Source organism: Flavobacterium succinicans (assembly GCF_001662485.1).
In the GTDB taxonomy this organism is placed as follows: Bacteria; Bacteroidota; Bacteroidia; order Flavobacteriales; family Flavobacteriaceae; genus Flavobacterium; species Flavobacterium succinicans_A.
Map to the genome: position 1 here is coordinate 57672 of NZ_JMTM01000065.1, position 57671 is coordinate 115342.

General features: G+C 34.2%; 64 protein-coding genes (2 of these 64 cut by a window edge). 11 read left to right on the forward strand and 53 right to left on the reverse strand.

Going from position 1 to position 57671, the window contains the following annotated elements; all coding sequences use genetic code 11:
- The 4 genes from FLB_RS11725 to FLB_RS11740 all read right to left on the reverse strand — a co-directional run.
- On the reverse strand, window positions 1–335 hold the beginning of the coding sequence (locus tag FLB_RS11725) for a polysaccharide biosynthesis tyrosine autokinase (protein WP_064716156.1). It extends 2134 nt beyond the left edge of the window; only the first 335 of its 2469 coding nucleotides appear in the window; the start codon lies at window positions 333–335; its stop codon lies beyond the left edge, outside the window.
- Window positions 336–351: 16 nt separating this feature from the next.
- A complete protein-coding gene (locus tag FLB_RS11730; RefSeq protein ID WP_064716157.1) occupies window positions 352–1149 on the reverse strand; it encodes a polysaccharide biosynthesis/export family protein in 798 nt (265 codons plus the stop codon).
- A gap of 59 nt (window positions 1150–1208) precedes the next feature.
- Window positions 1209–1838, reverse strand: a complete 630-nt coding sequence (gene recR / locus FLB_RS11735) for a recombination mediator RecR (protein WP_064716158.1) — start codon at window positions 1836–1838, stop codon at window positions 1209–1211.
- A 97-nt stretch (window positions 1839–1935) separates the two neighbouring features.
- Window positions 1936–3072, reverse strand: coding sequence for an aminotransferase class I/II-fold pyridoxal phosphate-dependent enzyme (locus tag FLB_RS11740; protein ID WP_064716159.1), 1137 nt, complete (start codon window positions 3070–3072; stop codon window positions 1936–1938).
- Window positions 3073–3851: 779 nt separating this feature from the next.
- Here FLB_RS11740 and FLB_RS11745 point away from each other — a divergent pair.
- Entirely contained in the window at window positions 3852–4715 is an 864-nt protein-coding gene (locus tag FLB_RS11745) for a phosphatase PAP2 family protein (protein ID WP_064716160.1), read from the forward strand.
- On the forward strand, window positions 4696–6222 hold the full coding sequence (gene eptA, locus FLB_RS11750; RefSeq protein WP_064716161.1) for a phosphoethanolamine--lipid A transferase EptA: 1527 nt from the start codon (window positions 4696–4698) through the stop codon (window positions 6220–6222). Before FLB_RS11745 ends, eptA begins: the two co-directional genes overlap by 20 nt.
- 35 nt (window positions 6223–6257) lie before the next feature.
- On the opposite strand, the gene FLB_RS11755 is transcribed toward eptA, so the two are convergent.
- Window positions 6258–6626, reverse strand: a complete 369-nt coding sequence (locus FLB_RS11755; protein WP_064716292.1) for a CoA-binding protein — start codon at window positions 6624–6626, stop codon at window positions 6258–6260.
- A gap of 153 nt (window positions 6627–6779) precedes the next feature.
- Here FLB_RS11755 and FLB_RS11760 point away from each other — a divergent pair, with 153 nt between their 5' ends.
- Entirely contained in the window at window positions 6780–7406 is a 627-nt protein-coding gene (locus tag FLB_RS11760) for a MarC family NAAT transporter (RefSeq protein WP_064716162.1), read from the forward strand.
- A 61-nt stretch (window positions 7407–7467) separates the two neighbouring features.
- Here the strand turns inward: FLB_RS11760 and ctlX are convergent, their stop codons facing one another.
- From ctlX to rpsL, 37 genes are all read right to left on the reverse strand, one after another.
- Complete coding sequence (gene ctlX, locus FLB_RS11765) at window positions 7468–8403, reverse strand: citrulline utilization hydrolase CtlX (protein WP_064716163.1); 936 nt, start codon at window positions 8401–8403, stop codon at window positions 7468–7470.
- Between the two features lie 56 nt (window positions 8404–8459).
- Window positions 8460–9374, reverse strand: coding sequence for a dimethylarginine dimethylaminohydrolase family protein (locus FLB_RS11770; protein ID WP_064716164.1), 915 nt, complete (start codon window positions 9372–9374; stop codon window positions 8460–8462).
- Between the two features lie 67 nt (window positions 9375–9441).
- On the reverse strand, window positions 9442–10725 hold the full coding sequence (locus FLB_RS11775; RefSeq protein ID WP_064716165.1) for a citrate synthase: 1284 nt from the start codon (window positions 10723–10725) through the stop codon (window positions 9442–9444).
- Window positions 10726–10878: 153 nt separating this feature from the next.
- Window positions 10879–12171, reverse strand: coding sequence for a phosphopyruvate hydratase (gene eno, locus FLB_RS11780; protein WP_064716166.1), 1293 nt, complete (start codon window positions 12169–12171; stop codon window positions 10879–10881).
- 111 nt (window positions 12172–12282) lie between these two features.
- Window positions 12283–13392 carry a glutamine-hydrolyzing carbamoyl-phosphate synthase small subunit gene (gene carA / locus FLB_RS11785; RefSeq protein ID WP_064716167.1) on the reverse strand — a complete coding sequence of 370 codons (1110 nt, stop codon included), beginning with the start codon at window positions 13390–13392 and terminating at the stop codon, window positions 12283–12285.
- Between the two features lie 160 nt (window positions 13393–13552).
- Window positions 13553–14041: a 50S ribosomal protein L17 gene (rplQ, locus tag FLB_RS11790; RefSeq protein ID WP_064716168.1), complete on the reverse strand. Its 489-nt coding sequence runs from the start codon at window positions 14039–14041 to the stop codon at window positions 13553–13555.
- Window positions 14042–14079: 38 nt separating this feature from the next.
- Window positions 14080–15072, reverse strand: a complete 993-nt coding sequence (locus FLB_RS11795; RefSeq protein WP_064716169.1) for a DNA-directed RNA polymerase subunit alpha — start codon at window positions 15070–15072, stop codon at window positions 14080–14082.
- Window positions 15073–15093: 21 nt separating this feature from the next.
- Window positions 15094–15699, reverse strand: a complete 606-nt coding sequence (gene rpsD / locus FLB_RS11800; protein WP_064716170.1) for a 30S ribosomal protein S4 — start codon at window positions 15697–15699, stop codon at window positions 15094–15096.
- Between the two features lie 90 nt (window positions 15700–15789).
- Complete coding sequence (rpsK, locus tag FLB_RS11805; protein ID WP_024981527.1) at window positions 15790–16173, reverse strand: 30S ribosomal protein S11; 384 nt, start codon at window positions 16171–16173, stop codon at window positions 15790–15792.
- A gap of 8 nt (window positions 16174–16181) precedes the next feature.
- Complete coding sequence (gene rpsM / locus FLB_RS11810; protein WP_064716171.1) at window positions 16182–16556, reverse strand: 30S ribosomal protein S13; 375 nt, start codon at window positions 16554–16556, stop codon at window positions 16182–16184.
- A gap of 2 nt (window positions 16557–16558) precedes the next feature.
- Window positions 16559–16675 carry a type B 50S ribosomal protein L36 gene (gene ykgO / locus FLB_RS14145; protein ID WP_002987490.1) on the reverse strand — a complete coding sequence of 39 codons (117 nt, stop codon included), beginning with the start codon at window positions 16673–16675 and terminating at the stop codon, window positions 16559–16561.
- Between the two features lie 11 nt (window positions 16676–16686).
- Entirely contained in the window at window positions 16687–16902 is a 216-nt protein-coding gene (gene infA / locus FLB_RS11815) for a translation initiation factor IF-1 (protein WP_007136545.1), read from the reverse strand.
- A gap of 4 nt (window positions 16903–16906) precedes the next feature.
- The gene (gene secY / locus FLB_RS11820) at window positions 16907–18253 is read right to left on the reverse strand and encodes a preprotein translocase subunit SecY (protein ID WP_064716172.1); all 1347 of its coding nucleotides are present in this window, start codon (window positions 18251–18253) and stop codon (window positions 16907–16909) included.
- Between the two features lie 13 nt (window positions 18254–18266).
- Window positions 18267–18719, reverse strand: coding sequence for a 50S ribosomal protein L15 (gene rplO, locus FLB_RS11825; protein WP_064716173.1), 453 nt, complete (start codon window positions 18717–18719; stop codon window positions 18267–18269).
- Window positions 18720–18730: 11 nt separating this feature from the next.
- Complete coding sequence (rpmD, locus tag FLB_RS11830) at window positions 18731–18913, reverse strand: 50S ribosomal protein L30 (RefSeq protein WP_024981523.1); 183 nt, start codon at window positions 18911–18913, stop codon at window positions 18731–18733.
- A gap of 12 nt (window positions 18914–18925) precedes the next feature.
- A complete protein-coding gene (gene rpsE / locus FLB_RS11835) occupies window positions 18926–19450 on the reverse strand; it encodes a 30S ribosomal protein S5 (protein WP_064716174.1) in 525 nt (174 codons plus the stop codon).
- A 6-nt stretch (window positions 19451–19456) separates the two neighbouring features.
- A complete protein-coding gene (gene rplR, locus FLB_RS11840) occupies window positions 19457–19807 on the reverse strand; it encodes a 50S ribosomal protein L18 (protein WP_064716175.1) in 351 nt (116 codons plus the stop codon).
- A gap of 11 nt (window positions 19808–19818) precedes the next feature.
- Window positions 19819–20361: a 50S ribosomal protein L6 gene (rplF, locus tag FLB_RS11845; RefSeq protein ID WP_064716176.1), complete on the reverse strand. Its 543-nt coding sequence runs from the start codon at window positions 20359–20361 to the stop codon at window positions 19819–19821.
- A gap of 19 nt (window positions 20362–20380) precedes the next feature.
- Complete coding sequence (rpsH, locus tag FLB_RS11850; RefSeq protein ID WP_064716177.1) at window positions 20381–20779, reverse strand: 30S ribosomal protein S8; 399 nt, start codon at window positions 20777–20779, stop codon at window positions 20381–20383.
- Window positions 20780–20880: 101 nt separating this feature from the next.
- Window positions 20881–21150 (reverse strand): 30S ribosomal protein S14, encoded by a 270-nt coding sequence (gene rpsN / locus FLB_RS11855; protein ID WP_026707007.1) that lies wholly within the window; start codon window positions 21148–21150, stop codon window positions 20881–20883.
- Window positions 21151–21153: 3 nt separating this feature from the next.
- Window positions 21154–21705 carry a 50S ribosomal protein L5 gene (rplE, locus tag FLB_RS11860; RefSeq protein ID WP_064716178.1) on the reverse strand — a complete coding sequence of 184 codons (552 nt, stop codon included), beginning with the start codon at window positions 21703–21705 and terminating at the stop codon, window positions 21154–21156.
- A gap of 2 nt (window positions 21706–21707) precedes the next feature.
- On the reverse strand, window positions 21708–22022 hold the full coding sequence (gene rplX / locus FLB_RS11865) for a 50S ribosomal protein L24 (protein ID WP_026727873.1): 315 nt from the start codon (window positions 22020–22022) through the stop codon (window positions 21708–21710).
- Window positions 22023–22033: 11 nt separating this feature from the next.
- The gene (gene rplN, locus FLB_RS11870) at window positions 22034–22402 is read right to left on the reverse strand and encodes a 50S ribosomal protein L14 (RefSeq protein WP_007803649.1); all 369 of its coding nucleotides are present in this window, start codon (window positions 22400–22402) and stop codon (window positions 22034–22036) included.
- 2 nt (window positions 22403–22404) lie between these two features.
- Window positions 22405–22662, reverse strand: coding sequence for a 30S ribosomal protein S17 (gene rpsQ / locus FLB_RS11875; protein WP_024981515.1), 258 nt, complete (start codon window positions 22660–22662; stop codon window positions 22405–22407).
- Between the two features lie 17 nt (window positions 22663–22679).
- The gene (gene rpmC, locus FLB_RS11880) at window positions 22680–22871 is read right to left on the reverse strand and encodes a 50S ribosomal protein L29 (protein ID WP_031456038.1); all 192 of its coding nucleotides are present in this window, start codon (window positions 22869–22871) and stop codon (window positions 22680–22682) included.
- An 11-nt stretch (window positions 22872–22882) separates the two neighbouring features.
- Entirely contained in the window at window positions 22883–23308 is a 426-nt protein-coding gene (rplP, locus tag FLB_RS11885; RefSeq protein ID WP_017495016.1) for a 50S ribosomal protein L16, read from the reverse strand.
- Between the two features lie 19 nt (window positions 23309–23327).
- Window positions 23328–24080: a 30S ribosomal protein S3 gene (rpsC, locus tag FLB_RS11890; protein ID WP_024981513.1), complete on the reverse strand. Its 753-nt coding sequence runs from the start codon at window positions 24078–24080 to the stop codon at window positions 23328–23330.
- Window positions 24081–24085: 5 nt separating this feature from the next.
- The gene (gene rplV / locus FLB_RS11895) at window positions 24086–24499 is read right to left on the reverse strand and encodes a 50S ribosomal protein L22 (RefSeq protein ID WP_024981512.1); all 414 of its coding nucleotides are present in this window, start codon (window positions 24497–24499) and stop codon (window positions 24086–24088) included.
- A 6-nt stretch (window positions 24500–24505) separates the two neighbouring features.
- A complete protein-coding gene (rpsS, locus tag FLB_RS11900) occupies window positions 24506–24784 on the reverse strand; it encodes a 30S ribosomal protein S19 (RefSeq protein WP_024981511.1) in 279 nt (92 codons plus the stop codon).
- A gap of 6 nt (window positions 24785–24790) precedes the next feature.
- The gene (gene rplB, locus FLB_RS11905; protein ID WP_064716179.1) at window positions 24791–25615 is read right to left on the reverse strand and encodes a 50S ribosomal protein L2; all 825 of its coding nucleotides are present in this window, start codon (window positions 25613–25615) and stop codon (window positions 24791–24793) included.
- Between the two features lie 6 nt (window positions 25616–25621).
- Window positions 25622–25912: a 50S ribosomal protein L23 gene (rplW, locus tag FLB_RS11910; protein ID WP_064716180.1), complete on the reverse strand. Its 291-nt coding sequence runs from the start codon at window positions 25910–25912 to the stop codon at window positions 25622–25624.
- Between the two features lie 6 nt (window positions 25913–25918).
- A complete protein-coding gene (gene rplD, locus FLB_RS11915; RefSeq protein ID WP_064716181.1) occupies window positions 25919–26548 on the reverse strand; it encodes a 50S ribosomal protein L4 in 630 nt (209 codons plus the stop codon).
- Window positions 26548–27165, reverse strand: a complete 618-nt coding sequence (gene rplC, locus FLB_RS11920) for a 50S ribosomal protein L3 (protein WP_024981507.1) — start codon at window positions 27163–27165, stop codon at window positions 26548–26550. Before rplC ends, rplD begins: the two co-directional genes overlap by 1 nt.
- Window positions 27166–27319: 154 nt before the next feature.
- Entirely contained in the window at window positions 27320–27625 is a 306-nt protein-coding gene (gene rpsJ, locus FLB_RS11925) for a 30S ribosomal protein S10 (RefSeq protein ID WP_007803605.1), read from the reverse strand.
- 11 nt (window positions 27626–27636) lie between these two features.
- A complete protein-coding gene (fusA, locus tag FLB_RS11930) occupies window positions 27637–29793 on the reverse strand; it encodes an elongation factor G (protein WP_064716182.1) in 2157 nt (718 codons plus the stop codon).
- 10 nt (window positions 29794–29803) lie between these two features.
- On the reverse strand, window positions 29804–30280 hold the full coding sequence (gene rpsG, locus FLB_RS11935; protein ID WP_026727879.1) for a 30S ribosomal protein S7: 477 nt from the start codon (window positions 30278–30280) through the stop codon (window positions 29804–29806).
- A gap of 87 nt (window positions 30281–30367) precedes the next feature.
- Window positions 30368–30751 carry a 30S ribosomal protein S12 gene (gene rpsL, locus FLB_RS11940; RefSeq protein WP_007136570.1) on the reverse strand — a complete coding sequence of 128 codons (384 nt, stop codon included), beginning with the start codon at window positions 30749–30751 and terminating at the stop codon, window positions 30368–30370.
- Between the two features lie 179 nt (window positions 30752–30930).
- Between rpsL and FLB_RS11945 the strand changes: the two genes are divergently transcribed.
- The 4 genes from FLB_RS11945 (at window position 30931) to FLB_RS11960 (ending at window position 38549) form a co-directional block, all read left to right on the forward strand.
- On the forward strand, window positions 30931–32643 hold the full coding sequence (locus FLB_RS11945) for a hypothetical protein (protein ID WP_157490610.1): 1713 nt from the start codon (window positions 30931–30933) through the stop codon (window positions 32641–32643).
- A gap of 86 nt (window positions 32644–32729) precedes the next feature.
- The gene (locus FLB_RS11950; protein ID WP_064716183.1) at window positions 32730–35921 is read left to right on the forward strand and encodes a SusC/RagA family TonB-linked outer membrane protein; all 3192 of its coding nucleotides are present in this window, start codon (window positions 32730–32732) and stop codon (window positions 35919–35921) included.
- A 12-nt stretch (window positions 35922–35933) separates the two neighbouring features.
- Complete coding sequence (locus FLB_RS11955; protein ID WP_064716184.1) at window positions 35934–37583, forward strand: SusD/RagB family nutrient-binding outer membrane lipoprotein; 1650 nt, start codon at window positions 35934–35936, stop codon at window positions 37581–37583.
- 12 nt (window positions 37584–37595) lie between these two features.
- Entirely contained in the window at window positions 37596–38549 is a 954-nt protein-coding gene (locus FLB_RS11960; RefSeq protein ID WP_064716185.1) for a hypothetical protein, read from the forward strand.
- A gap of 79 nt (window positions 38550–38628) precedes the next feature.
- Here the strand turns inward: FLB_RS11960 and FLB_RS11965 are convergent, their stop codons facing one another.
- On the reverse strand, window positions 38629–40068 hold the full coding sequence (locus FLB_RS11965; RefSeq protein WP_064716186.1) for a SusD/RagB family nutrient-binding outer membrane lipoprotein: 1440 nt from the start codon (window positions 40066–40068) through the stop codon (window positions 38629–38631).
- A gap of 17 nt (window positions 40069–40085) precedes the next feature.
- The gene (locus tag FLB_RS11970) at window positions 40086–43259 is read right to left on the reverse strand and encodes a SusC/RagA family TonB-linked outer membrane protein (protein ID WP_064716187.1); all 3174 of its coding nucleotides are present in this window, start codon (window positions 43257–43259) and stop codon (window positions 40086–40088) included.
- 493 nt (window positions 43260–43752) lie between these two features.
- Here FLB_RS11970 and rlmB point away from each other — a divergent pair, with 493 nt between their 5' ends.
- Window positions 43753–44487: a 23S rRNA (guanosine(2251)-2'-O)-methyltransferase RlmB gene (gene rlmB, locus FLB_RS11975; protein WP_064716188.1), complete on the forward strand. Its 735-nt coding sequence runs from the start codon at window positions 43753–43755 to the stop codon at window positions 44485–44487.
- Window positions 44488–44554: 67 nt separating this feature from the next.
- On the opposite strand, the gene FLB_RS11980 is transcribed toward rlmB, so the two are convergent.
- Window positions 44555–45334 carry a rhomboid family intramembrane serine protease gene (locus FLB_RS11980; RefSeq protein ID WP_064716189.1) on the reverse strand — a complete coding sequence of 260 codons (780 nt, stop codon included), beginning with the start codon at window positions 45332–45334 and terminating at the stop codon, window positions 44555–44557.
- Between the two features lie 502 nt (window positions 45335–45836).
- Between FLB_RS11980 and FLB_RS11985 the strand changes: the two genes are divergently transcribed.
- Window positions 45837–47114, forward strand: a complete 1278-nt coding sequence (locus tag FLB_RS11985; RefSeq protein WP_064716190.1) for a replication-associated recombination protein A — start codon at window positions 45837–45839, stop codon at window positions 47112–47114.
- A 130-nt stretch (window positions 47115–47244) separates the two neighbouring features.
- Here FLB_RS11985 and FLB_RS11990 read toward each other — a convergent pair whose 3' ends face one another.
- Genes FLB_RS11990 through radC form a run of 5 tightly spaced genes read right to left on the reverse strand, consistent with a single transcriptional unit; the run spans window position 47245 to window position 50465 of the window.
- Window positions 47245–48003 (reverse strand): hypothetical protein, encoded by a 759-nt coding sequence (locus FLB_RS11990; RefSeq protein ID WP_064716191.1) that lies wholly within the window; start codon window positions 48001–48003, stop codon window positions 47245–47247.
- Window positions 48004–48062: 59 nt separating this feature from the next.
- The gene (locus FLB_RS11995) at window positions 48063–48752 is read right to left on the reverse strand and encodes a YjjG family noncanonical pyrimidine nucleotidase (protein WP_064716192.1); all 690 of its coding nucleotides are present in this window, start codon (window positions 48750–48752) and stop codon (window positions 48063–48065) included.
- Between the two features lie 5 nt (window positions 48753–48757).
- The gene (locus FLB_RS12000; RefSeq protein WP_064716193.1) at window positions 48758–49216 is read right to left on the reverse strand and encodes an RES family NAD+ phosphorylase; all 459 of its coding nucleotides are present in this window, start codon (window positions 49214–49216) and stop codon (window positions 48758–48760) included.
- Window positions 49216–49719, reverse strand: coding sequence for an antitoxin Xre-like helix-turn-helix domain-containing protein (locus FLB_RS12005; RefSeq protein WP_064716194.1), 504 nt, complete (start codon window positions 49717–49719; stop codon window positions 49216–49218). The genes FLB_RS12000 and FLB_RS12005 overlap by 1 nt, the downstream gene beginning before the upstream one ends.
- Before the next feature lie 53 nt (window positions 49720–49772).
- Window positions 49773–50465 carry a RadC family protein gene (radC, locus tag FLB_RS12010; protein ID WP_064716195.1) on the reverse strand — a complete coding sequence of 231 codons (693 nt, stop codon included), beginning with the start codon at window positions 50463–50465 and terminating at the stop codon, window positions 49773–49775.
- Between the two features lie 70 nt (window positions 50466–50535).
- On the opposite strand from radC, the gene FLB_RS12015 reads away from it, so the two are divergent.
- Window positions 50536–51156 (forward strand): DUF1287 domain-containing protein, encoded by a 621-nt coding sequence (locus FLB_RS12015; protein WP_064716196.1) that lies wholly within the window; start codon window positions 50536–50538, stop codon window positions 51154–51156.
- A gap of 108 nt (window positions 51157–51264) precedes the next feature.
- Here FLB_RS12015 and FLB_RS12020 read toward each other — a convergent pair whose 3' ends face one another.
- Genes FLB_RS12020 through FLB_RS12030 form a run of 3 tightly spaced genes read right to left on the reverse strand, consistent with a single transcriptional unit; the run spans window position 51265 to window position 53825 of the window.
- A complete protein-coding gene (locus FLB_RS12020) occupies window positions 51265–51723 on the reverse strand; it encodes a GNAT family N-acetyltransferase (RefSeq protein WP_064716197.1) in 459 nt (152 codons plus the stop codon).
- A gap of 11 nt (window positions 51724–51734) precedes the next feature.
- Complete coding sequence (locus FLB_RS12025) at window positions 51735–53090, reverse strand: UDP-N-acetylmuramate--L-alanine ligase (protein WP_064716198.1); 1356 nt, start codon at window positions 53088–53090, stop codon at window positions 51735–51737.
- Between the two features lie 45 nt (window positions 53091–53135).
- Complete coding sequence (locus FLB_RS12030; protein ID WP_064716199.1) at window positions 53136–53825, reverse strand: tetratricopeptide repeat protein; 690 nt, start codon at window positions 53823–53825, stop codon at window positions 53136–53138.
- 129 nt (window positions 53826–53954) lie between these two features.
- On the opposite strand from FLB_RS12030, the gene FLB_RS12035 reads away from it, so the two are divergent.
- Window positions 53955–57671, forward strand: the 5' portion of a protein-coding gene (locus FLB_RS12035) for a carboxypeptidase-like regulatory domain-containing protein (RefSeq protein ID WP_064716200.1). The gene runs 2763 nt beyond the window's last position; only the first 3717 of its 6480 coding nucleotides appear in the window; the start codon lies at window positions 53955–53957; its stop codon lies beyond the right edge, outside the window.

Here is a 57671-nt window from a genome sequence, read left to right on the forward strand (position 1 = left end):
TCGATATAATATTGTAGTTTCTCAACCACCAACTCGTTATGGGAACGCGATTGCAAAATAGTGGTTATGGACTGAACTTCATCCGAGACGCCGCCCCAATTGAAGGTCAAACTAGTATTTGAAGTAAATAGTGGATTGTTTTCTTCTTTAACAGAAATTAGGGTTTCTAAACCATAGATTTTTTCTTTTCGAATGTTTACTTGGTAAGCTATAAAGAAGGCAATGGCCAAACTTATCAAAAACCACTTCCAGTATCCTGCGATTTTTATCAAAAAGCCTTTAAAATCAAATGTGGTTTGATTTTCAAAAATGGAAAAATCTTTTAGGTCAAGCATTTTCTAGAAAGAGGGTTTAATTTTTTAACAATAAATAGGTCGTCGTTACCAATGAAAGCAAGGTAATAATTGTTCCTAAGGATTCTATTCCTGTTTTACCCGTTCCCCAAGACTTTTGCTTGAGTGGTTTTACGTAGATATAGTCATTAGGTTGTAAATAATAATATGGCGAGTTGATGACCTTTCTATCGGTTAAATCTAAATCATGCATTTCAACACCAGTAGGCGTTTTTCGCATAATCGTCACTTCTTTTCTATTACCCACCATAGTAATATCGCCTGCATTTGCTATTGCTTCCAATATATTTACGTTATCTTGAAAGAGTGTTTTAGTACCTGTACTATTCACTTCACCATTAATAGTATAACGAAAACCTGAAAGTTTTACATTTACAAAAAGATTCGCCTCCTTGTTAAAATATTCTTCCAGCAACTGTTTCTCAATTTTCAATCGAACTTCCTCTAAGGTATAGCCTAAAACATTTATTTCGCCTAGAATAGGAATTCGGATATTGCCATGATCATCTACTCGAAAACCATTAAAATACAATCCGCTTTCCGAATTTTGCATCATGTTATCGTTAGTATTGGCATTCGTATTAAAAATAGCCACCAATTTCGGATCAATCGCTTTGAGGTTGATACTCAAAATGTCATTGGTTTGCAATCGATAGGGCTTTGATCCAATGGCGGCAATGGCTTTTTCTGGAGATTCCGACTCTTTTTGCTGTAAATAAGTTAAATCTTTTGTTGGTATACAAGACGTTAAAAGTAAACCACCTATTAGGATCAAAAAGAATATCGATTTATTCATGCTATTAAATTTGCTACAAATATAGTGCATCATTGACAATTAACAGAAAACAAAAACCATTAATTGGAACCCGTGTTTTTAAATGAAGACTCAAAAGGAACTCGCTGCAAAATACTTCTTCCAAGCGTGACTTCGTCTGCGTATTCCAACTCGTCACCAACTGCAATTCCTCGTGCTATAGTAGAAACAATCACTTCGGAATTGGCGATTTGTTTATAAATATAAAAATTAGTCGTGTCCCCTTCCATTGTAGAGCTTAACGCAAAAATTAGCTCCTTAACGTGACCAGAATTCACTTTTTCTAACAATGAGTTAATATTCAATTGGCTAGGTCCCATACCATCAATTGGAGAAATTTTACCTCCCAAAACATGGTAGATTCCTTTGTATTGCCCCGTATTTTCGATAGCCATTACATCTCGAATATCCTCTACAACACAAATTAAATGATGAATTCTTGATGAATTTGCACAAATCTGGCAAACTTCTGTGTCCGAAATATTATGACAATTGGAACAAAACCGAATGTCATTTCGCATATTGGTTAATGACTCGGTTAAAAATTGTGTCTGATCTGAAGGCTGTTTGAGTAAATGCAATACCAAGCGCAAAGCCGTTCGTTTACCTATTCCTGGCAATTGAGCCATTTCGTTTACTGCTTTCTCTAATAATTTTGAAGAAAATTCCATAGCCACAAAAATACGTTTAAAATTGAAAAAACTCTAGTTTTACAGGGAAACTAGCTTTAGAATCAAAACTAATAAGATTTTAAGAGTCCTTGTATTTTTACAACAAACTAATTATAGCTTCTTGTATTCTTTCCCGACTTTGTGCATTTAAATTAGAACTTGACGGAAGACATAACCCGCTTTCAAATAACGATGCAGCTATTGTACCGCCATAAAAAGAATATTTTTCGAAAACCGGCTGTAAATGCATCGGTTTCCATAATGGTCGTGCTTCAATATTGAATTCTTCTAAATACAACCTAAAAATTTCCGGAGTCAGTCCATTCATTTTTTCTTTGTCTATTAAAATGGTGGTCAACCAATAATTTGAAAAAAAATTGCTATCAGGCTCAGAGAAAACCGTAATTCCGTCGTAACTAGCGAACAAATTACTGTAAAATGAATGATTGAAACGACGCGCTTGTATGCGATCTTCTAGCACTTCTAATTGTCCTCTTCCAATAGCCGCCGCTATGGAACTCATGGCATAATTATACCCAATTTCGCTATGCTGATAATATGGCGCTACATCACGAGCTTGAGTTGCCAAAAAAGTAGCCCTTTCTTTTTGCATTAAATCGGAAAGCAACAAGGCGCCTCCACTAGAGGTCGTAATGATTTTATTTCCATTAAAAGAAAAAATCCCTATATCCCCAAGGGTACCACAAGGCTTATCTTTATACCGACTCCCTAATGCCTCAGCGCTATCTTCCAAAATAGGAATAGAATATTTATGCGCTATAGCTTGAATTTTTTCAACTTGAAAAGGCATGCCGTACAAATCAACAACAACGATGCATTTTGGCTTTTTGCCTTTTCGGATGCTATCTTGAATTGCCTCTTCTAAAGCTATCGGACACATATTCCAAGTTTTTTCTTCACTATCAATAAAAATCGGCGTTGCTCCAATGTAAAGGACGGGATTGACAGAAGCCGAAAAAGTCAGGGTTTGACACAAAACTTCATCACCTGATTGAACCCCTAACAGCAATAGTGCTAAATGAATGGCCGCCGTTCCAGAATTTGTGCCAGCTACAAATGTATTTTGATTCAAAAAAAGAGCTAAATCATTCTCAAAATCCTGAACCACATTTCCTCCAGAAGTAATCGCATTTGCTTGAAATGCCATTTGAACATATTCTAGTTCACGACCACTTGGATGTGATTCCGAAAGAAATATTCTTTTATTATGCATGGCAATCAATTACATTTAATATCATCTTACCTCCTATTGTAGAAATACGAAATTTAGAAATAGTTTAGGAAGATTAACTATTCTTTCGAGACAAAGAAAAGAAAAATAATTCTATTCATGTGCTAAAAAAGAAAAAAATATCTTACAATATTTTCTTCTCAACATGGCGAAAACACGAACTATTTTAACATTGAACAAAGATACAAATTAGAACTTTTATTACAACAAAACGTTTGCAAAACACAAATCGGTCGGGAGTTAAATGAGCATATGTCGACGATTCTAAGAAATGAAAATACTGTAAAACTAGCTCCGTTCTATTTATTACATCAATTCAGCAAATCAGAAATAAAAAAACCAACCTAAGTTTACTGTAATTATGTTAAGCTAAAAATTAAAAAAAGAAGTTAGAATAGTATTGACAAAAAAGTATCACCTGAAGGAGTTGTGAAAAACTTTATAAAAATTAATTTTTCAGGACAGAAAGTACTTCCAAAACATTCAGATTCCAATTTAAAAATTGACAAACAATAAAAAAATGTTATTAAAAAGTTAAATAATTTACTATGAAAAAAATGTTAATTTAATTCTCCAAAATAAATTATATTTGCAAAATTAAGCAATAATAAGGCATTCGATTTATTTTTATTAATCCATTCGGCCTAATTATAAAATTATTATAAAAATAAAGCATCTCTTTTTTCTACCTTTAAAAGTTGAAAAATTTGTAGCATTTAAAAAAACAACCCCAAATCCAATAAATTACAAAAACTTAGTAGATGCCATTTATTTTAAAATCTTTAACAAAAGAAACTCTAAATTCGGTAGTTCTCGAAAAATACAACAAATTAAAGCTATCTTTGTTTGTTTTTCCTTTTTCATTATTACTTGCACTTGTAGTGTTTCTATATAGTAAAAATTCATTAAGTGTTTTAAATTATGTTGAAATTCAAAAAAGTTATTTTTACTTAATTAATGCTCAATTATCTAAATTTCCAGATCTTATTTACAATCTTACCCAATTCGGAGATGCCTTAGTCTTTTTTTCACTATTAAGCCCTTTAGTAGTATATACTCCTAAAATTTGGGAAGCACTATTATCTTCTTCAATTATATCCTGTATTCTATCAAGAGTTTTAAAAGACATTTTTTCTGTTCCAAGACCTGCACAAATCTATGATGTCACTAGCTTTAAAATCGTTGGTGAGAAATTAATTGGATTTAGTAGTTTACCATCAGGCCATTCAATAACCATTTTTTCTACACTAACTGTTTTGTTATTTGCATTTGTACCTAACAAATTTTATTTAAAAATTGCCTGGACTGTTATTTTTATATTACTAGGATCCGCACTTTCATTAACAAGGGTTGGAGTAGGTGCACATCACCCACTCGATGTTTTTACAGGTGGGATAATCGGATGTATATCGGGACTTTCAGGCGTACTCATGAGTGTAAAATATAAGATTTGGACTTGGATTAATTACAAAAAATACTATCCTATTTTCATCTTACTATTTCTTATTTGTGGTGTTGTTTTGATCACGAAAATAAATGCTAAAAATCTATCTATCTTTTATTTTGCTTTAGCTAGTTTGCTTTTCTCACTTTATAAAATAATTTATGTTTACACTAAAAAATAGTTTAAAATCAACTCACTTTGCCTTATTATTGAGTTTTTTGAATTTCATATTCTTCCATCTGCCTTTTTTTAAATTTGTATTCAATAATATTGATTATAAAAGCTTAAACGGAATTGTTCTAATAATTAGTCTAGTCATTACGGTATTAGTTTTAAATGCTTTAGTGTTTTTATTATTGCTTTTTGTGTCTCACTACATGGCTAAAATACTCTTAGTGCTATTCTTTCTGGTTAACTCGGTTGCCGTATACTTCATAAACACCTATAGTGTAATTATTGACGAAAGCATGGTTAGTAATATACTCAATACAAATTTTGAAGAATCTAGTAATTATTTTTCGATAAAATTGATTATTTACTTTGTATTCCTTGGCGTTTTACCAAGCTATTACATTATAAAAGCTAAAATTATAAATGAATCCAAAAAGAAAACACTCATTACTATTAGTTTAACTTTAGTATTCATACTCTCCTTAGTATTTGCAAATGCAAGCAATTGGATGTGGATAGATAAAAACTCAAAAACACTCGGCGGATTAGCAATGCCTTGGTCATACACTGTGAATATTTCTCTTTTTTACAAACATCAAAAAGAAAAGAACAAAAAGGAAATTTTATTACCCAATGCGACCATAAAAGATAATGCAAAAGCGGTGATTGTTTTAGTAATTGGAGAATCTGCAAGAAGCCAAAATTTTTCATTGTATGGATACAAAAACAATACAAATCCATTACTCTCCAAAATACCTAATTTACACCATTTTGAGGCTACTTCTACTGCAACTTATACAACTGCTGGTGTAAAAGCAATTTTAGATTATAAAAACACGGGGGATTTATATGAAATTTTACCTAACTATTTATTCAGAAATGATGTAGATGTATTCTGGAAAACAACCAACTGGGGCGAGCCTCCACTTCATATAAAAAACTATGAAAACAGAGAAATTCTAGCACCGCATTGCAAAGGCGAACCATGCAATTATGATGAAATCCTATTAACTGGACTAAGAGAACAAATTAAATCCAGCAAAAAAAATAAAATATTAGTAGTTCTACATACAAGTACAAGTCATGGACCAACTTATAGCAAAAAATACCCCGCTTCATTTGAAACCTTCAAGCCTGTTTGTAATAGTGTAGAATTAGGTAATTGTACCCAAAAAGAACTAATTAATGCTTATGACAATACAATTGTCTATACCGATTACATCTTATCTCAAGTAATTGGAGTATTAAAGGAATTGAAGGAATACAATAGTTCCATGATTTTCGTTTCAGACCACGGAGAATCGCTTGGCGAAAACAATCTTTACATGCACGGCATTCCAATAGAAATTGCACCAAAAGAACAATATGAAATCCCATTTATTGTTTGGGTATCAAATGGTTCCAAACAACTAAAACCCCAACAAAAGCTAACCCAATACCACGTTTTTCATAGTGTATTAAACTTTCTAGGTGTACAAAGTCCAGTTTATGATGAAAAAATGAACATTTATAAATAATCCATCTCTAAAAACATTTAATCAAGAAAGGCTTTCTAATATTGATTCGTAGTCAATAAGACTAAAGTACAAGCTACTTCTTTTTGAATACCATTTAACGCTAACAATTGATACAATTCTGGATTTTCTGTACCTGGATTAAAGATTACTCGTTTAGGCTTAGCTTCAACTATATAATTATAATAATCTCTTTGACGGATGGGGTTTAAATATAAGGTAATGGTATCGATATTCTTTAACGGTATCGCTTTGGTTTGAATTTTAATTCCAGCCACCTCACCTGCATTTTGACCTATTGCAATTACAGCATGCCCTTTATCTACCAACATCATTATTGCTTTGTAGGCGTACTTTTCTGGTTTTGAAGTCGCTCCTAAAACTAAGGTCTTTTTATTTTTTGTCATTTTTATGTAAATATATAGTGCAAAAGTAGTCAAAAAAAAAGGAAGCACTTCCATTGTTTATGCTCGAAAATCGTAGCAAACAAAAACAATAAATTAACAAACGAGTAAGTTTTATCATTCCAAAAATTGTAGCTTTGTGTTAAAATTAAACCTATGGAATTATTCATTTATCTTTTTGCTGCTTTGTTTTCCGTTTTAAACCCAATCGGAACAGTTCCAATTTTTGTTGGATTAACACAAAACGATGCACAATCAGAACGCAACAGGCTTTCGCTTTGGACCGCAATTAATGTATTCATCATTTTAGTAGTGTCGTATTTGGTTGGACAATATGTGCTCACTTTTTTCGGAATAAGTATAGATTCCTTAAGAATCGCTGGTGGAATAGTTATCGTAAGCTCTGGATTCTCTTTATTGTCTGGAAAATTCAATAAAAAAAGAGGAATCAACAAAAAAATTGAAAATGAAGCCCAACAAAGAAATGATATCGCTCTAACACCTTTAGCTATTCCAATGCTTGCTGGCCCGGGATCAATGTCATTATTAATAGCATTCTACAATCAACACAAATCTACCAATGAGATAATTATTTCTATTGCCGCTATTCTTGCTATTTCAACAACCATATATATTATTTTAAGAAGTGCTCACTATTTAGCAAAAGCGCTAGGAGCCTCTGGAATTGTTGCCATTTCTCGTATCGTGGGATTTATAGTAATTGCTATTGGGATACAATATATAGTTAGCGCCTTAATCAATATCATTAAAGCTAATTTTTAACTAAAAAAGCCAGTCAAAAATTATTTTTGACTGGCTTTTTTAGTTAAAATCTTAAATCTCTTTAAACTCTAGGTAAGAAAATTTCAGCCATCATACAACGTGCACTTCCTCCACCACAAGCCTCAATAGTGTCCAAACTAGAACTCAAAATAGTAACATGCTCCTCTAGTTGCGTAATTTGTTTTTTAGTCAATGATTGATGAGCAGCTGCACTCATTACTAAATATCTTCGCTCATCCGATCCTTTTACTTCGAGCATATTACCTGCAAAGTTATTCACTTGTTCTTCACTAATAAGAATCACTTGTTTATCGTCATTTTTCAAGCTATCAATTACCATTTTACGCTCTTTTTTATCATCAATGGCATCAGCACAAAGTACAGCAAAAGTTTCTCCCAAACACATCATCACATTGGTGTGATAAATTAATTTACGCTCCATGTTTACCGTTTGAAAGGCTTCAAAAATTACAGGAGCAAAATCAAAATCTTCGCAAAACTCAATAAACAACTCTTCGTCAGCTCTTGGCGAAAGCGCACAATAAGCTTTACCATTCGCACGATCCAACAACAAACTGCCTGTTCCTTCTAAAAATATACTGTCCCTTTCAGCTTCGGTATAATCCATTATTTCATTAATAACAAAGCCTTCATCTTCTAAAATATCCAAAATTTCCTCTCTTCGTTCTAAACGACGATTTTCGGCAAACATTGGATATAAAACAACATCTCCATTTTCGTGAAAAGAAATCCAATTATTTGGAAAAATACTATCCGGAGTATCTGGAGTAAGCGTATCATCTACCACAATTACATTCACTCCAACCGAACGCAATTTTTTGACAAAAGTATCAAATTCTTCTTGCGCTTTGGCATTAACAGTAGCCGGTAAAAGTCCATCTAATACTTTTTGGTAATAATTATTTACAGCTGTTTGCTCATTCATTCTGAAGGCAATTGGGCGAATCATCAAAATACAATTGGTCGTTTGTTTCATGTCATTTTATTGTACTAAATAGACTAAAATAGTCTGGTTATTTTTTTAATTATCCTTTAATCTCTAATTAATGGTAAGGTTGAACAACGCAATAATCCTTCTTGTTTAGCTATCTCAGCATAGGGAATTTCTTCAACAATAAAATCCTTACTTCGTAACCAATTATTTAATCTAGTAAAATTCTTTTCAGAAACCACAACATTAGGAGCAATAGAGAATACATTAGAATTCATATCATACATTTCGTCTCTTGTAATATGAAACAAATTTTCCTTTCCAAAAAGATTAACCAAAAATAAATAATCAAATTCTTCTCTAAACCCATTTTTATAAATGATTCCTTTGTCGTTTCCAACAGGTTGAAAACAGCAATCTAAATGTAATGCATTATCTCGAGCTTCCAACTTTGACTTAACTAAATCAAAATCTTTTACTATTTTTTTTGGAAACAATTGTTTAATAAATTCAACCCCTTGCCAATTTGTTCTTGCAGTTATATAATCTTTGTAATCACTTCCTTTATACGTACCAATAAAAATATAATCGTTCCAAAGCATAACATCACCTCCTTCGATATGAACTTCTTCAGGCGGTCTAACCACTTTAATTGGATTAATTTGATCAATCACATATTGAATGGCATCCAATTCTCTTTCTCTATCCGGCAAAATATTTGATTTGATAAAAACATCATCAATAACAAATCCAATATCTCTAGCAAATATTTGATTATAATTGGGTATTAATTCTGGTCTGAGAACGGTTACATCATATTTTTGAAAAACAGAATTAAACGCCTCCATTTCAATAGTCATATCTTGTTCTTTTGGATAAGTACCTGCCAAGATATGCTCTAATGATTTTGGATCATAAGCTTCCTCTACTGTTGGAGTTGCCCCATTGCTATTTGCTAATCCTAAAATAACCTTTCTTAATCGCGACGTTTCATTTCTTACATTTAAATCTAACATTCTAATTTCAAATTATTTTAGAACCAAAAAAAGCTCCACTAATTTGTGAAGCTTTTTGCTTTTTATTTTATCTTTTATCTACTGTCAAAAATTCCCGTAAAGGATAACCAACATAAACTTGTCTTGGTCGGCCAATAGGCTCTTTGTTTTCTCTCATTTCTTTCCATTGGGCAATCCAGCCTGGTAAACGACCAATAGCAAACATCACTGTAAACATATCCGTAGGAATACCTAAAGCTCTATAAATAATGCCTGAATAAAAATCAACGTTAGGATACAAACTTCTTGATTTAAAATAATCATCTTCTAAGGCTGCAACTTCTAACTTTTTAGCAATTTCAAGAATAGGATCTTCAACACCCAAAGTGGCTAAAACTTCGTCTGCTGCTTTCTTAATAATTCGGGCTCTAGGATCAAAATTCTTATAAACTCTATGACCAAATCCCATCAATCGGAATGGATCATTTTTATCTTTAGCTTTTGACAAATACTTTTCAGTATCACCACCATCTTTATGAATTTCTTCAAGCATTTCTAAAACTGCTTGATTAGCTCCTCCATGCAAAGGTCCCCACAGAGCAGAAACTCCAGCAGAAATAGACGCAAATAAACCAGCATGAGATGAACCTACCATACGCACAGTTGAGGTAGAACAGTTTTGCTCATGATCCGCATGAAGTATAAATAATTTATCTAATGCATTAACTACTACAGGATCTGCACTATAAGGCCCCGTAGGCAATTCAAACATAAGACGCATGAAATTCTCTACATATCCTTTCGTATTATCGTAATAGTTCAATGGATACCCCATACTTTTTCTATAGGTCCAAGTAGCGATAACAAGGAATTTACCCATTGTCTTGCATACCGCTTCATACATCTCTTTTTCGTTTTCTACATTAACCGATTTTGGGTTAAAGGCAGTTAAAGCGCTAGTCAAGGCAGACAAAACCCCCATTGGATGAGCAGTTTTTGGAAACCCATCAATGATGTTCTTCATTTCTTCGTTTACCAAAGTATGCTTGCGAATATCATTTTCAAATTGAATTAATTGCTCTGGCGTTGGTAATTCACCAAAAATCACTAGATAGGAAACTTCTAAAAAGTGTCCTTTTTCTGCTAAATCTTCAATCGAATACCCTCTATAGCGAAGGATTCCTAATTCGCCATCTAAAAAAGTAACTTCACTTTTACATGAACCAGAATTTTTATACCCTGGATCAATGGTAATCACTCCTGATAAATCTCTTAATTTACTAATATCAACAGCGCCTTCATTTTCACTTCCTACTATAAACGGAAGCTCAAATTTATTGCCATCAATTTCTAACGTTGCTATTTTTGACATAATATTATATATGGATATATTTAGATTAAATATTTCCCAAATCTAATGAATTTAGAACAAATTTAAAAACGAATTCATTCACCAACTTGTTAAATGTTTACAAAAAAAGCCATCTGAATAAACAGATGGCTTAAGCTATAAAAAAAATAATTCTTATTTTATATTAAATGCATTTTTACCAGGAAAATAAGCCGTAGCTTCAAGCTCTTCTTCTATTCTCAACAACTGATTGTATTTTGCCATACGATCAGAACGAGAAGCAGAACCTGTTTTAATTTGCCCACAATTTAAGGCTACTGCTAAATCAGCTATCGTATAATCTTCTGTTTCGCCAGATCTGTGAGACATAACTGAGGTATACCCTGCATTCTTCGCCATGTTTACAGCTGCTATTGTCTCAGTCAAAGTACCAATCTGATTCACTTTTACCAAAATAGAATTTGCGATTCCTTTTTCAATACCAGTGGATAAACGCTCCACATTAGTAACAAACAAATCATCTCCCACCAATTGAACTTTATCTCCAATTTTTTCAGTCAATAATTTCCATCCGTCCCAATCATTTTCTTGCATTCCATCCTCAATAGAGATAATTGGATACTTAGCCGCTAATTCTGCTAAATAATCAACCTGTTCTGCTGATGTTCTAACTTTACCTGTTGGACCTTCGAATTTAGAGTAATCATATTTACCATCAACATAAAACTCTGAAGCAGCACAATCTAACGCAATCATTACTTCGTCACCAAAAGTATATCCTGCAGCCTCAACTGCTTTTTTAATAGTATCCAAAGCATCTTCAGTACCACCTGCTAAATTTGGAGCAAAACCTCCTTCATCTCCAACAGCTGTAGAAAGACCTCTATCATGCAAAACTTTCTTAAGGTTATGGAAAATTTCAGTTCCCATTTGTAATGCATGCGAAAAAGAAGTTGCTTTTACGGGCATAATCATAAATTCTTGAAAAGCAATTGGAGCATCTGAATGAGAACCACCATTGATGATATTCATCATTGGCAACGGCAAAGTATTTGCTGAAACACCACCTACATAACGATACAAAGGAAGACCCAACTCATTAGCAGCGGCTTTTGCAGCGGCTAGAGAAACACCTAAAATAGCATTAGCTCCTAATTTTGATTTATTTGGAGTACCATCCAAATCAATCATCATTTGATCAATTTTATTTTGTTCGAATATAGAAGTTCCTACTAACTCTTCGGCAATAATAGTATTCACATTGTTAACAGCCGTTAAAACCCCTTTACCCAAAAATGCCTTACCACCATCTCTTAACTCAACTGCCTCATGTTCACCAGTTGATGCACCCGAGGGAACTGCTGCTCTACCTAAAATTCCATTTTCTGTAATCACATCAACTTCAATAGTAGGATTACCTCTTGAATCAAAAATCTGCCTTGCGAAAATTTTAACAATAATACTCATTATTCTTATATTTTTTGTTATTAATTTGTATTTTACTCAAAATTACGGAAATAAAATGATAATGATAAATAAAGAATAGACTATATTCTATAATTTATTAACGATAACGTTTTAGCTTTTCGCTTTTGCAATATTCTCAATAAACTGATCAAACAGATAAGAAGAATCATGAGGCCCTGGACTGGCTTCAGGATGATACTGAACAGAAAAGCAATTTTTATTTTTCATTCTCATACCCGCAACAGTTAAATCATTTAAGTGTAAATGTGTAATTTCCATATCAGGATGTTGTTCTAATTCTTCTTTGTTTACTGCAAAACCATGATTTTGTGATGTAATCTCACCTTTACCACTAATTAAATTAGTAACAGGATGATTAATACCACGATGCCCGTTAAACATTTTGTAAGTAGAAATCCCGTTAGCGAGAGCAATTACTTGATGTCCTAAGCAAATACCGAACAAAGGTTTATCTTTTTCAATTATTTGTTTGGCAACAGCAATAGCACCATGCAGCGGATCTGGATCCCCAGGACCATTTGACAAAAAGAAGCCATCTGGGTTAAAAGAAGCTAATTCATCATAAGAAGCATCATAGGGATACACTTTAATATAACAATCTCTTTTTGCTAAATTTCGTAAAATATTAGTTTTTATACCCAAATCTAATGCCGCGATTTTATATTTGGCGTTTTCATCACCATAGAAATAAGTAGTTTTTGTTGACACTTGTGAAGCCAACTCTAGTCCCTTCATATCTGGAACTTTAGACAATGCAACTTTTAATTCTTCAATAGGGGTACCATCAGTACAAATAACTGCATTCATAGCACCATTCTCTCTAATATAAGCTACAAGTGCTCTAGTATCAACATCTGAGATGCCAATTAAATTTTGCTGTTCAAAGTAAGCCTCAAGGCTTTCCTTAGCATCTGGTCTTGAATAATTAAAGCTAAAATTTTTACAGATTAAACCAGAAATTTTGATAGTATCTGACTCAACCTCTTTATCATTAACACCATAATTTCCTATGTGTGCATTAGTAGCTACCATTAATTGACCAAAATAAGATGGATCAGTAAAGATCTCTTGATATCCGGTCATTCCTGTATTAAAACAAACCTCACCAAAAGCGACTCCGCTAATACCAATTGATTTTCCGTAAAAAATTGTTCCATCACTAAGTAAAAGTAAAGCTTGTTGTCTAGTTGTATATTTCATATGTAGTAAAAAATTTTGCAAATTTAAAATTTAAAAGAAGGCGAAACAATTTAAATCAACAATAAGTAAATAAAAAATGTATCAAATTAAGAATCAAAAAAAAAGGATAAACTATAAATAGCTTATCCTCATTTTCTTTATCGAATGATTATTTTCATAATTATTCAGCAGCCTCTGCAGTTGGTTCAGCACTCTCAGCAGGAGCCTCAGTAGCTTCTTCTGATTTTTTAGCTTTACCACCACGACGGCTTTTTGCTTTTTTAACTTCTTTTTTACCTCCGTTATAAAGTTCGTTAAAATCAACTAGTTCGATCATTGCCATATCAGCATTATCTCCTAAACGATTTCCAACTTTAATAATACGAGTATATCCACCAGGACGGTCTCCAACTTTTGCAGCAACATCTCTGAATAAATCAGTTACAGCATATTTACTACGTAAATAAGAGAAAACGATACGACGATTGTGAGTTGTATCAGCTTTAGATTTTGTTATAAGCGGCTCAACAAATTGTTTAAGCGCTTTGGCCTTAGCAACAGTAGTATTAATACGTTTGTGCTCAATAAGAGAACAAGCCATATTAGCTAGCATAGATTTTCTATGTGCAGTCTGTCTGCTTAAGTGATTATTTTTTTTTCCGTGTCTCATTGCTTTATGAATTTAATCACACCTTTAGGTGGATTAGATTATTCTTTATCTAGTTTGTATTTTGTTAAATCCATTCCAAAAGTAAGATTCTTAACTGCTACTAATTCATCTAGTTCAGTCAAAGATTTTTTACCGAAATTACGGAACTTCATTAAGTCATTTTTATTAAAAGATACTAAATCACCAAGTGTATCAACTTCAGCCGCTTTCAAACAATTTAAAGCTCTAACAGACAAGTCCATATCAACAAGCTTAGTTTTAAGCAATTGTCTCATATGTAATGATTCTTCATCATAAGACTCCGTTTGTGCAATTTCGTCAGCCTCAAGTGTAATTCTTTCATCAGAAAACAACATGAAATGGTGAATTAAAACTTTTGCAGCTTCAGTAAGAGCATCTTTTGGATTGATTGAACCATCAGTTTTAATTTCAAAAACTAATTTTTCATAATCTGTTTTTTGCTCAACACGGAAGTTTTCAATAGCATATTTTACATTTTTTACTGGAGTAAAAATTGAATCTGTAAAAATAGTACCAATTGCAGCATTCTGTTTTTTGTTCTCCTCTGCAGGAACATATCCTCTACCTTTTTCAATAGTTAAATCAAAACTTAATTTGATTTTACTGTCTAAATTACAGATCACAAGTTCTGGATTTAAAACTTGGAAACCTGAAATAAATTTTTGAAAATCACCAGCTGTTAATTGATCTTTACCAGAAACAGAAATAGTAACTGATTCATTATCTATATCTTCAATTTGACGTTTAAAACGTACTTGCTTAAGATTTAAAATAATTTCGGTAACATCTTCAACAACTCCTGAAATAGTGGAAAACTCATGATCTACACCTTCGATACGAACAGATGTTATTGCATATCCTTCTAATGCTGAAAGCAAAACTCTTCTAAGTGCATTACCAACGGTCAATCCGTACCCAGGTTCTAAAGGTCTAAATTCAAATTTACCTTCAAAATCGGTTGAATCGATCATGATAACTTTATCGGGCTTCTGAAAATTAAATATTGCCATAAATTTCGACTAAGTCAATTATTATTTGTTGTACAACTCTACGATTAATTGTTCTTTAATGTTTTCAGGAATCTGAAGTCTTGCAGGTACAGAAACAAAAGTTCCTTCCTTTAGATCATTATTCCAAGTAATCCATTCATAAACATGACTTGAATTAGACAAAGATCGCTCGATAGCTTCTAATGATTTAGACTTTTCACGAACAGCAACTTTATCACCAGGTTTAAGGTGGTAAGAAGGAATATTAACCACTTCACCGTTAACAGTAATGTGTCTGTGAGATACGATTTGACGCGCCCCTCTTCTAGATGGAGCAATCCCCATTCTAAAAACAACATTGTCTAATCTTGATTCGCACAATTGTAATAAAACTTCACCAGTAACACCTTTAGTAGCTGATGCTTTTTCAAATAAATTTCTGAATTGTTTTTCTAAAATTCCATAAGAATATTTAGCTTTTTGCTTTTCCATCAACTGAACAGCATACTCAGATTTTTTTCCTCTTTTTTTAGCCATCCCGTGTTGTCCAGGAGGGTAATTTCTTTTTTCGAAAGCTTTATCGTCTCCGAAAATTGCTTCGCCGAATTTACGTGCGATTCTTGTGCTTGGACCAGTATATCTTGCCATTTTAAATTGTTTAAGATAGAGATTATGAATTCAGGTCTTATCCTTCGATAATCTATATTCTATCTAGGTTATACTATAATTTTTTGAGTATTAAACTCTACGTCTTTTAGGAGGACGACATCCATTATGTGGCATTGGAGTAACATCGATAATTTCAGTAACTTCAATTCCACCATTATGTAATGAACGGATAGCAGACTCACGTCCGTTTCCTGGTCCTTTTACATAAACTTTCACTTTTTTAAGTCCAGCCTCAAGAGCTACTTTACTACAATCTTCTGCTGCCATTTGAGCTGCATATGGAGTGTTCTTTTTTGAACCTCTAAAACCCATTTTACCAGCTGAAGACCAAGAAATAACTTCACCTTTTTTGTTTGTTAACGAAATGATGATGTTATTGAAGGTAGCAGAAATATGAGCCTCACCCGTTGATTCAACGATAACTTTACGTTTTTTTGCAGTTGCTTTAGCCATATTACTTATTATTTAGTTGCTTTTTTCTTGTTAGCAACAGTTTTTCTTTTACCTTTTCTAGTTCTAGAGTTATTTTTAGTTCTTTGTCCTCTCAATGGAAGACCAGATCTATGACGAATACCTCTGTAACAACCAATATCCATCAAACGCTTGATGTTTAAAGAAACCTCAGAACGTAATTCTCCTTCAATTTTGAAGGCTGAAACCGCTTCACGAATTGCTCCGATTTCATCATCATTCCAATCTTGAACTTTTTTATCTTGGCTTACTTGAGCTTTCTCTAAAATCTCAATTGCTCTACTTTTTCCTAATCCGAAGATGTAGGTAAGTGCTATTACACCTCTCTTGTTTTTTGGGATATCTACCCCTGCTATTCTTGCCATAATTATCCTTGTCTTTGTTTAAATCTAGGATTCTTTTTGTTGATTACGTATAATCTGCCTTTTCTACGTACAATAATGCACTCGGCGCTTCTTTTTTTAACTGATGCTCTTACTTTCATTTTGAATATCTTTAATATCTATAAGTAATTCTTGCTTTAGACAAATCGTAAGGGCTCATTTCTAATTTCACTTTATCACCAGGTAATAATTTGATATAATGCATACGCATTTTACCAGAAATATGAGCAATTACAATATGTCCATTTTCTAATTCTACACGGAACATAGCATTGGATAATGCCTCAATAATTGATCCGTCTTGTTCTATTGCTGATTGTTTTGCCATAAAATTAAGCTACTGCTTTTCTATTTTTACCACTTTTCATCAAACCATCATAATGTTTATTCAACAGATATGAATTAATTTGCTGCATTGTGTCTATAGCAACACCAACCATAATGATTAATGAAGTACCTCCAAAAAACATTGCCCAAGATTGCTGCACATCCATAATACTTACGACAATAGCTGGGAACACAGCGATTAAAGCAAGAAATAATGACCCTGGAAAAGTAATTAAAGACATCACTTTATCAAGATAATCAGATGTTTCTGCACCCGGTCTAACACCTGGTATAAAACCTCCGCTTCTTTTCAAATCATCAGACATCTTATTAGTAGGCACAGTGATTGCAGTGTAAAAGAATGTAAAGATAACTATTAAGCTAGCAAATACAAAATTATACCAAAAACCAAAAATATTACTAAAAGCACTAACAATTGTTTGAGAAGTTTCTGACTTCGATAAACCAGCTACAGCTGCAGGAATAAACATAATTGCTTGCGCAAAGATAATTGGCATAACACCAGAAGCATTTAGCTTCAAAGGAATCCATTGTCTATTTCCACCCATCATATCTTGTTCGAAATCACCTGAAGTCGTACGACGTGCATATTGTACAGGTATTTTTCTAACTGCCATTACAAGTAATACACAAGAAATAATTACCAACAACCAAATAATAATTTCGATAACCAATAACATTGGTCCACCATTATTGTTAGTCACCCTTGTAGTAAACTCTTGAATAAAGGCCTGTGGGAATCTAGCTAAGATACCTACCATTATTAACAGTGATATACCATTTCCAATCCCTTTATCGGTGATTTTTTCACCTAACCACATTGCAAAAATTGTTCCTGTTACCAGAATAACAACTGAAGAAAATAAGAATTCAAAAGAATTAAAACCTAACAAAAAGGCACTACTTGGTAATGTTCTGTAAAGATTGTAGATATAAGTTGGACCTTGAACTAAAGTAATCCCAATAGTTAACCAACGAGTAATCTGGTTGATCTTCTTTCTGCCACTTTCACCATCACTTTGCAATTTTTGTAAATAGGGAATCGCAATTCCCATCAACTGAACTACAATAGAAGCTGAAATGTAAGGCATGATACCTAAAGCAAAAACCGACGCTTTAGAAAATGCACCACCAGTAAACATATCCAATATCGAACCGATACCCTCTTTAGTTTGACCAGCTAAACCTGTTAATTGAGTAGCATCAATTCCCGGTAATGTAACGTGTGCACCAAAACGATAAACTAAAAGAAGTCCTAATGTAATAAGAATTCTATTTTTTAGTTCCTCAATCTTCCAAACATTACTTAATGATTCAAAAAATTTCTTCATATTAGTTGAAAAATTATAATGTTACCGCTTCGCCTCCAGCAGCTTCGATAGCAGCTTTTGCAGTAGCAGTAAATTTGTGAGCAGATACCTTTAATTTCGCTTTCAATTCTCCTCTTCCTAAAATCTTAACGATTTCATTTTTTGTAGCCAAACGGTTTGCAACAAAAACTGTCATATCAACAGTATCGGTTACAACACCATTATCAACCAATAATTGAAGGGTATCTAAATTAACACCTTCGTATTCTTTACGATTGATGTTTGTGAAACCAAACTTAGGAACACGTCTTTGAAGGGGCATTTGTCCACCTTCAAAACCAATCTTTTTAGAATAACCAGAACGAGATTTAGCTCCTTTGTGACCTCTTGCAGAAGTACCACCTTTACCAGAACCTTCTCCTCTACCTAATCGTTTATTTTGATTGTGTGTAGAACCCTCAGCAGGTTGTAAATTACTTAAATTCATACCAGTATTTGTTATTTAATTTCTTCAACAGAAACTAAGTGTTTAACTTTATTTATCATCCCAAGGATAGCAGGATTTGAATCATGCTCTACAACTTGTCCCATTTTACGTAAACCTAAAGCCTCTAAACCTCTTTTTTGAGTAAGAGGACAGTTGATTTTACTACGTACTTGTTTTACTAATAATTTAGCCATAATTTCCTTGAATTAACCTTTAAAAACTTTCTCTAATGAAACCCCTCTTTGTCTTGCAACAGTATGAGCGCTTCTCATTTGTAATAAAGCGTCAAAAGTTGCTTTAACCACATTATGAGGATTAGATGATCCTTGAGATTTTGATAATACATCGTGAATACCTACTGACTCAAGAACTGAACGAACAGCTCCACCAGCAATAACTCCAGTACCATGAGAGGCAGGAATTAAAAATACACGTGCACCACCAAATTTACCTTTTTGTTCGTGAGGAACAGATTGACCATTCAAAGGAATTCTAACTAAATTTTTCTTAGCATCTTCTACTGCTTTAGCAATAGCTTCAGAAACATCTTTAGATTTACCTAATCCGTGCCCAACTACACCGTTTTCATCACCTACAACTACAATAGCAGAAAAACCGAAAGCTCTACCACCTTTTGTAACTTTAGTAACACGATTTACACTTACCAAACGATCTTTTAATTCAAGACCACTTGGTTTTACTAACTCTATATTCTTGTACTTATTAGACATACTATATTAGAATTTAAGCCCAGCCGCTCTTGCGCCTTCTGCTAATGATTTAATACGACCATGATATAAATAACCTCCTCTGTCGAAAGTTACTGTTTCAATACCAGCTTTCAAAGCTTTCTCTGCAACTAATTTACCAACTGCAGTTGCAACTTCAATATTCGTACCTTTTCCTATTTCTTTTTCTCTTGAAGAGGCAGCTAACAAAGTAACACCATTTACGTCATCAATTAATTGAGCATAAATTTCTTTGTTACTTCTAAAAACAGATAGTCTCGGTTTAGTAGCTGAACCACTAATCGTTTTTCTAATTCTGAATCTAATTCTCTGTCTTCTTTCAGGTTTTGTTAATGACATAATCTTATTTTTTAAGCTGATTTACCTGCTTTTCTTCTTAATACTTCACCTACAAATTTAACCCCTTTACCTTTGTAAGGCTCTGGTTTACGGAAACCTCTAATTTTGGCAGCAACTTGTCCTAAAAGTTGTTTATCAAAAGAAGTTAACTTAACAATTGGGTTCTTTCCTTTTTCAGAAATAGTTTCCAAAGTCACCTCTGGAGCAATTTCTAAAATAATATTGTGAGAAAAACCTAAAGCTAAATCTAGTTTTTGTCCTTGATTTGAAGCTCTATAACCTACTCCAACCAATTCTAAAGATTTAGTAAAACCTTCACTTACACCAACAATCATATTATTGATTAAAGAACGGTACAAACCGTGCTTTGCTCTTTGGTCTTTGTGATCAGACGATCTTTCAATTGTAACTTGACCGTCTTCAACTTTTACAGTAACATCTGAGAATTCCTGTGTTAGTTGACCATTTTTTCCTTTTACAGTAATAATACCATCTTTAACTTCAACAGTTACTCCGGCAGGGATTACAATTGGACTTTTACCTATTCTTGACATCTTATCTAGTCTTTAAAAATTAGTATACGTAACAAATTACTTCTCCTCCAACATTCAATTGCTTAGCTTGTTTTCCTGTCATCAAACCTTTTGATGTAGAAACAATAGCAATCCCCAATCCATTAAGGATTCTAGGCAATTTAGAAGCACCTGCGTATTTACGTAAACCTGGTTTACTAATTCTTTGGATATCTTTAATTACAGGCTCTTTAGTAACTTTATCGTACTTCAAAGCAATTTTGATAGAACCCTGAACGGTGTTGTTCTCAAATTTGTAACTTAAGATGTAACCTTGATCGAATAAGATCTTAGTTATTTCTTTTTTTAGATTAGAAGCCGGAATTTCAACAACTTTGTGGTTTGCAGCCACAGCGTTTCTAACTCTCGTCAAATAATCTGCAATTGGATCTGTATACATATGTATTAATTTGCGGTAACGGTTTTCGAACTATTCGAACCTGAAACCAGTTTATAAATGTGAAAAAACAGACGTGATTACTCACGTCTGAATATTATTTTCTACCAAGATGCTTTTTTAACACCTGGTATCAATCCATTGTTAGCCATTTCACGGAATGTAACACGTGAAATACCGAATTGACGCATATATCCTCTTGGTCTACCTGTCAATTTACAACGATTGTGCAAACGAACTGGTGAAGCATTTTTCGGTAATTTTTGCAAACCTACGAAATCTCCAGCTTCTAACAAAGCTTTTCTTTTCTCAGCATACTTAGCTACCGTTTTTTCTCTTTTCACCTCACGGGCTTTCATTGATTCTTTAGCCATATCTTAATTCTTTTTAAAAGGTAAACCTAATTCAGCCAACAATGACTTTGCTTCTTTATCTGTTTTTGCAGAAGTAACAAAGGAAATATCCATACCAGATATTTTGTTTACTTTATCAATATCAATTTCTGGGAAAATGATTTGTTCTAAAACTCCTAAGTTATAATTTCCTCTTCCGTCAAAACCTGTAGATTTAATACCACTGAAGTCTCTTACACGAGGTAAAGATGAAGTAATAAGTCTATCTAAAAACTCATACATTCTTTCTCCACGTAAAGTCACTTTTGCACCAATAGGCATCCCTTTTCTAAGTTTAAAAGACGCAACGTCTTTCTTAGAAATAGTAGCTACTGCTTTTTGTCCAGTAATCTTAGTCAACTCCTCAACTGCATAGTCAATTAGTTTTTTATCAGATACTGCTGCACCAACTCCCTTACTCAAAACAATTTTTTCCAATTTTGGAACTTCCATTATATTTGAGTAACCGAACTCTTCTTTAAGAGCAGCAATAACTCTGCTCTTATATTCTTCTTTTAGTCTAGGTATATATGCCATTACTATAGTACTTGATTAGATTTTTTTGAAAATCTTACTTTCTTATCTCCTTCTACTCTAATACCTACTCTTGTAGTTTCCTTAGTTTTAGGATCTATAAGAGCAATGTTAGAAATTTGTATAGAAGCTTCCTTTTTTACAATACCACCTTGAGGGTTTTTAGCACTTGGCTTCGTGTGTTTAGAAACCATGTTTACACCTTCAACAATCGCTTTGTTTTTCTCACGGTAAACACGTAATACTTTACCTTCCGCACCTTTATGGTCTCCAGCAATTACTCTTACGATATCTCCTGATTTTATTTTTAGCTTTATCATCTTATAACGAATTAAAGCACTTCTGGTGCTAATGATACAATTTTCATGAATTGTTTTTCACGAAGTTCTCTTGCTACCGGACCAAAAACACGAGTTCCTCTCATTTCACCAGCTGCGTTTAACAACACACATGCATTGTCATCAAATCTGATGTATGAACCATCGGCTCTTCTTACTTCTTTTTTGGTACGTACAACCACTGCAGTTGAAACAGCTCCTTTTTTTACGTTTCCGTTTGGAGTTGCATCTTTGATAGAAACTACAATCTTGTCACCAACAGAGGCATACCTTCTTTTGGTACCTCCTAAAACACGGATAGTTAAAACTTCTTTAGCTCCTGTGTTATCTGCTACTTTTAGTCTTGATTCTTGTTGTACCATAATTATTTAGCTCTTTCTAAGATTTCAACTAATCTCCAACATTTTGATTTACTCAAAGGACGCGTTTCGCTAATTCTTACAGTATCTCCAATGTTACAGTCGTTTGTTTCGTCGTGTGCCACAAATTTCTTTGTTTTCAACACGAACTTACCGTATAATGGGTGCTTTACTTTAGTTACTTGAGCAACAACAATAGACTTATCCATTTTGTTTGAAGTAACCACACCAATTCTTTCTTTTCTTAAATTTCTTTTTTCCATCTTTCAGCAGATTACAATTATTGTAACTCTCTTTTAGTAAGTTCTGTAGCTAATCTAGCAACCGTTCTACGCACACTTCTAATTTGAAGTGGATTTTCGATCGGAGAAATAGCGTGAGCCATTTTTAAATCGGCATAAACCTTTTTAGTTTGACTTAGTTTTTCTTGCAACTCGGCTGCAGAAAGATCTTTTATTTCTGATTGTTTCATAATAATATAGATTATGCTTCGAAATCTCTTGCAACAACGAATTTAGTTTTCACTGGAAGCTTTTGAGCTGCTAGACGTAACGCCTCTTTAGCAACTGACAAAGGAACTCCTCCAACTTCGAACATGATTCTTCCGGGTTTAACTACAGCTGCCCAATATTCTACGGCACCTTTACCTTTACCCATACGTACCTCAAGAGGTTTCTTAGTGATTGGTTTGTCTGGGAATATTTTAATCCATAATTGTCCTTCTCTTTTCATATAACGAGTTGCAGCGATACGTGCAGCTTCGATTTGACGAGAGGTTAAGAACATTCCATCTTCATGTACAGATTTAATACCAAACATTCCATTTGAAAGTTCATGTCCTCTTTGAGAATTCCCTTTCATTTTACCCTTTTGTACCTTACGATACTTTGTTCTTTTAGGCTGTAACATTTTTCTTTAGTTTAAAAATTTACTTTCTTTTACGAGCGTCTGGTTTTCCACCTTTGTTGAAAGGCTTTCTGTCTCCTCTAGATGAATCTCCTCCTTTACCACCAGCTTGTTTTTTATCCATGCCAGCAAGCGGAGAAAGATCTCTCTTTCCGTAAACTTCACCTTTCATGATCCACACTTTAATTCCCATTCTACCATATGTAGTATGAGCTTCTGCAAGTGCATAATCAATATCAGCTCTGAAAGTTGATAGAGGAATTCTACCTTCTTTGAAACCTTCTGAACGTGCCATCTCAGCACCATTCAAACGACCAGAGATTAAAACTTTAATTCCTTCAGCATTCATACGCATAGAGGCTGCGATGGCCATTTTAATGGCACGTCTGTAAGAAATTCTGCTTTCAATTTGACGACAGATGCTTGTAGCAACTAGATACGCGTCAAGTTCAGGTCTTTTAATTTCAAAGATGTTAATTTGAACCTCTTTGTCAGTAATTTTCTTGAGTTCTTCTTTTAACTTGTCTACCTCTTGTCCACCTTTTCCGATAATGATACCAGGTCTAGCAGTAGTGATAGTAACGGTTACAAGTTTCAAAGTTCTCTCGATGATTACTTTTGATACACTAGCTTTTGATAAACGAGCATGAACATACTTTCTGATTTTGTGATCTTCGGCTAATTTATCACCGTAATCATTTCCACCATACCAGTTTGAGTCCCATCCTCTGATGATACCAAGTCTATTTCCAATTGGATTTGTCTTTTGTCCCATGCTGCTTAAGAATTGCTTTGTGTGTTATTGATAGCTCCCAACACGATTGTCACGTGATTTGAACGTTTTCTTATTCTGTGTGCTCTTCCTTGTGGAGCTGGACGAAGTCTTTTCAACATCATTCCACCATCTACACGGATTTCCTTAACAAATAAACCAGCTTCTTCTAAACTAGCTTCACTATTTTTTTGCTCCCAGTTGTTGATTGCAGATAATAATAGTTTTTCTAATTTTCTTGAAGCTTCTTTAGAACTGAATCTTAATATGTTAAGTGCTCTTTCTACCTTCTGACCTCTTACTAGATCTGCTACTAAGCGCATTTTTCTAGGTGAAGTAGGGCAGTTATTTAACTTCGCGAAAGCAATAGACTTATTAGCCTCTTTTCTCGCATCTGCTGTTTCTCTTTTACGAACTCCCATTGCTTCTTATTTTTTACCTTTATTTTTTGCTCCAGCATGACCTCTAAAAGATCTAGTTGGTGAAAATTCTCCTAATTTATGTCCTACCATGTTTTCTGTAACGTAAACAGGTACAAACTGACGACCGTTATGAACTGCGATAGTTTGCCCAACAAAGTCAGGAGTAATCATAGAAGCTCTAGACCAAGTCTTTACTACTCCTTTATTTCCACCAGCGATGTTTTCTTCAACTTTCTTTTCTAACTTATAATGAACGAAAGGTCCTTTTTTTAATGAACGTGCCATATCTTATTATTTCTTTCTACGTTCTACGATATACTTGTTACTCGGGTTTTTCTTAGAACGTGTTCTATAACCTTTAGCTGGTATTCCATTTCTTGAACGTGGATGTCCACCAGAAGAACGTCCTTCACCACCTCCCATTGGGTGATCTACAGGGTTCATTGCAACAGGTCTTGTTCTAGGTCTTCTTCCTAACCATCTAGTTCTACCAGCTTTTCCTGATACTACTAATTGATGATCTGAATTAGAAACTGCCCCTATTGTAGCCGAACAAGTCAACAAGATCAATCTTGTCTCTCCTGATGGCATTTTAATAGTAGCGTATTTTCCATCTCTTGCCATTAATTGAGCAAATGTTCCAGCAGAACGAGCAATTACAGCTCCTTGACCTGGCCTCAATTCAATACAAGAAATTACAGTTCCAAGTGGAACTCTACTTAATGGCAAAGTATTACCAATCTCTGGTTGAGATTCTGGACCTGAAACAACTTTCTGACCAACTTTCAAACCATTTTGAGCGATAACATAAGTTTTCTCACCATCAGCATAAGCTAATAAAGCGATAAAAGCAGTACGATTTGGATCATATTCTATAGATTTTACCGTAGCAGGAATTCCTTCTTTTGTACGTTTAAAATCGATAATACGATATCTCTGCTTGTGACCACCACCCGTATAACGCATGGTCATCTTTCCTTGACTATTTCTACCTCCAGAGTTTTTTATCGGCGCTATCAAAGAGCGTTCCGGCTTATCAGTTGTAATAGCGTCATAACCATTCACAACTCTAAATCGCTGACCTGGGGTAATAGGTTTTAATTTTCTTACTGACATTTTATCTTAGATATTGTTGTAAAAATCAATTGTTTCTCCTTCTTGTACTTGTACAATTGCTTTTTTAATTGCATTTGTCTTTCCACTGATTAAACCACTTTTAGTGTATTTAGTAGTTCTGTCTGGTCTTACATTCATAGTGTTAACACTAACAACGTTTACTCCGTAAGCAGCTTCAACAGCCTTCTTAATTTCAACTTTGTTTGCTTTTCTGTTAACTTCGAATCCAAAACGGTTCAAAACTTCACTTTCTTTGGTTACTTTTTCCGTTACTATAGGTTTAATTATGATGCTCATATCCTATTATTTACTTAAATTATCTTCAATTACTTCCAAAGAACTCTCCAAAAGCACTAAATTATTAGCATTTAAAATAGCGTAAGTACTTAATTCTGAACTACTTACAACATTAGACGCCTTTAAATTACGTGACGACAAATATACATTTTTATTGGTATCACCCAATACAAATAGAGATTTTTTATTTTCTAACTCTAAAGCTTTCAAAACATTAATGAAATTTTTAGTGCTTGGTGTTTCAAAATTAAAGTCTTCCAAAACAATAATGTTTGATTCTTTAGCTTTAATAGAGAAAGCAGATTTTCTAGCCAATCTTTTTAAGTTTTTATTCAATTTGAATGAATAACTTCTTGGTCTTGGCCCAAAAACAGTCCCACCACCTTTAAACAAAGGATTTTTTGCACTACCCGCACGAGCAGTACCCGTTCCTTTTTGTTTTTTAATCTTACGAGTACTTCCTGCAACTTCAGCTCTTTCTTTAGCTTTGTGCGTACCTTGTCTTTGATTAGCAAGATATTGCTTAACATCAAGGTATACTGCGTGATTATTTGGTTCAATTGCGAATACTGAATCAGAAAGTTGAACTTTTCTTCCAGTATCTTTTCCGTTGAAATCTAATACTTTTACTTCCATTACTTCTGAATGATTACATAAGAGTTGTTATGCCCAGGAACACATCCTTTAATAACTAGTAAGTTCTTATCAGAAACTACTTTTAAAACTCTAAGGTTTTGAACTTTTACATTTTCTCCTCCCATTCTTCCAGCCATACGCATTCCTTTGAATACTCTAGATGGATAAGAAGAAGCTCCTACAGAACCTGGCGCTCTTAAACGGTTATGTTGACCATGAGTTGCTTGACCAACACCACCAAAACCGTGACGTTTCACAACCCCTTGAAAACCTTTACCTTTAGACACACCTTGTACATCCACAAATTCTCCTTCTTCAAAAATAGAAACATCGATAAGATCTCCTAATTTTTGTTCAGTTGCAAAATCTTGAAATTCAACGACTTTTTTCTTAGCAACAGTTCCCGCTTTTTTAAAGTGACCTAAAGCCGCTTTCGTGGAATGTTTCTCGTTTTTGTCATCGAAACCAAGTTGCAACGCTTCATACCCGTCAACCTCTTTGGTTCTGACTTGGGTAACAACACATGGTCCAGCTTCGATTACTGTACAAGGAATATTTTTCCCGTTTTCATCGAAAATACTAGTCATGCCGATTTTTCTACCAATTAACCCAGACATAAATATTAATTATTAATTATTAAATATAAATATAGAACGCAGCTTTTAAGCAAATTCTATTTTTTTTGTGGGTGCAAAGGTATAACTTATTTATACACAATCCAAAAAATATTTTTTTGCCTAAAAACAGCGTTCTTAAATACTCTAGAACTACTTAAACTTTGATTTCAACTTCAACTCCACTAGGCAATTCTAATTTCATTAAAGCATCAATTGTTTTAGATGAAGAAGAATAAATATCAATTAATCTCTTATATGACATTACTTCAAACTGCTCTCTTGCTTTCTTATTTACGTGCGGAGAACGCAATACTGTAAATAATTTTTTGTGTGTTGGCAATGGAATTGGACCAGTTACCACAGCACCAGTAGTTTTTACTGTTTTCACAATCTTTTCAGCAGATTTATCCACCAACATATGATCGTAAGATTTCAATTTTATTCTGATTTTTTGACTCATTTTCTTAAAGATTATGCGTTTCCTTTTGCTTTTTTGATAACTGCTTCTGAAATATTAGAAGGTGTTTCAGCGTAGTGTGAAAATTCCATTGTAGATGTTGCACGACCTGAAGATAAAGTTCTTAAAGTTGTAACATATCCGAACATTTCCGATAATGGAACATCAGCTTTAATAGTTTTTGCACCATTTCTATCACCCATGTCATTCACTTGACCTCTACGACGGTTAATATCACCAACGATATCCCCCATGTTCTCTTCAGGAGTAATAACTTCCATTTTCATGATAGGCTCAAGAATAATAGCACCAGCAGCTTTAGCAACTTCTCTATAACCCATTCTAGCCGCTAATTCAAAAGAAAGAGCATCAGAATCCACAGGGTGAAAAGATCCATCTAATAAAGTCACTTTCAAACTATCTACTTGATAACCAGCTAAAGGACCAGTTTTCATAGCTTCACGGAAACCTTTTTCGACTGCAGGAATATATTCTTTTGGAACGTTTCCTCCTTTTACCTCATTAACAAACTGCAATCCAACAGGAACTTTCCCATCAACCTCATCTGCAGGTTCTACTCTAAATACGATATCACCGAATTTACCACGACCACCAGATTGTTTTTTGTAAGTTTCTCTATGTTGAGCAGTTTTTGTAAACGCTTCTTTATATTCAACCTGAGGCTCACCTTGATTTACCTCAACTTTGAATTCACGTTTCATACGATCTACAAGGATATCCAAGTGCAACTCACCCATACCAGAGATAATAGTTTGCCCAGAAGCTTCATCAGTTCTAACAGTAAACGTAGGATCTTCTTCAGCTAATTTAGCCAAAGCCATACCCATTTTATCAACGTCAGCTTTAGTTTTAGGCTCAATAGCAATACCAATTACCGGCGCAGGGAATTTCATTGACTCCAAAATAATTGGGTGTTTTTCATCACACAATGTATCTCCAGTTTTGATGTCTTTAAATCCAACAGCTGCTCCAATATCACCTGCCTCGATATATTCGATTGGGTTTTGCTTGTTAGCATGCATTTGATAGATACGAGATATTCTTTCTTTGTTACCAGAACGAGTATTCAACACATAAGAACCAGCATCTAATCTTCCAGAGTAAGCACGGAAGAAAGCCAAACGACCTACGAATGGGTCAGTAGCAATCTTAAATGCTAATGCTGCGAAAGGTTCTTTTACATCTGGCTTACGCAAGATTTGAGTTTGATCCTCTTCAAGCAATTCAGCATCATCAGGATGGATTCCAGTAATACCTTCTTTATCCATTGGAGATGGCAAGTACTTACATACTGCATCTAACATGAATTGAACTCCTTTGTTTTTGAATGAAGAACCAGCGATCATTGGAATAATAGCCATATCCATTGTAGCCGCTCTTAATGCATTATTAATCTCTTCTTCAGTAATAGAATTTTCATCCTCCATATACTTATCCAAAAGATTCTCATCATAAGTAGCAATTTCCTCAATTAGAATTGAACGATAGTGCTTTACTTCGTCAACCATATCTGCAGGAATATCAACAATATCAAAAGTCGCTCCTTGTGTAGCATCATGCCAAACAATAGCTTGATTTTTAACCAAGTCAACCACCCCTTTAAAGTCATTTTCTTCACCAATTGGCAAAGTGATAGCTACCGCGTTTGATTTCAACATATCTTTTACTTGTTGACAAACTGCTAAGAAATTAGACCCTTGACGGTCCATTTTATTAACAAACCCCATACGAGGCACACGGTATTGATCAGCTAATCTCCAGTTAGTTTCAGATTGTGGCTCAACACCATCAACCGCACTAAATAAGAAAACCAATCCATCTAATACACGTAACGAACGGTTTACCTCTACGGTAAAGTCAACGTGACCAGGAGTATCGATAATGTTGAAGTGATACGGTTTAGATTCTGGTAAAATTTTACCTTGCTCTGTTGGAAAATTCCATTCACAAGTTGTAGCTGCAGAAGTAATAGTAATACCTCTTTCTTGCTCTTGTGCCATCCAGTCCATTGTTGCAGCACCATCGTGTACTTCACCAATTTTGTGTGATTTTCCAGTATAGAATAATATACGCTCAGTTGTTGTTGTTTTACCAGCATCAATGTGAGCAGCAATTCCAATATTTCTTGTAAATTTAAGATCTCTAGCCATTTCTTATGATTTAAAATCTAAAGTGAGAGAACGCTTTATTAGCTTCTGCCATTTTGTGAGTATCCATTCTTTTCTTAACAGCAGCACCTTCTTCTTTAGCCGCAGCTAAACATTCTGAAGCTAATCTTTGCGCCATTGATTTTTCGTTTCTTCTTCTTGAATAAAGAATCAACCATTTCATAGCCATAGATATTTTTCTGTCTGGACGAATTTGCATTGGGATTTGGAATGTAGCACCACCTACTCTACGGCTACGTACTTCTACGTGAGGCATAACGTTTGTTAAAGCATCTTTCCAGATTTCTAATGAAGTTTTTTCGTCATTTTGTTTTTTAGTCTCTATAATGTCAATTGCATCATAAAATACTTTAAACGCTGTAGATTTTTTACCATCCCACATTAAGTTATTCACAAAACGTGTCACCAGTTGATCATTAAATCTTGGATCTGGTAAAAGTGGTCTTTTCTTTGCCGCTCTTTTTCTCATGTCTTTTTTTTAATTTTTTGTCATTAGCATAACTTATCAAACAGAATTATAAATTCCATTTCAAAATCACACATTTAACTTTTTAAATTACTTTTTTGCTTCTTTTGGGCGTTTAGCACCATACTTAGATCTTCTTTGCGTTCTTCCAGCAACACCTGATGTATCAAGCGCACCACGAACGATGTGATATCTAACTCCTGGTAAATCTTTTACCCTTCCACCCCTAACTAATACTATCGAGTGCTCTTGTAAATTGTGTCCTTCTCCAGGGATGTAAGCATTCACTTCATTACCATTTGTCAAACGTACACGCGCAACTTTACGCATTGCAGAGTTTGGTTTTTTTGGTGTAGTAGTGTAAACACGCGTACAAACCCCTCTTCTTTGAGGACAAGAATCTAAAGCAACCGATTTACTCTTCTTAGTTATCTGAGTTCTTCCTGTTCTTACTAATTGTTGAATTGTTGGCATAATTAATACTAAAAATTTCTTATTATATTAAATTCCCGCTTTTTACGGGGTTGCAAATGTATAAAATATTTTTCACTATACAAACCTTAATTCATTAATTTTCAATATCCTTATTTTAGATTATGAAATCCATAACATTCAACAGATATTTGCGTTACTTTTATTTGAAATCAAACAAGTTGAAACATTTACTACACATAACCTTATTTCTTATTCTTTGCCAAATAAGCAACGGTCAACAACTTTTTTTAAAAATCAACGGTTCATCAGAAACTGAATCTAAAACCATTGATTCACTACATTACAATCAAGTTCATACAAAATCATCATCAATTGAAAAAGAAATCCTCTTAATTTCTAAAAAACTTACACAATTGGGCTACTTAGAAAACAGCTCAACTGAATTAATAAAAAAAAACGACAGCACATATATGATCGAATTTCACTTGAAAGAACAAACAAAGCACACCTATTTATATATAGGTAAAAATTCTGAAACAAAACAATTCATCGAAAGAGAAACAAAAAATGACACACTAGCCCTAAAATACACAGAAACATCATCATTTTTAGAAAAAACAATTGACAAACTCGAACAAATGGGTTATCCGTTAGCCAAAGTTCAATTAGAGAATATCAAAAGAAAAAAAAACAAACTAATTGCAGACTTAACAATACAACTGAATACTCAAAGAAAAATAAATCAAATCGTTTTAAAATTCAAGGAAGAAGAAAAAAAACAAAAATACTTTCCTTCAAACTATTTAACACAAATCAATAAAAAATTCAATAAAAAACTATTTAACCAGAACACCTTAAAAGAAATAAAAACAGAATTTGAAAATTATTCATTTGCAAAGCAAACCAAACAGCCCGAATTACTATTTAGCAAAGATTCAACAGTTATATATGTCTACATTGAAAAAAGAAAATCCAATTCATTTGATGGCTATTTAGGAATTGGCAACAACGAAGAAAAAAAGACCACCTTAAACGGTTATTTAGACATCCAACTCAACAACATGCTAAACGGTGGAGAAGATTTTTATTTGTATTGGAAAAGTGACGGAAACAATCAAAAAACATTTAGAACAGGCTTTACCTTAAACTATCTTTTCAAAACCCCGCTAGGACTGACCGCACAACTCAACATTTTCAAACAAGACAGCACCTTTCAAAATTCAAAAACAATATTAGACCTTAATTATCTGTTAGACCACAAAACGAAACTTTACATAGGAATCGAATCAACCACTTCAAGTGACATTCAAAACAGTAACAGTAATTTCATTAGCGACTTTAAAAGCCAATTTTTAACAATTGGACTCAACCATAAAAAAAACAACCCAAATACCCCTTTCTTTCCAGAAAAAACAAACATAGAATTTCGTTTTGGCATAGGAAAAAGAGCAACCCAAAATACTACAACAAATCCATCAAATCAAAAACAATATTTTATACACTTTAATCTCTCACACAACTTCATCATCAATACCAAAAACAGCTTCAACATAAAAAGTCAAAACTCTTATTTAAAAAGCAACACTTACTTAGCTAATGAATTATTTCGATTTGGAGGCTTATATTCCACAAGAGGATTCGCAGAAAACAGCCTGCAAGCCAATTATTTAAGCACAATAATTACAGAATACAGATACCTTATTAACCCATCACTATATTTACATTCCATACTTGATTACGCAATTTATAACGACAATAGCAATTCAATAATCCCTAAAAAAATTAACAATATAACAGGAATTGGATTTGGCATTGGAATTCAAACAAATAATGGTATTTTGAAATTTTCCATAACGAATGGAACAAATAACTACAAGGATATAAAGTTTTTTAACAGTATAGTAAACATATGTTATAATGTTAAATTTTAGCTTCAGACATGAAAAAATTAAAAAAATATTAGGAATGTTAACAAATTATTATGAGTTTTGAAGCACTAATTCAAAACGTATAAATAATGAAACTAAAGTTCAACGGACTCTTAGTACTTTTAGTAGTACTAATGGCGCAATTAACCTTTGCGCAGGAAAGATCTGTTTCAGGAATTGTTTCTGACAATGCAGGATTGCCAATACCAGGCGTGAGTGTATTAGTTAAAGGAACCAAAGCTGGAACTCAAACTGATTTCGATGGTAAGTTTACCATTAAGGCTAGTCCAAGTCAAACACTTGTATTTAGCTATGTAGGAATGAAAAACGAAGAAGTCGTTGCAAAGTCTACAACTATCAATGTTAAAATGGGTAGCTCTGCAATGGAACTAGAAAGTGTGGTTGTAACAGCCCAAGGCATTAAAAGAGAGAAAAAAGCACTTGGTTATGCTACAAGTGAAATTAAAGCAGCAGATATCGAGCAAAGAGCCGAAGGAGATGTTGCTAGAGTGTTAAACGGAAAAGCTTCAGGAGTTATCATTAACCAAACAAGTGGTATTTCTGGATCTGGAACAAGCATTAACATTCGTGGCTTGAACTCTATTTCTGGAAACACACAACCTTTATTCATTGTAGATGGTGTTCCTTTTGCAAGTGACACTAACGCAAGTGGTAACTTTGCTGACGGAAACTCTGGATCAAGCCGTTTCTTGGATTTAGATCCAAACAACATTGCTAACGTAAACATCCTTAAAGGATACGCTGCAACAACACTATATGGTACAGCAGGTCGTAATGGAGTTATATTAATTACTACCAAAGGAGGAGCAAATAAAAAAGGTTCAAAAAAGAATGAAATCACTGTGAACCAGTCTTTATTCATGAATCAAATTGCCTCTTTACCAGACTATCAAAACAAATTTGGTAACGGTTTTGACCAAGCGTATGGAAACTTCTTCTCTAACTGGGGACCAGGATTCTACAAAGACGGCTTAGGAGGTTATGGAGCTAATGGTTCAGGTGTAGATGCAGACGGCACCATTGCACACCCTTACAATAGAGCTAACTTAGCTGCCGCTTTTCCAGAATATCAAGGCGTACGTATTCCTTATGCTCCCGCTAAAAACAATGTAAAAGATTTCTTTAGAATTGGAGCTGTAGTAAACACAAGTATTAATATTGCTGGTCAATCAGAAGATGGAAACACTTCTTATAACTTCAACTTTGGCAACTTGAGTGACGAAGGCTTTACCCCTGGCAACAAATTGCAAAGAACTTCTTTTAGTGTAGGAGGTCGATCTAAATTAAGCAATAAATTCACCATAAGCGGAACCATGAACTTTTCAAGAACTGATTTCTTGACACCACCTGTAGCAAGAAGTAATGGTTCAGGTGTTGCTGGAACTGGATTATCTGTCTTCGCAGATATTTTCTACACCCCACGTAACGTAGATTTACAAAATTGGCCTTACCAAAACCCTATTACTGGCGCTAACGTAAGTTATCGTTCTGCAAGTGATATTGTTAACCCGTATTGGACCTTAAATAATTCGTTTGTAAGACAAATGACTAATCGAACTTTTGGAACTACATCATTGAACTATGATTTAAATGACAACATTAAGTTAAGTTATAGACTTGGTTTTGATTTTTATAATGAGCGCAACGAAAGCGGAACAAACATCGGTGCACCTAGAGGGCCAGTATTAGGACAATACAGAACACTCGACAACAACAACTTAATTTGGGATCACAACTTTTTAGTACAAGGAAGCTACCAGTTAACTGACAAATTAGGATTGAACTTTCAAGCGGGAGCTACGTCTAGAAGTGTCTCCTATGACAGACAGGGTGTTAATAGTGTTGGTCAACAAGTGTTTAATGTATTTAGACATTATAATTTCGGAACCCAAAGCCCAATTCAATACACTGAAAAACAAAACATTACTGGTATTTATGGTCAAGCCGACTTAGAATATAACAAATATCTATATTTACAACTTTCTTCAAGAAAGGACTGGGTATCTAATACTTTCGAAAACTCGATTACCTACCCAGCAGCTTCGTTGTCATTCATACCTACAGAAGCATTCGAAGGAATAAAAAGCACTAATGGTCTAAATTACCTGAAATTAAGAGCTGGTTACGGTACCTCAGCTGGTTTTGCATCTTCTTACCCAGTATCAAACAATATCGACGGAAACGCTAGAGATTTTTCAGACATCAATGGCGTAGTAACTCCTGGGCAACAAACTTCTTCAAGATTAGGAAACCCTAACTTAAAACCTGAATTATTAAGTGAAATTGAATTCGGTTTTGAGTCTAAATTTTTAGATAATAGAGTGTCACTTAACGCATCCTACTTCAGAAGACAAACTAAAAACTTAATAACTGAAACTCCAATTGATCCAAGTACAGGTTACCTTACAACATTTACTAATATTGGAAGATTAGAAGGTAATGGAATTGAAGTTGATTTAGATGTTGATGTTATACGCAACGATGGGAATGGTTTCAATTGGAATATTGGTGCCAACTTCTTTAAAGGGGAAATGATTGTTAAAGATTTAGGAGATCTAGAAAGAGTAACTGTAGCAGGCTTTACTAACTTAGGAAATCAAGCTATTGAAGGAGAACAACTTGGAGTAATGGTTGGGTCTAGAGTTAAGAGAGATGCAAATGGAAATTTTGTAGTAAACAATGTAGGAGATTACGCAACTGAAGCAGGTCCATTTATCATTGGTAATCCAAATCCTGATTTCACATTAAACACTACAAACACATTTAGCTACAAAAACTTCAACTTAAATTTCTTGATTAGCTATGTAAGTGGCGGTGATATATATTCCCAAACATCCGCAGCTTTACTTGGTAGAGGTTTAACTACAGATACACAAGATCGTTTACAAACGTTCATTTTACCAGGAGTTAAAGAAGACGGAACACCTAACGACATCCAAATTAACAACTCTACGTACTACTTCAACAACGTAGCCTTTGGCCCTGATGAATTAAGCATATATGACGGTTCTGTTATTCGTTTAAATGAAATATCTTTAGGTTATAACTTACCTAAAAAGATTTTAGAAAAAACGCCTTTTGGAAGTATGAGCTTTACACTAGCTGGATACAATTTGTATTATAACGCCTTTAATACTCCAGATGGGGTAAATTTTGATCCAAATGTTATGGGTACAGGTGTTGGAAACGGTAGAGGTTTTGACTTCTTGAACGGACCTAGCGGTAAAAGATATGGTTTTAGCATAAAAGCTACATTCTAAAAATTAAAAACTATGAAAAAAATATTAAAATCTACAGGATTACTTATTGCAATGATAAGCATGGTAACCCTCTCATCTTGTGAGACTACAGACCTTGAACTTAGAGAAGACCCAAATGCTTTGTCTGTTAACGCAGCAAACCCAGACTTGCTTTTGAACAAAATCCAAACCCAATTTGCTAGCACAATACAAAGTTTTGGTACAGTAGGATCAGAAGTAAGCCGATTAAAGTGGATGTTTGGCCGTAATTACCAAGATGATGCGTATAGCGCAAGTACCTTCAATGGTGATTGGGAAGATTCTTATCAAGTTATTCTAAAGAATATTCAAGTTATGACTCCTCTTGCTGAATCGAAAGGATTAAAAAAACACATTGGTATGGCTCAAGTAATCGAGGCATATACTATTGTGACCTTGGTAGATTACTTTGGAGACATTCCATACAGTGAAGCTTTAAGCACTACTAATTTAACTCCAAAATTAGATGCAGGAAAAGATGTCTATGCCGCAGCTTTAGTATTATTAGACAAAGCCATCGTTAACTTTAAAGCTACCGCTCCAGCAAATCCAAAAGATTTTTATTATAATGGAAACTGGACTAGATGGGAAAAATTAGCGAACACAATTAAATTGAAAATATACTTGCAAACAAGATTAGTAGATGCAACCGCTATTAGTAAATTTAACGCCATAATTGCTTCCAACAACTTTATTGGTGCAGGAGAAGACTTTGAATTTCAATGGGGAACCAGTAATGCAAATCCTGATTCAAGACATCCTGAATACGTGAACAATTACACTCCTTCTGGAGTAGAAGCTGGATATCAATCCAATTGGTTGATGCAAGAAATGAAAAACGGTAAATCAGTTCGCGATCCACGTTTACGTTACTATTTTTACAGACAAGTTAACAATGTTCCCATAAGTGAACAAGACTTAAGATGTTCTGTTGAACCTGCACCAAATCATTACGTAGCTGGAAATTATGTGTATTGCCGTATCGATGCAGATCAAGGTTATTGGGGTAGAGATCATGGTAATGACGAAGGAATACCAAATGACAGAGCTAAAAGAACAGCATCAGGTTTATACCCAGCAGGCGGACGCTTTGATGATAATACGTTTAGAGCTATTAACGGCATAAGTTTTGGAGCATTAGGAGGCGGAATTACACCAATTATATTGGCTTCTACTGTAGATTTCTGGAGAGCAGAAGCAGCTTTATCACCAGGTGGTACAGGCGATGCGAAAGCGTTGATGTTGGCCGGAGTAAACAAATCTATTGCCAAAGTACAAGGTTTCATCTCAAGAGACAAAACAGCTATCACAAGTTTTGTTCCAACTCCAGCAGATGTAGATGCCTATATTGCCGCTGTAGATGCAAGATACACTGCAGCTCCTAATAAATTAGATGTAGTGATTACAGAGTTCTTCATTTCTCTTTTTGGAAACGGAACTGATGCTTACAATGCCTACAGAAGAACAGGATTACCAAGAATGATTCAACCTAATATCGAAGAAAAAGTTGATGGTTTTATTCGTTCTTTCTTATACCCAGCCTCTGTAACGGGTACTAATCCAAACATTAAACAAAAAGCAAAAGTAACACAACGTGTATTTTGGGATAACAATCCTGAAACAGGTTTCCCTTTTGGTAACTAAAAATAAATTATTATGAAAAAAATATTTAAATCATTAAGCGCATTATTACTCGCAGTTACATTGTTTTCATGTAGCGAAGGAGATAATCCAATTGACGCTGTTTTAAACGATGTGACTAGTGGAGCTGCTTTACGAACCGTAACAATTGGAAGCGCTAGCATTCCTTTAGGTGATGCTACAGGGAAATTCCAAGTAACTCTAGAAGTACAAGATGCTAAAAATGGTACCGATACAGAGAGAATAGATGTTTATGTTTCTTTTAGAGACAATTCCACTGCAAACGGTTCCAATCCTAAAGCAGAAGTTTTATTGAAAGCTATCCCATCTTCTGCTTTTGTTGCTGGAGCAAGAGAATTACCTTATGCAGATGTAACGGTTACAATTGCTGAACTTCAAACCAAATTAGGTTTAACCACAGCTCAATATACTGGTGCAGATCAGTTCGTAATCCGTGTGGCTCAAGTCTTAAAAGATGGACGAGTATTTACACGTGCTAATTCTAACTCAAACGTAGTTGGAGGAGCATATTTCTCCTCTCCATTCCAGTACAACGCTAACGTTGTATGCCCCATCACAGAAAGCTTAGTTGGAGTTCATACTTTTGTATCGACAAATATGAAAAAAGGTACTGCAGGTTCAGCTTGCGCGGGAACTACTAGTGGAACAGTAACTTTTGGTCCTACAGCTACTCCTGGCGTATACACCATTAGTGACATGTCATTTGGTCAATATGGGTATTGCTGGAGTGATCCAGCTGCTACATCTGCAACTGCAAGAGTAACTTGGTTTTGCAATAATTTAGTAGCTTCCGGAGCTGATTTTTATGGCGAAACATACACATTCACAATTAAATCAGCTGCAGGTAATAAAATTACCTTAGATTGGAAAAATTCTTATAATGATTCTGGTACTGCTGAAATCACAAGACAAGGTGGGGCTAACTGGCCAGCTATATTCGCTAAATAATATAAACTTGCCACTATTATAAAAACCACTCCAAAATTTTGGAGTGGTTTTTTTATATCCATAACAATTAAAACGAAAACTATCTAGTTCCACCTGCCCACCAAACTTTTTCCTTGTAAACGTAAGATCCGTCACCGAATGCTTCTCTTACATGTACATTTGCTGACACATCAGAATTACCATATCCAAAACGCTGTGGAAACAACTCCGGTCTAGCATTTACTAATGGAACCAAATCACCATCTCCCATAGCTGCTAAACGGCGGGTATCATTATAATCTTCAATACCTTCGTTTTCATAAAATGAGATATGTTTTTCTATCATTATTTTTTTCAATAATTTCCTACCTGCTAAAGTACCTATTGAAGCTATATAAGCATCTGCTTGAGCTGACGTAAAAGCAACTACTTGTTGTTTGGTATAAGCAGCTTTTATTGCTAAATTCAAAGTAGCTTTTGCTGCTGCCTCTTGACCTAATCTAGCCTGAGCTTCGGCTTTCAAGAATAATAATTCATGATACCCTTGAACATAAATTGGGTTTTTCGCATTCATAATTCCTGAAATAGAATACACATTTTGAGCTTCCATAGGGTTCAATAAGGAGTTATCCAAAGGATTTACAGCACCATTCTTTTTGGTAAAGAAAACTGCAGTTCTTGCATCCGCACTTCCGTTAGCAACCATTAAGTCATAAAAACTTTTAGCCACACATAAACCACCTCTATCCATTTCAAAACGAGCATAAGGATTGGTAATTCCACCGTTTACCAATTTAAATTCGTCAGTAGCATTAGTAAAAGAATTATCTACATAATCAATAACTGCCTGATAATTGGGTTTAACTAAGGACAGACGCATCGTATATCTTGCTAATAATCCATTAGCCGCTTTGATCCATTTTGAAGAATTACCACCATAAACTACATCTTGAGAACCTAAACTTGCATACGAAGATGTTTTTCCTAAATTCACAATACCCTCATTCAACATTTTGAAAACTTCTTGATAAATCATTTCTTGTTTATCCAATTTAGGTTGAAGATTTTGAATATTTAAAGCTTCACTATGGGGTACATCTCCAAAAAGATCTGTCAATAAAGCTAAATTATAAGCGTATAAAATTTGTGCCACACCTAAGGTTTGATAATTACCTTGCTCAGATCCTCCTGTACTACATTTTTCTAGAATTATTTTTAAAGAACGTAATTGTCTGTAACTCGTATTCCAAGCGTTATTATAGGTAGTAGACTTTTGTGGCTCACCATCTCTTGTTTGTGCTTTATACGTTTGATTATGATTTCCAGCATTTAACTCTGAATAAACACCCGCATAGAATGAGTTATCCGCCGCAGTAAGAGAAAACGCTGAAGCAACCATGACATCTGTAATAATTAATCTACTAGGAACATCTGTGGGTTCATTTGGATTTGTGTTGATATCATCTAATATATCTTCGGAACAAGACTGAAACAAAAACAGTCCCAAAAGAGTAAGCAATATGATTTTTATATTTTTCATCTGTTGTATTTTTTTAATTAAAAAGTAACGTTTAACCCAAAACCATAACTTTGAGCTTGCGGCATAGACCATTGTTCAAATCCTCCTGCCATATTGTTATTTCCTTGCGAAGCTTCTGGATCTAAATTTGGCATTTTCGACCATAATAAAATATTTCTTGCAAAAATTGAGGCCCTTACATCGATTCTCTCTTTAATCATTTTAGGGAAGACATAAGCAAAAGTAACTTCTCGTAACTTCACAAAACTAGCATCAAAAACAGCACTTTCAGTAATATCAGAAAGTCTTGAATTTAGTTGCTGAATACCGTTTGTACCTAAAGGAATATCATTTGCACTTCCATCTCCTTTAACTCCTGGGTAAATGTACCCCGCGGTTCTATCTGCAGTGGCAGCATCTACTCCGTAATATCTCATTAAACTATTTGAACCACTATACATTTTTCCACCATTTTTCCAATCGAAAGTAGCACCCAAAGACATTCTTTTGTAAGAAATTTGCGTAGATCCCCCTAGTGTGAACTTAGGAGCAACTTCCCCAATAGCTTTTTCCTCACCTATCATTGGCAACCCGTATTCATCTACCATTACATTGTTGTTCTCGTCTCGTTTGTAACTCGTTCCATAAATTACTGGAAAAGCATCTCCAACATTAGCTCTAATTTGAGGAGACACAAAACCTCCTAAAAAGATACTTTCAACTCCTGGTGCTAATTGATCTACGATTGAAACTACTTTTGAGAAATTTATATTAAAATCCCAATTAAAATCTTTTGTTTTTACTGGATTTACATTTAATACCAATTCATGTGCATCGGTATGAATTTTTCCACCATTGGTTACGTAAGAACTTGCACCAATTGATCCCGCTAATGGCACAGAGAAGATTTGATCTTTTACATTTTGTCTAGAATAGGTATAATCTATACCAATTCGGTTTTTAAAGAATCTCAAATCAAAACCAAACTCATAAGATTGTGTATTTTGAGGTTTTAAATTCGGATCATACAATACAGGATATGGAACAAAAGAACTCACATCTCCAATAGGATATTGAATAGGTGGATTTCCCCAAAATCCGCCACCATAACTTGGTGTTGCATAATAATCCATGAGATACCTACCAGCTTGACCTACTTCGGCAAATGAGGATCTAATTTTTGCATAAGATATAACAGGACTATTTTTTAAAGCTTCTAATTCAGTTAAAACAAAACCTAAAGACACTGAAGGGTAAAGAAAATCTCTATTCCCTCTTGGCATAGTAGACACAAAATCTTGACGAACAGTTGCTCCTAAAAACAACATATTTTTGTATGACAACTCACCATTACTAAAAAAACCAACCGTTCTCGTTTGGTTTCTTCTCTCTTCTGAAGTAACCTTTCTTGCATTGGCAATGGTTGCCCAACCACCAAAGTTAAATCCAGTTCCTAAATCATTATATGTTTTTCTGTTTTCATGATTAAATTCATTTCCTACTAATACATTAAACTTAAAATCATCATTTATATCCAAACTATAGTTAACCGTAAACAATGAGTTCAAAACATCAGTTGTAATCCCATAAAGATTAGCTTTACTTTGAGCACCAGTTAAATCGTGTTTATTACCAAACTCAAATATATCTCTATAATTGGTTGTGTAAGCATCCATACCCAATTGGTATCTGAACACTAACTTATGACGATCATCAAGACTAATTATAGGCGCATACTGAACATTTGCATTTCCAAAAAAACGATTGGTTTTTTCACTATTTTCATTGTGCTCTGCTGCCCAATAAGGATTATTAAAAGTATTTTTTCTAAAAAACACTTGATCATAAGGATTGGATGCTGAAGCAAAACCGTTTCCTTTAAGATCATAACTTCTTGGAGCACCATAAACCCCTACTAAAGATGCATCATTGGCGGAAGTACTTTTATCGATAGACGTTTGGACATAATTTAGAGAAAATCCTGTTTTCCATTCGTTGTTTAATTTTGTCTCCACCACCGCTTTCATATTATAACGGTTCAAACCTGTTTCCGGCATCATACCCTCTTGATTAGTAGCTCCGAAACCAAAAGAATAATTTGTCTTTTCTGTAGCCTGACTTACATTAAATGAATTATTTACAGTTACGCCAGTTTGAAAATAATCGTTGATATTGTTATGCGCTTTTGGAGCCACCCAAGGATCCAAACCTGCTTTTGCTCTTTGAGGCACATAATACATACCTGGCCTAAGGATTCCTCCATTTAAAGCATTGGAAACATTACCGCCATAAGTTGGATCATTGGGTAATTCGGAAATCTTTGGCCCCCAACTCGTAGATGCATAAGGATTAAACACGCCATTAGAACCTTGTGCATAAACATTTTGTGTGGATGGCTTTTTTGAGACCAATTCAAAACTAGTTGCATTTGAATAAGTATATACAGGTTTTCCGTCTTTGGCCATACCTTTTCCGCTTTTGGTTGTAATAAGAATTACCCCATTTGAAGCTCTAAGACCGTACAATGCAGAAGCAGCCTGACCTTTCAAGACAGAAATAGATTCAATGTCATTAGGGTCTATATCTACAGCCCTGTTTGCTGAATCCGAACCAGAAACACTATTACCCGTTGAATAATCTGCTTGAGAAGCCACAGGCATACCGTCAATTACATACAAAGGTGTATTATTACCGGTAAAAGAACGAGCCCCACGAATAACAATTTGTGATGATGCCCCTGGAGCTCCACTAGAAGGAGTAATTTGCACACCTGCAAGTTTACCTTGCAAAGCACCAGAAAGACTATTATTGCCCCCTTTGTTCAAATCAGCAGCTTTCAGTTCTTGCACAGCGTACCCTACAGCACGACTACTTTTTTTAACCCCCAAAGCCGTTACCACAACCGCTTCTAATTCATTTGGATTTTCAGCCATAGAAACATTCAACGATGTAGTGTTGCCAACCACAAGATTTACATCTTTCATTCCCATATATGAAAACACCAAAACATCACCTTGTTTCGCTTTTATAGAAAAAACTCCATCAAAATCAGTTTGAACACCTAAAGTAGTTCCTTTAACAAGTACATTTACTCCTGGTATCGGGCCTGAATTATCCGTAACTTTTCCTGTGATTATTTTCTCTTGTGCAAAACATAGTTGCAAAATAAACACTAATGAAAGTGTTGTAATCCATTTAAATTTAGATCTCATAATGATTATTTTGTATTAGTAAAAAAGCAAACATGCCACTAATTATTCAAAAACACAAAATGAGAAATTATCAAAACAGTTTAAGAAAACGTTGTAAAAAACAGTATTTACAAAATAAAATTTGTTAACATTTTATCATTTTCGCACTATTTTTATATTTTTAAAACATAGGTCAATTTTTAATCAAAAAATCAAAAAACATCTTCCAATAATTTTAACAGTGAAAAAATAAAATCCCCTCATGCATCAAAAATTTAAAGTTTAACTTAATTTAAAGTTTTATAACATTTTGTGAATACTATTAATACTACTAACAAAAAAGATAATCCGAAAAAAGAAAACAAAATTCCATACTACATTTCTTAATTTATTCTGAACAAAAAATATTATTATATGATCTATTAAACATTTAGAATAAAGAATCATTTTAACAAAAAACAGAATACGACATAGGCATTGCAATAATTCAACATTAAAATACTAATTTTGCAAGATGGAAAAAGAACATCAAATATTTGGGATAAGAGCCATCATCGAAGCGATTCAAGCGGGGGCAACAGTGGATAAAGTTTACATTCAAAAGGAAGCTAGTGGCGAATTAATGAAAGACTTAATGAAAGTCATGAAAAGAGAAAACATTAATTTCTCTTATGTTCCTGTTGAGAAACTCAACCGACTTACTCCAAATAATCACCAAGGTGCCGTGGCAACCATCTCTCCTATTTCATTTTTTGATTTAGAATCTTTGATTGAGACAGTTCTTGAAAACGGGAAGAATCCGTTATTCTTAGTGCTAGACGGAATTTCTGACGCTAGAAATTTTGGAGCCATCATCAGAACTGCTGAATGTACTGGTGTTAATGGAATAATCGTTCAAAAATCAGGTTCGGCACCAGTAAATGGAGATACCGTAAAAACATCGGCAGGAGCTGTTTTTAATATTCCGATTTGTAAAGTGGATCATATTAAAGATGCTATTTTCTTACTGCAGGCTAGCGGCATTAGCACGGTTGCGGCTACTGAGAAAACAGAGCAAAGTTTGTATGATGTAACGCTTTCTGGGCCTACTGCTATTGTAATGGGAGCAGAAGATCGAGGTATTAATCCATCGGTTTTAAAAATCATTGACGAGAAGGCAAAATTGCCTATGTTTGGAACCATTGGTTCATTAAACGTTTCAGTTGCTTGTGGCGCTTTTCTATATGAAGCTGTGAGACAGCGTAGCTAGATTGTAGAAGGCAGATAGTAGACTACGTAGTAAATAGAATCAAACATAAATAAATATCGAAAAGGAATCAAAACTCTTGTTTTGGTTCCTTTTTTTGTGTGGGAACACAATCGTAATGAATGGGTAAATTGGAAGTAAAATACGCCATTACAGGATCTATCTCCTCCTCTACCTCTGGCTTTGGTGGATTGACAAAGTTGCCATTCTCGTCAAAACGTTGCATAAATTTATCTTGCGATGGGTCATAATCTGGGCGTTCCCATTCGTATTTATAGATTTTTTGATACTCTTCGGCTTTGAAAATAATAGACAATAAAAATCCAGTGATAAAGCCCGCTAAATGACCTTCCCAAGAAATGGTATTATCTACTTCGGGGAAGACATACCAAATCAACCCACCATAAACCAAAACGACGGCTAAAGAAAGCGCTACCAATCGATAATATTGCGTTTGAATTCCTTTAAAGAATATAAAACTGACTAAAACATAAATGAGTCCACTAGCACCAATATGATAATTAGGACGACCAATAACCCAAGTAATACCACCAGATAAAACTATTCCGAAGCAAAGAACAGCTAGCGTTTGTTTAGGATAAAAATAAGACAGGGCAGTCAACAAAACGAGTAATGGCAGGGAATTATTATACAGATGCAATAAATCGGAATGGATGAAAGGACTGAAAAGAATGCCTTGCAATCCCGATAACGTTCTTGGTAAAATACCATTTTTATCAAAATCGAAATGGAAACGGATTTCTATCCAATAGACCATCCAAATAGTCAATAAAAAAAGGAGTGGCAATAAGACTACGCGATTACGAAATTGAAAATGGTTTTCTTCCATTGGATAAATGTACTATATTAGAAAATATTCAGCGTTTAAATAGTTAACATATAAGTCAAGTAAGTTTGTTAAATTAGCTTTTAAGACTGCTGGATAAAAGGAAATATAAGTTCCTACTCTTCCTTTAAAACAATCTAAAATACTTAAATGATCTACTATTTTCACTTTACTTATTTAATGTAAAACTAAAATGACTTATATGTTGTACATTTTTTATTAAGTACTGCATTTATAGCATTAAGCCTATAAACTTCATTAGTAATTCTCAAAAATACATCCAAAATAGCAGAAATGCTAAATTGTCATACCCAATGCGTCTTGGTAGGCTTAGCCCAGATGGGAATGGAAAGCCCGGAGTGCCGCGCTCTACTTTTTTCTTGGCAGAAAAGAGCGACCAAAGGAAGCTCCTTTTATGCCTAGAAAAAAAAGAGCGCGGTGCGAGGACTTGTAATGTACAGCTGGAATAGCTCCTGAAAACTATAAAAATGTTTATTTTTGCAAGATGGAAGCACCTTTAGCAGAACGTATTCGACCACAACAACTCACCGATTATATTAGCCAAACCCATTTGGTAGGCCCAAACGGCTCTTTAACGCAACAAATTAAGAACGGAATCATCCCCTCGCTCCTATTGTGGGGACCTCCTGGGACTGGCAAAACTACGCTGGCACAGATTATTGCACAGGAATCTAAACGCCCATTTTATGAATTGAGCGCCATCAATTCGGGGGTAAAGGACATTCGGGATGTGATTGAAAAAGCCAAGCAAAGTGGCGGTTTGTTTACAGCCAAAAATCCGATTTTGTTTATTGATGAGATTCATCGTTTTAGTAAATCGCAACAAGATTCGCTTTTGGCGGCGGTGGAAAAAGGATGGATTACTTTGATTGGTGCTACGACAGAAAATCCGAGTTTCGAGGTGATTCCCGCTTTGCTTTCTCGCTGTCAAGTGTATATTTTGAATGCTTTTACAAAACAGGATTTAGAATCTTTGCTGGAAAGAGCAATGAAAGCGGACTCCATTTTGGCCAGCAAAAAAATTGAATTACAAGAAACCGAAGCTTTGTTGCGATTATCTGGAGGTGATGGTAGAAAACTGCTTAATATATTTGAATTGGTGGTCAATGCCTCGGCCTCGGAACCAATAATTATTACCAATGAGCGAGTTTTGGAATTGGCGCAACAAAATACAGTGTTGTATGACAAGACGGGAGAACAGCATTATGACATTGTTTCCGCTTTTATAAAATCGATTCGAGGGAGTGATCCCAACGGGGCGGTATATTGGTTGGCTAGAATGATTGAAGGCGGAGAGGACGTTAAATTCATAGCCAGACGAATGTTGATTTTGGCAAGTGAAGACATTGGCAATGCTAATCCGACGGCATTTATTATGGCTAACAATACTTTTCAAGCAGTGGCCACGATTGGCTATCCTGAGAGCCGCATTATTTTGAGTCAGTGTGCGGTGTATTTGGCAACTTCTCCAAAAAGCAATACCTCGTATATGGCCATAGGCACCGCTCAACAAATCGTAAAACAAACCGGAGATTTGCCTGTACCCTTACACTTAAGAAATGCTCCAACAAAATTAATGAAAGAGTTGGGCTATGGCGAAGAATACAAATATTCGCACGATTACGCGAACAATTTTGCCGAACAAGAATTCCTTCCTGACGCACTGAGCAACACGCCTATTTATGTTCCCGGTAATAACTCAAGAGAAAACAGTATTCGAGAGTTTTTGAAAAATAGATGGAAGGAGAAGTATGGGTATTGATAAAAGGGTTTAAGGTTTAAGGTTTAAGGTTTAAGGTTTAAGGTTTAAGGTTTAAGGTTTAAAAAAACGAGAATACTTTGATAAATCAAAGCATTCTCGTTTTTTTTGTTCGGTTGGTATTCTAAGCTAACTAAAACTTAATAGCTATTTTTTCAGACATTAGCTGTTCATTTTTATAATATTCAAAATACCACTCGTTGTCTTTTAAAAGCAAAGCGCCTTGAACGCCGTCTCTAACAGCAGTGAAGTAATCGTTTTTGGAGGTTTTGTATAACTTCATAACAACTTTTGGAGTTGTATCTATTAATTGATAGCCATTGGCTGTAGGCTGCGCATAATAAACGGTAGTGTTCGCAGCTGCGTTAGCCGCTACTACAGTACTAACTGGCGTACTAACATTAGTTACCACTGGGACTGGAACAGGATTTGGAGTAGAAACTTGGCTTGCAGTTGATGTAACTGCCGGTATTGCGCCTGGAGTATATTTATAATTCATAGCATACAACGAATTAAAAGCTTCATTTAGCACCTCTGTGTAGGCTAATTGATAGTCTTTTTCTTTGGTATAGCCTGTAGTTGATTTAAATATTTCTTTTCCATTGCAATCTTTCAAGACAAAATACATCTTGGTAGCCAAAAATGCTTTTAAATTAATAACGTCAATATACAACAAACTGCATTTGTCGTAGGGATTAGGCTCTTCTGCATAAAAGGCTTCAAAACCAGCTTTAGTCAAATTAAACTTCGTTAGTGTAGAGACACGGTATTCATTTGTTTGTTTTTGAAAATCAAATTTCAAAGGAACAATAACCGCTCTAAAATCATTTAGCGATTGAGCAAATGAAAAACTGGTCAAAAGGGCGAAAAAGAATAAAAAACGTACTTTCATTATCATTATTTTTAAAGTAAAAAAACAGAGGAAAAAGCCTCTTTCTAATTGGTTTAAAGTTACAAGAAATTTTGTAACTCTAATAAATGTTTCACTTGTTTGATTTCGGGGTCTACGGGAACTTGATTTGGATTGAAAAATATAGCTGTTAAACCAGCATTTATAGCCCCATTTACATCTGCGTCGAGGCAATCACCAATCATTACACTCTGCTCCTTTTTGGTATTTGCCACTTCGAGTGCGTGCTCAAAAATAATAGGATTCGGTTTCTTAACTCCTGCCATTTCTGAATTTGTGATGGTTTTAAAATAAATTTCTAAATTAGAATTTCTAACTTTTTTATCTTGAACAGCAGCAAAACCGTTTGTAATGATGTGCAAAGTGTATTTCTTATGCAAGTATTCTAAAATATCGATAGTCCCTTCGAATAAAAAGTTATTTTCAGGCAATAACTCAATATAATCAATTGCCATTTGATGGATTGCTGCGTCAGAAATGGCATATCCTAAGGCATCAAATGACAATTTCAATCGATCATAACGCAATTGGTCATGCGAAATTTGATCTTTTTGATACAGTTTCCAACAGGCTTGGTTAATCGGGATATATTTTTCTATAAATGAGGTCGTATACACATCAGGATGATTTTTTTTGAAGATGGTATCAAAAGCCATTTCAGAATTTTTGTCAAAATCCCAAAGGGTATGATCTAAATCAAAAAAGACATCGGTAATATTTTTTAACAGCATAAAATTTATTTGAATATTCGTTTATCAAAAGGGAAATCAACTTGATCTATAATTTGAATTTGCTTAAAATCCTGATGAAACGGATTGATTAAGAAATTAAAATCTCCTTTAACCACAGCCGAAGGTACTTTGAGTATCGCAAAATCATTTTGTTGAATAAAGCGATCACCAATTACAGCGGTATGAAAAGAGGAAGGAAATACATTCCAATCCGATTGTAAATCAGTCATTTTAACTTCCAAAACCTCAATAGTATCAGGAATAGCAATGGTTAACATCACAAAATCACTTGGTAAAGTAGCTAAGGACAAATGCACTACCACTTCAGCCATAGCAAGCGCTCTACTTTCTGCCGTATAAATGATTTCTGTGCCTTTAGAATTCCATCTCGCACCGCACATTGAAGCGCCTTTTCCAGATAGTTCTATGGGATATTTCTTTCTAGCTAGTCGAAAAACTTCCATTACACAAAAATACCTTGGTCGATTTTTATCATTTCTTGCAAGACCATTTCTTTGCCGTAAGAATCTCGCAATAACTCAATTGGTTTTAGATTGCCTAAAGCATAAGAAGGAAGTGTTAGCCAGCTGTAAAACTGTTCTTCTGAATCGAAAATTGCTCTGCCAACGGTGGTGACTTCGGCCAGTTCTAATATTTTTTCGGATTGTAAAGGTTTAAAAACAAAACTATCCTTGGCGCGACTGCGTTGTAATGATTTTGTGGATATTCCTAAGAAAAGCGCCCAATCTTCTTCATTAAAAGGCGTTTGTTCTTGAATCAATTTGAAAAAATCATAGGGAATCCCTTCGCGAATGGCGTGAACAATTAGCATTTTATTCTTTAAAAAATCAGCATACGTCAATTTTTTATTCAACACTTTGTAGCCACTGCTTTGCTCCAATTTAGAAACAAAGGAACGCACCATTGCATTTATAGCTGTTTGAGAATTTAGTTTAATCGCTTCCATAAAAAGACATTTGTCTGCAAATATAAGACAAATGTCTGTAACAAAAACATTAGTTACAAAATTCCTTCATCAGCAAAGCTAAAATAACCATGCTCTGCAACAATTACATGGTCTAAAATTGGAATTTCCAATTGTTGCCCAGCATTTTTAATTCTTTTAGTTACTTGAATATCGGCTTCACTGGCTTGGAGTTTTCCTGACGGATGATTATGCGCCAAAACAATAGCTACAGCATTTTGCTCTAATGCTATTTTAAATACTAATCGCACATCGACAACAGTTCCTGTAATTCCTCCTTTGCTGAGCTGTGCTTTAAAAATTATCTTATTCGAATTATTGAGATAAACCACCCAAAATTCTTCATGGGGCAACTCCCCTATAATAGGATGCATTTCTTGATACACAACTTTACTAGAAGTTACTTTTACCAATTCGAGAGGGCTCTCTTCTTTTCTGCGTCGGCCTAATTCTAAAGCAGCTGCAATCGTAATGGCTTTGGCCTCGCCTATGCCTTTAAATTCCATTAATTGAGCTAAAGATTGTTTGCCTAAAGAAGACAAATTATTATTGACACTAGCTAAAATACGTTTACTCAGCGCCACTGCCGATTCATTTCTACTTCCTGAACCAATCAAAATGGCTACCAATTCGGCATCGCTTAAAGCACTTTTACCTTTGAGCATCATTTTTTCGCGAGGTTTGTCATCTTCAGACCAATGGGTAATGGGAAAATTAGTTGCTTCCAAATACTAAACAATTAAAATTGAACACTATACTAGTTTTGAAAAAACATCGTTTTATAATAAAAGTAAAAAAATGAAAGCAATTTATTTAATTTTCCTACTAAATTATTTTTCGTCTACTTCTATAAATCCAGCTATAACAGCAAATACAAAACCTTTTTCCCTACAACTTTCGGAAGCTGTGCTGGCAATTATCAATCCAAATGTGATATATGACCCAACGTACTGTTCCATAAAATATCCAAATGGGGATGTACCCAAAAACAAAGGCGTTTGTACCGATGTGGTAATAAGAGCCTACAGAAAACTCAATATTGATTTACAAAAAGAAGTACACGAGGATATGAAGGCAAATTTTTCAAAATATCCTAATCTCAAAAAATGGGGAATGAAGAAAACCGATACTAACATTGACCACAGAAGGGTACCAAATTTGGAAGTATTCTTTGAAAGAAAAGGTAAAAAACTATTAGTATCCGATAACGCTAAGGATTACAAAACCGGAGACATTGTCACTTGGATGATTAACGGAAAACTTCCTCACATAGGAATTGTAACTCATAAGAAAACAAGTGATGGCTTGCGTTCCTTGATTGTTCATAATGTAGGGTACGGACAAGTCCTAGAAGATTGCTTATTTAAGTATAAAATAGTTGGCCATTATCAGTATGAAAACAGCCAACATAAATATTAATTTTTTACGTTTTGATGCAGAAAATTTCAAAATACAACACCATATTTTAAACGATATAAAAAAACAATTTTCTAATAGCTAAATAGACTAAACGCGAACCGCTACATTTTAAATGTTTTTTCGCATGCAAATACTATTTGCTAACCCTTCATAAGGCGGATAATTTTCAACAATACTATACCCAACTTTTTGATACATTCCTATTGCAGCCGTTTGCTTATGTAAGGTTTCTAATACCGAAATAGAATATCCTAAATCTTTTGCCCAAGACTGTAATTCTTGCAACATTTGCTTCGCTATTCCTTTACCACGCATTACTTGATCTACAAACATTCGTTTTATTTCAATAGTGTTTTGATTGTACTTCTTAAAACAACAACAAGCCACCGCCTTATCATTATAATAAACCAACACCACATTGGGATTAAATTCAATTTTATTATTTCCCCAATAATCAGCTTTCAACTCGGGATACGTTCCCCAAAGACTATCGTCTAAAGCTTTTATTAGCTTCAAGAAATCAGGATTTTCACTGGTTGTTTTTACAATCGTAACTTGCTCTTTCATTACAAAAAAAATTACTTAATTATATCTTTTACCTCATCAAAATTCAATCCTCCATAATTTCCAGAACTCATTAGCAATAGTGCAGAATTCTCTAAATTTTGATTAAACAAAAAAGTCTTGAATTCGCCTGGATTAGTATAAATAATTAAGTCTTCTCTATTGAAAGCTTTGGCTATTTGTTCATACGTCACTTCTTCGAGTTGTTTAATTTTTACGGCATCCGGAGAATAGAAAACTACGGCAACATCTGCATATTCAAGTGCTCCTTCATATTCTTTTAAGAATTCGGCATTCAGACTACTGTAAGTGTGCAATTCCAAACAAGCTACTAAAGTGCGATCAGGATATTGTTCTTTTACTGCCTTAGTGGTTGCCGCCACTTTACTTGGTGAATGCGCAAAATCTTTGTAAGCTACTTTCCCTTTTCCTTCGGCTATTTTCTCTAATCGTTTCGAAGCTCCTTTAAAACTACCAATCGCTTCATAAAAATCAGCTTCATCTACACCCATATTTTGACAAATCCATTTGGCTCCAGCGAGATTATTCAAATTATGCGCACCAAAAACTTCAATTGGCATAGGACCTTCTGGCGTTTCTAAAAGTGTTACGCCATCTTTTACATCATAGTTTGGAGTAGTATACGCCATTTTTCGAATAGGATTCGTAGCTGCTTCGGCCACTCTTTTCACTTCTGAATCATCGGCATTATACACTAAAATTCCGCCATTGGTGATTTTGTCAATAAAAATCTCGAATTGATTGACATAATTTTCATAGGTCGGAAACACATTGATATGGTCCCAAGCAATTCCAGAAATCAAAGCAATATTAGGTTGATATAAGTGAAATTTAGGCCTTCTGTCAATTGGTGAAGACAAATACTCATCCCCTTCCAAAACCATAAAATCATTTTCTTCTGTAAGATGAACCATAGTATCAAAGCCTTCCAATTGGGCGCCCACCATATAATCTACTGCTATGTTATGATAGTGCATCACGTGCAAAATCATTGAGGTAATAGTAGTTTTTCCGTGCGAACCTCCTATCACAACACGGGTTTTGTTTTTGGATTGTTCGTATAAAAACTCAGGATAAGAATAGATTTTCAATCCTAATTCTTGCGCTTTTAACAATTCTGGATTATCAGCTTTTGCGTGCATCCCTAGAATTACGGCTTCAATATCAGCAGTGATTTTTTCAGGAAACCAACCTAGTTCAGCAGGCAAAATTCCTTTTTTATCCAAACGAGATTTTGAAGGTTCGAAAATAGCATCGTCGCTACCTGTTACTTGATATCCTTTGTTGTGAAGAGCCAAGGCCAAATTGTGCATGGCACTTCCGCCAATAGCTATAAAATGAGTTTTCATAGTAAATTCTAGATTTATAGGTTCCAAATTCCAAATGAAATTTGATTAATTTTTTTCAAATTGCACTTTTAGTTCTTGCGCTTTCTTGGGGTTATTTAATTTTTTCAAATATAATTGATATAATTTTTGAAAAGTGACTTTTGAATTGCCAATTTCGTGCGCTTTTTTATATTGAATTTCAGCAGCCGAATAGCGGTCGAAATACTCCTCAATATGTCCACGTGACAAATAACCATCCACAGGAGAAATTTTCAATAACTCATTAGAATACTGTATCGCTTTGGATTGACTACCACCAACTATTCCGGGCAATTGCAAATTGAGTTCAATGAGTGCCCATCTTGCATCAATGTGTTTAGGTTCGATTGCTATAGCCTTTTCAAAAGACGAACGTATATCCCCAATCATCCCCAAAGCCTTGAATTTATTCACCTCTTTGGCTTTCATTCCCATAACCCCACCACATTTGTAATGATAATCGGCTTCATTGGGTTTTGCTTTTTTTAATTTATTGTAATAGCCTAGTGCTTTATCCCATTGCTTTTGTTTTCCAGCGATATCGCCAAGAAATTCGAGAGCCTTCAAATCATTTGGATTTGTTTTCAATACCGACTCAAACAAAGGAACTGCTTGTGCGTACTTTCCGGCTTCAAATAACTTTTCGGCAGTTTCGAAATTAGATTGTGAAACCATAAAAAGAGGAAATAGAATAAAAAACAATGCTGATTTTTTCATTCTTCAAAAATAAGAAAATGCAGTAAGTTTCGTTTCACTTTAAATAAAAAATAGTAATTTGTACCAAATACTTTTTGCGACCTTCCAACCTTTTCAATCAAAAAACACTCTAGATATAAAAACAAGCTTATGAAAAAAATATGCTATCTACTTTTATTACTATCAAGTACCCTCTTTGCTCAAGATTATGATAAAAACTGGCAAAAAGTAATTCAATTTGAAAATCAAGGGAAATTGAAATCCGCAAATGCTATTGTAAACAAAATACACAAAAAAGCAATTTCTGATAAAAATGAAGTACAAATCATTAAATGCTTTTTTTACGAATCTAAATATTTGCAAGTAGTCGACGAAAATGCACAAAAAAAAATTATTCTCAATTTAAAGAAAGAAATCAATCAAGCTTCAACACCATCAAAAGCTATTTTGAATTGGATTTATGGGAAATGTTTGAAGACATACAAAAATCAAAATGCTTATTTGATTTACAATAGAACTAATACGGTTAGTCTTGATGATGATTTTCTTACTTGGACCAGTAAAGACTTCGAAAAAGAAATTGCTTCTTCGATAACAAAAACTTTAGCAGACGAAGCTATTTTAAAGAAAACTACTTTAAAACAATATGAAGAACTATTTGATTTTGCAGCATCAAAAGAATTCAATAGTGAAACTCTCTTTGAATACCTACTAAAAGAAAACATTGAATTTTACAAAGATGAAATTGGCAATTGGATAAATCCAGATAATAAACTTAATCAATTGGAAAAACAATTATTAGGGAAATCCGCTGATTTTGTCCTTCTTAATTTTGAATTCGTAAAAGACGAAAACATAAAAAAAATACTACGTCTATTTCAAAAACAAGAACTTACTAAGCCAAACACACAAAACCTACTGGATAGAATGCAATTTTGCAATACTACATTGTTAGATTCAAATGAGTTGTATTTGAAAGCATTGAATGCGTTACAAAAGGATACCAAAGATGTTGTTTTGACTCAAAAAATTCAATTAGAAAAAGCTATTGAACTTAACAAATACGCCTCTAAAGAGACACATCCAAATTATAAGATACAAGCCATTTCTGTACTTGATAGTATTATCAAAGTCAACAATCGTTCTAATGCTCATAAATTAGCCTTACAAAAAAAACAAGAAATCAGTGCAAAATCCCTAACGGTTCAACTCCAAAAATACAACTACAATGATGAACACAGAAGAGCCTATATTAATTATAAAAATCTAAATCGCCTTTCGGTCTCTTTTTATAAAATTGACCAAAAAACGGTGCAAGAATTTCAAAATCCGCCATACAGCAAAGACAGTATAATCGCTGAGATAAAAGAAAAGAAGCCGATTAAAAGTCAAAACTATGAATTAGAAAACAAGAATGATTACTTTGAATACACAACAGAAATCCTTTTACCACAATTAAAAACGGGTCAATATTTGGTTTACTTTGAGAGCGATGGATATAACGAGAATGGTAAGGCTAGTGCTTATGAAACAATTACTATTTCAAATATTGCTGTTTTAGCTTCTCAAAAAAACAACATGGAATACTATCAAGTTTTAGATAGAAAAACGGGAAAACCATTAGAAGAGGTGACAATAAAATTGCTAAATCAAACCCTAAAAACAGATAAAAAAGGCATAGCTTTTTACACCAAAGAAAAAAACAACTATGATTATGAGTCGATAGAATTCTCAACCAAAAATGACACCCTATTCACCCAAAAAAGATATTTGTATAACGGCTATGATTATAAACAAATAGAAGATAAAAAACCTATCGGAAAAGTTGAATTTTACTTAGACAGAGCTATTTATCGTCCTGGTCAAACGGTATATTATAAAGGGATAGCATTCCAAAAAAGCAAAAATGAATCCCAAGTTATACCCAACACGACATTCCATATCCTTCTAAAAGATGCTAATTACAACACTTTCAAAGAATTTGATACCACTACTAATGAATTTGGTTCTTTTTTTGGAGAATTTGAACTTCCAAAAACAGGGCTAACGGGAAGTTTTAGCATTGTTGCTAATAAACCAACTACTTACGAGAACGATCTACTTTACATTAAAACAACTGAAGAGCACCCGTTTTGGGATAAGGTTGATTTTATAAATTCAAATCTTTCGTTTACAGTAGAAGAATATAAACGTCCAAAATTCGAAGTCTCTTTTGAAGCTTTAAAGCAGGTATACCAAGTTAATCAAAATGTAACTGTAATCGGAAAAGCAAAAGCTTTTGCTGGAAGCGCCATTTCAGACGCAAAAGTGCAATACGAAGTTACCAATAAACTCTACGTTTCAGAAAATGATTACTATTACAATCCAAATGGTAAATTCGAAAAAGTTATAGTGGGCGAGACAAAAACCGACGCTTCGGGGAATTTCAAAATCAATTTTATTGCCAAGCCTTATGGGGATTTTGCAAAAAAAAGATTAGACATAAATGAGTATCATATTTCAGCTACTGTGACTGACATTAATGGCGAAACACGCAAGAGCAACACAACCGTTAGGGTTGGTTATCACTCTCTAATGCTTTCAGCTTCGGTCCCTCATCGCATTGAAACCAAAGACAAGAACGAAATCAAGTTAAACAGCACCAATCTTAACTTGGAATTTCAAGCTACAAAAGGAGAAGTTAAATTGTATTTCGTAAGTCCATTTTCTAAAAAATTCAAAGATAGAACCTTTCCTATACCTGAAATCACTACTATTTCAGATGAAGAATTTGAAAAACTATTTCCTTATGAAGCAAATGAAAAACCAATAACAAAACCTACGGAAATAGTAGTCTTCTCCAAAAAAATTGACACTGAAAAAGATAAAAATTTGGTTTTAGATTTCATTTCCAATTATAAATCTGGAAATTATAAAGTAGTATTTTCAGCCATAGACAACTTTAATAATCCAATAGAAACGAGCGCAACTTTTCAAATCGTTCAAAGTAAAGACAAATTTGATCCAAGCAAATTATTCACTGCAAAACAAATCAATGCCGACCCCAAAAGAGATGGTTTTGTTGAAGTAAGACTGTCTTCGATTATTCCAGAACTTTTCATTAACACGACAGGGAATTATCAAAGCTATCTTTATTTTGAAGACACTTTTCACTTAGAAAATAATGAAACTATAATAAAGATTCCGCTAAAAAAGGAATTTGAAAAAGGAGTCACTTTAGGCTTTGAAAGTATCTTTGAAAACCAAACGTTTAGCGAACAATTAGAAATTAAGTTAGCAGAAATAAAACCAACATTAGATTTTTCTGTAGAAAGCTTTAGAAACAAAATTCAACCCGGAAGTACCGAAAATTGGTCTTTTCAATTAAAATCTACTAATACCAGCAAAGAATCCGAAATCTTAGCGGCTATGTATGATAGTTCCTTGGATCAATTCACTAAAAAAGATTGGTCAAGTTTAAATTTTAACGATTACTATTATAATGCTATAAATCGTAAAACATTTTTAGGATTTGATAAAACCTACAGTAGCCTTCAAAATCTAAATCCTTTTTTCAATCGTATCCAACTAGATGAAGAATTTACACATTTAATGTGGTTTGGATTTGACTTTAATGATTCTTATACACCACAACAAATAGATTTATATCGAAAACAACTAAATAAAAAAAGCAAAAAACCGCTGAATGCTGTACTAATTTCAGGAATTGTAACAGATGGAAAATTTCCTTTACCAGGAGTAAACATCTTTATTAAAGGCATAGAAAGAGGTACACAAACGGATTTTGATGGGTACTACCAAATTGAAGCTAGCTTTGGAGAAGAACTCACTTTCTCTTATTTGGGATTCGAGACCAAAAAAACAAAA

Bases quoted from the DNA above. Each gene is read 5' to 3' on its own strand.
- FLB_RS12030 (WP_064716199.1), bottom strand. From the start codon at position 53,825: ATGAAAAAATCAGCATTGTTTTTTATTCTATTTCCTCTTTTTATGGTT.
- rplF (WP_064716176.1), bottom strand. From the start codon at position 20,361: ATGTCAAGAATAGGTAAAAGTCCAATTGTAATCCCTGCCGGAGTAACT.
- FLB_RS11960 (WP_064716185.1), top strand. From the start codon at position 37,596: ATGAAAAAAATATTTAAATCATTAAGCGCATTATTACTCGCAGTTACA.
- FLB_RS12025 (WP_064716198.1), bottom strand. From the start codon at position 53,090: ATGAAAACTCATTTTATAGCTATTGGCGGAAGTGCCATGCACAATTTG.
- infA (WP_007136545.1), bottom strand. From the start codon at position 16,902: ATGGCAAAACAATCAGCAATAGAACAAGACGGATCAATTATTGAGGCA.
- FLB_RS12015 (WP_064716196.1), top strand. From the start codon at position 50,536: ATGAAAGCAATTTATTTAATTTTCCTACTAAATTATTTTTCGTCTACT.
- rpsE (WP_064716174.1), bottom strand. From the start codon at position 19,450: ATGTCTAATAAGTACAAGAATATAGAGTTAGTAAAACCAAGTGGTCTT.
- FLB_RS11980 (WP_064716189.1), bottom strand. From the start codon at position 45,334: ATGGAAGAAAACCATTTTCAATTTCGTAATCGCGTAGTCTTATTGCCA.
- eno (WP_064716166.1), bottom strand. From the start codon at position 12,171: ATGAGTATTATTGTTAAAATTTTCGCAAGGCAGATTTTTGATTCAAGA.
- rplD (WP_064716181.1), bottom strand. From the start codon at position 26,548: ATGGAAGTAAAAGTATTAGATTTCAACGGAAAAGATACTGGAAGAAAA.
- rpsN (WP_026707007.1), bottom strand. From the start codon at position 21,150: ATGGCTAAAGAATCAATGAAAGCCCGTGAGGTGAAAAGAGAAAAAACG.
- carA (WP_064716167.1), bottom strand. From the start codon at position 13,392: ATGAAATATACAACTAGACAACAAGCTTTACTTTTACTTAGTGATGGA.
- rpsD (WP_064716170.1), bottom strand. From the start codon at position 15,699: ATGGCAAGATATACTGGTCCAAGCACAAGAATCGCACGTAAATTCGGC.
- rplX (WP_026727873.1), bottom strand. From the start codon at position 22,022: ATGATAAAGCTAAAAATAAAATCAGGAGATATCGTAAGAGTAATTGCT.
- eptA (WP_064716161.1), top strand. From the start codon at position 4,696: ATGTTTACACTAAAAAATAGTTTAAAATCAACTCACTTTGCCTTATTA.
- rpsJ (WP_007803605.1), bottom strand. From the start codon at position 27,625: ATGAGTCAAAAAATCAGAATAAAATTGAAATCTTACGATCATATGTTG.
- FLB_RS11740 (WP_064716159.1), bottom strand. From the start codon at position 3,072: ATGCATAATAAAAGAATATTTCTTTCGGAATCACATCCAAGTGGTCGT.
- rplW (WP_064716180.1), bottom strand. From the start codon at position 25,912: ATGAGCATCATAATTAAACCTATAGTAACGGAAAAAGTAACCAAAGAA.
- FLB_RS11965 (WP_064716186.1), bottom strand. From the start codon at position 40,068: ATGAAAAATATAAAAATCATATTGCTTACTCTTTTGGGACTGTTTTTG.
- FLB_RS11760 (WP_064716162.1), top strand. From the start codon at position 6,780: ATGGAATTATTCATTTATCTTTTTGCTGCTTTGTTTTCCGTTTTAAAC.
- FLB_RS11775 (WP_064716165.1), bottom strand. From the start codon at position 10,725: ATGTCAAAAATAGCAACGTTAGAAATTGATGGCAATAAATTTGAGCTT.
- FLB_RS11970 (WP_064716187.1), bottom strand. From the start codon at position 43,259: ATGAGATCTAAATTTAAATGGATTACAACACTTTCATTAGTGTTTATT.
- rplN (WP_007803649.1), bottom strand. From the start codon at position 22,402: ATGGTACAACAAGAATCAAGACTAAAAGTAGCAGATAACACAGGAGCT.
- FLB_RS11950 (WP_064716183.1), top strand. From the start codon at position 32,730: ATGAAACTAAAGTTCAACGGACTCTTAGTACTTTTAGTAGTACTAATG.
- FLB_RS11955 (WP_064716184.1), top strand. From the start codon at position 35,934: ATGAAAAAAATATTAAAATCTACAGGATTACTTATTGCAATGATAAGC.
- rpmC (WP_031456038.1), bottom strand. From the start codon at position 22,871: ATGAAACAATCAGAAATAAAAGATCTTTCTGCAGCCGAGTTGCAAGAA.
- FLB_RS11795 (WP_064716169.1), bottom strand. From the start codon at position 15,072: ATGGCAATATTTAATTTTCAGAAGCCCGATAAAGTTATCATGATCGAT.
- rplC (WP_024981507.1), bottom strand. From the start codon at position 27,165: ATGTCTGGGTTAATTGGTAGAAAAATCGGCATGACTAGTATTTTCGAT.
- fusA (WP_064716182.1), bottom strand. From the start codon at position 29,793: ATGGCTAGAGATCTTAAATTTACAAGAAATATTGGAATTGCTGCTCAC.
- FLB_RS12000 (WP_064716193.1), bottom strand. From the start codon at position 49,216: ATGGAAGTTTTTCGACTAGCTAGAAAGAAATATCCCATAGAACTATCT.
- FLB_RS12020 (WP_064716197.1), bottom strand. From the start codon at position 51,723: ATGAAAGAGCAAGTTACGATTGTAAAAACAACCAGTGAAAATCCTGAT.
- rplV (WP_024981512.1), bottom strand. From the start codon at position 24,499: ATGGGAGTTCGTAAAAGAGAAACAGCAGATGCGAGAAAAGAGGCTAAT.
- rplB (WP_064716179.1), bottom strand. From the start codon at position 25,615: ATGTCAGTAAGAAAATTAAAACCTATTACCCCAGGTCAGCGATTTAGA.
- rplR (WP_064716175.1), bottom strand. From the start codon at position 19,807: ATGTCATTAACAAAACCTGAAAGAAGACAGAGAATTAGATTCAGAATT.
- FLB_RS11755 (WP_064716292.1), bottom strand. From the start codon at position 6,626: ATGACAAAAAATAAAAAGACCTTAGTTTTAGGAGCGACTTCAAAACCA.
- ykgO (WP_002987490.1), bottom strand. From the start codon at position 16,675: ATGAAAGTAAGAGCATCAGTTAAAAAAAGAAGCGCCGAGTGCATTATT.
- rpmD (WP_024981523.1), bottom strand. From the start codon at position 18,913: ATGGCTAAATTATTAGTAAAACAAGTACGTAGTAAAATCAACTGTCCT.
- rpsQ (WP_024981515.1), bottom strand. From the start codon at position 22,662: ATGGAAAAAAGAAATTTAAGAAAAGAAAGAATTGGTGTGGTTACTTCA.
- rpsC (WP_024981513.1), bottom strand. From the start codon at position 24,080: ATGGGACAAAAGACAAATCCAATTGGAAATAGACTTGGTATCATCAGA.
- secY (WP_064716172.1), bottom strand. From the start codon at position 18,253: ATGAAGAAATTTTTTGAATCATTAAGTAATGTTTGGAAGATTGAGGAA.
- FLB_RS11995 (WP_064716192.1), bottom strand. From the start codon at position 48,752: ATGCTGTTAAAAAATATTACCGATGTCTTTTTTGATTTAGATCATACC.
- rpsM (WP_064716171.1), bottom strand. From the start codon at position 16,556: ATGGCAAGAATAGCAGGGGTAGATATCCCAAAAAACAAGAGAGGTGTA.
- ctlX (WP_064716163.1), bottom strand. From the start codon at position 8,403: ATGAAACAAACGACCAATTGTATTTTGATGATTCGCCCAATTGCCTTC.
- rplQ (WP_064716168.1), bottom strand. From the start codon at position 14,041: ATGAGACACGGAAAAAAAAATAATCACTTAAGCAGACAGACTGCACAT.
- rpsG (WP_026727879.1), bottom strand. From the start codon at position 30,280: ATGAGAAAAAGAGCGGCAAAGAAAAGACCACTTTTACCAGATCCAAGA.
- FLB_RS11745 (WP_064716160.1), top strand. From the start codon at position 3,852: ATGCCATTTATTTTAAAATCTTTAACAAAAGAAACTCTAAATTCGGTA.
- rpsS (WP_024981511.1), bottom strand. From the start codon at position 24,784: ATGGCACGTTCATTAAAAAAAGGACCTTTCGTTCATTATAAGTTAGAA.
- FLB_RS12005 (WP_064716194.1), bottom strand. From the start codon at position 49,719: ATGGAAGCGATTAAACTAAATTCTCAAACAGCTATAAATGCAATGGTG.
- recR (WP_064716158.1), bottom strand. From the start codon at position 1,838: ATGGAATTTTCTTCAAAATTATTAGAGAAAGCAGTAAACGAAATGGCT.
- FLB_RS11985 (WP_064716190.1), top strand. From the start codon at position 45,837: ATGGAAGCACCTTTAGCAGAACGTATTCGACCACAACAACTCACCGAT.
- FLB_RS11730 (WP_064716157.1), bottom strand. From the start codon at position 1,149: ATGAATAAATCGATATTCTTTTTGATCCTAATAGGTGGTTTACTTTTA.
- rplP (WP_017495016.1), bottom strand. From the start codon at position 23,308: ATGTTACAGCCTAAAAGAACAAAGTATCGTAAGGTACAAAAGGGTAAA.
- rpsK (WP_024981527.1), bottom strand. From the start codon at position 16,173: ATGGCTAAAGCAACTGCAAAAAAACGTAAAGTTATCGTTGAATCAACG.
- rlmB (WP_064716188.1), top strand. From the start codon at position 43,753: ATGGAAAAAGAACATCAAATATTTGGGATAAGAGCCATCATCGAAGCG.
- FLB_RS11770 (WP_064716164.1), bottom strand. From the start codon at position 9,374: ATGTTAGATTTAAATGTAAGAAATGAAACGTCGCGATTAAGAAAGGTT.
- FLB_RS11990 (WP_064716191.1), bottom strand. From the start codon at position 48,003: ATGAAAGTACGTTTTTTATTCTTTTTCGCCCTTTTGACCAGTTTTTCA.
- rplO (WP_064716173.1), bottom strand. From the start codon at position 18,719: ATGAATTTAAGTAATTTACAACCTGCTGAGGGTTCTACACACAATCAA.
- rpsH (WP_064716177.1), bottom strand. From the start codon at position 20,779: ATGTATACAGATCCAATTGCAGATTATTTGACGAGAGTTAGAAACGCT.
- rpsL (WP_007136570.1), bottom strand. From the start codon at position 30,751: ATGCCAACAATTCAACAATTAGTAAGAACAGGAAGAACTCAGATAACT.
- rplE (WP_064716178.1), bottom strand. From the start codon at position 21,705: ATGGCATATATACCTAGACTAAAAGAAGAATATAAGAGCAGAGTTATT.